25 protein-coding genes (2 of these 25 only partly in view) are annotated in these 57671 nt (G+C 73.0%); 16 read left to right on the forward strand and 9 right to left on the reverse strand.

Annotated elements, in window-relative coordinates; all coding sequences use genetic code 11:
- The 5 genes from ACMTAK_RS47960 to ACMTAK_RS47980 all read left to right on the forward strand — a co-directional run.
- Positions 1–328 carry the 3' portion of a glutathione S-transferase family protein gene (locus ACMTAK_RS47960; RefSeq protein WP_413811999.1) on the forward strand. The gene continues 692 nt to the left of window position 1, outside the view, so the window shows 328 of its 1020 coding nt (coding positions 693–1020); the start codon falls outside the window, past its left edge; the stop codon is at positions 326–328.
- A 462-nt stretch (positions 329–790) separates the two neighbouring features.
- The gene (locus ACMTAK_RS47965; RefSeq protein ID WP_020874158.1) at positions 791–1009 is read left to right on the forward strand and encodes a hypothetical protein; all 219 of its coding nucleotides are present in this window, start codon (positions 791–793) and stop codon (positions 1007–1009) included.
- A 108-nt stretch (positions 1010–1117) separates the two neighbouring features.
- Positions 1118–1924 carry an HlyD family efflux transporter periplasmic adaptor subunit gene (locus ACMTAK_RS47970; protein WP_413812000.1) on the forward strand — a complete coding sequence of 269 codons (807 nt, stop codon included), beginning with the start codon at positions 1118–1120 and terminating at the stop codon, positions 1922–1924.
- Positions 1921–4203: an NHLP family bacteriocin export ABC transporter peptidase/permease/ATPase subunit gene (locus tag ACMTAK_RS47975; RefSeq protein WP_413812001.1), complete on the forward strand. Its 2283-nt coding sequence runs from the start codon at positions 1921–1923 to the stop codon at positions 4201–4203. Before ACMTAK_RS47970 ends, ACMTAK_RS47975 begins: the two co-directional genes overlap by 4 nt.
- Position 4204: 1 nt before the next feature.
- Positions 4205–7075, forward strand: a complete 2871-nt coding sequence (locus ACMTAK_RS47980; RefSeq protein WP_413812002.1) for an NHLP bacteriocin export ABC transporter permease/ATPase subunit — start codon at positions 4205–4207, stop codon at positions 7073–7075.
- A gap of 20 nt (positions 7076–7095) precedes the next feature.
- Here the strand turns inward: ACMTAK_RS47980 and ACMTAK_RS47985 are convergent, their stop codons facing one another.
- Positions 7096–8661 carry an MDR family MFS transporter gene (locus ACMTAK_RS47985; protein ID WP_413812003.1) on the reverse strand — a complete coding sequence of 522 codons (1566 nt, stop codon included), beginning with the start codon at positions 8659–8661 and terminating at the stop codon, positions 7096–7098.
- A 167-nt stretch (positions 8662–8828) separates the two neighbouring features.
- Between ACMTAK_RS47985 and ACMTAK_RS47990 the strand changes: the two genes are divergently transcribed.
- From ACMTAK_RS47990 to ACMTAK_RS48000, 3 genes are all read left to right on the forward strand, one after another.
- The gene (locus ACMTAK_RS47990; RefSeq protein WP_413813217.1) at positions 8829–9395 is read left to right on the forward strand and encodes a TetR/AcrR family transcriptional regulator; all 567 of its coding nucleotides are present in this window, start codon (positions 8829–8831) and stop codon (positions 9393–9395) included.
- 217 nt (positions 9396–9612) lie between these two features.
- On the forward strand, positions 9613–11175 hold the full coding sequence (locus ACMTAK_RS47995; protein ID WP_413813218.1) for an ArnT family glycosyltransferase: 1563 nt from the start codon (positions 9613–9615) through the stop codon (positions 11173–11175).
- A 348-nt stretch (positions 11176–11523) separates the two neighbouring features.
- A complete protein-coding gene (locus ACMTAK_RS48000) occupies positions 11524–12048 on the forward strand; it encodes a CAP domain-containing protein (RefSeq protein ID WP_413812004.1) in 525 nt (174 codons plus the stop codon).
- A 1-nt stretch (position 12049) separates the two neighbouring features.
- Here ACMTAK_RS48000 and ACMTAK_RS48005 read toward each other — a convergent pair whose 3' ends face one another.
- Positions 12050–12736 (reverse strand): TetR/AcrR family transcriptional regulator, encoded by a 687-nt coding sequence (locus tag ACMTAK_RS48005; protein WP_413812005.1) that lies wholly within the window; start codon positions 12734–12736, stop codon positions 12050–12052.
- 90 nt (positions 12737–12826) lie between these two features.
- On the opposite strand from ACMTAK_RS48005, the gene ACMTAK_RS48010 reads away from it, so the two are divergent.
- Entirely contained in the window at positions 12827–13786 is a 960-nt protein-coding gene (locus ACMTAK_RS48010) for an NAD(P)-dependent alcohol dehydrogenase (protein WP_413812006.1), read from the forward strand.
- A gap of 136 nt (positions 13787–13922) precedes the next feature.
- Positions 13923–16160 carry a HelD family protein gene (locus ACMTAK_RS48015; RefSeq protein ID WP_413812007.1) on the forward strand — a complete coding sequence of 746 codons (2238 nt, stop codon included), beginning with the start codon at positions 13923–13925 and terminating at the stop codon, positions 16158–16160.
- Between the two features lie 104 nt (positions 16161–16264).
- On the opposite strand, the gene ACMTAK_RS48020 is transcribed toward ACMTAK_RS48015, so the two are convergent.
- Complete coding sequence (locus ACMTAK_RS48020) at positions 16265–17782, reverse strand: glycoside hydrolase family 28 protein (protein WP_413812008.1); 1518 nt, start codon at positions 17780–17782, stop codon at positions 16265–16267.
- A 304-nt stretch (positions 17783–18086) separates the two neighbouring features.
- Between ACMTAK_RS48020 and ACMTAK_RS48025 the strand changes: the two genes are divergently transcribed.
- The 4 genes from ACMTAK_RS48025 to ACMTAK_RS48040 all read left to right on the forward strand — a co-directional run bounded on the left by ACMTAK_RS48025 (position 18087) and on the right by ACMTAK_RS48040 (position 25350).
- The gene (locus ACMTAK_RS48025; protein WP_413812009.1) at positions 18087–18521 is read left to right on the forward strand and encodes an SRPBCC family protein; all 435 of its coding nucleotides are present in this window, start codon (positions 18087–18089) and stop codon (positions 18519–18521) included.
- Positions 18522–19114: 593 nt separating this feature from the next.
- Positions 19115–21064, forward strand: a complete 1950-nt coding sequence (locus tag ACMTAK_RS48030) for a beta-N-acetylglucosaminidase domain-containing protein (RefSeq protein WP_413812010.1) — start codon at positions 19115–19117, stop codon at positions 21062–21064.
- Positions 21065–21136: 72 nt separating this feature from the next.
- Positions 21137–22498 (forward strand): NAD(P)/FAD-dependent oxidoreductase, encoded by a 1362-nt coding sequence (locus ACMTAK_RS48035; RefSeq protein WP_413812011.1) that lies wholly within the window; start codon positions 21137–21139, stop codon positions 22496–22498.
- Positions 22499–22629: 131 nt separating this feature from the next.
- Positions 22630–25350, forward strand: coding sequence for an SMI1/KNR4 family protein (locus tag ACMTAK_RS48040; RefSeq protein WP_413812012.1), 2721 nt, complete (start codon positions 22630–22632; stop codon positions 25348–25350).
- 6 nt (positions 25351–25356) lie between these two features.
- Here ACMTAK_RS48040 and ACMTAK_RS48045 read toward each other — a convergent pair whose 3' ends face one another.
- On the reverse strand, positions 25357–25950 hold the full coding sequence (locus tag ACMTAK_RS48045) for a TetR/AcrR family transcriptional regulator (RefSeq protein WP_413812013.1): 594 nt from the start codon (positions 25948–25950) through the stop codon (positions 25357–25359).
- Between the two features lie 132 nt (positions 25951–26082).
- Between ACMTAK_RS48045 and ACMTAK_RS48050 the strand changes: the two genes are divergently transcribed.
- The gene (locus ACMTAK_RS48050; RefSeq protein WP_413812014.1) at positions 26083–27273 is read left to right on the forward strand and encodes a cytochrome P450; all 1191 of its coding nucleotides are present in this window, start codon (positions 26083–26085) and stop codon (positions 27271–27273) included.
- A 5-nt stretch (positions 27274–27278) separates the two neighbouring features.
- Positions 27279–27494, forward strand: a complete 216-nt coding sequence (locus ACMTAK_RS48055) for a ferredoxin (protein WP_201851960.1) — start codon at positions 27279–27281, stop codon at positions 27492–27494.
- A 22-nt stretch (positions 27495–27516) separates the two neighbouring features.
- Here the strand turns inward: ACMTAK_RS48055 and ACMTAK_RS48060 are convergent, their stop codons facing one another.
- The 5 genes from ACMTAK_RS48060 to ACMTAK_RS48080 form a co-directional block, all read right to left on the reverse strand.
- On the reverse strand, positions 27517–28380 hold the full coding sequence (locus ACMTAK_RS48060) for an SAM-dependent methyltransferase (RefSeq protein ID WP_413812015.1): 864 nt from the start codon (positions 28378–28380) through the stop codon (positions 27517–27519).
- 150 nt (positions 28381–28530) lie between these two features.
- Complete coding sequence (locus ACMTAK_RS48065; RefSeq protein WP_413812016.1) at positions 28531–28734, reverse strand: MbtH family protein; 204 nt, start codon at positions 28732–28734, stop codon at positions 28531–28533.
- A 72-nt stretch (positions 28735–28806) separates the two neighbouring features.
- Positions 28807–30057 (reverse strand): MFS transporter, encoded by a 1251-nt coding sequence (locus tag ACMTAK_RS48070; protein ID WP_413812017.1) that lies wholly within the window; start codon positions 30055–30057, stop codon positions 28807–28809.
- Positions 30054–50063, reverse strand: a complete 20010-nt coding sequence (locus ACMTAK_RS48075; protein WP_413812018.1) for a non-ribosomal peptide synthase/polyketide synthase — start codon at positions 50061–50063, stop codon at positions 30054–30056. The genes ACMTAK_RS48070 and ACMTAK_RS48075 overlap by 4 nt, the downstream gene beginning before the upstream one ends.
- An 11-nt stretch (positions 50064–50074) precedes the next feature.
- On the reverse strand, positions 50075–57671 hold the 3' portion of the coding sequence (locus tag ACMTAK_RS48080) for a non-ribosomal peptide synthetase (protein WP_413812019.1). Its footprint extends 11036 nt past the window's final position; only the last 7597 of its 18633 coding nucleotides appear in the window; the start codon falls outside the window, past its right edge; its stop codon occupies positions 50075–50077.

The following is a 57671-nucleotide window of genomic DNA, read 5'->3' on the forward strand; positions in this document are numbered from 1 at the left end:
GGTCCGGTTCGACGCCGTGTACCACGGCCACTTCAAGTGCAACCGCAACAAGCTCAGCGAGGACCCGGTGCTGTGGGGGTATGTCCGTGATCTCTTCCAGACGCCGGGTTTCGGGGACACCGTCGACTTCGACCACATCAAGCGCCATTACTACCAGGTGCACACCAACATCAACCCCCGCCGCATCGTTCCGCTCGGCCCCGACCTCTCCGGGTGGCTGACCCCGCATCACCGCGAGGAGCTGGGCGGGCGCCCGTTCGGCGACGGCACCGCACCCGGGCCGGTGCCGGAGGGCGAGGCGGTGCCGGAGGAGGGCCGGGTGGCTTGAAGTCGCACATGTCGCATTCCCGTGCCGCCCAGCGTCGCATGTCGCTTCGTTCGCCCGGTCTTCAAGTGATCGGCACACCTGTTACACACATCCCATGTGTGCGCCCCGGCCCGCGCGTCACCTCGGCCGCGGCCGAGGCGGGCAGGCCCGACATGACGCGCGTCACCTCGCACAAGGGACGCGCCGCCCGGTGAGATCGGTGACCTTTCTGTGAGGGAATGGCGCCGGTGGGGTGCGCACTTGTGCCCGTCGTGTGATCGGAAAGTGGCGGAATGCCCGGTTCCGGACTTGGCTGATTCGCAGCGTGGCGAGCCCCGTGGTTACATCCCAATCCGCGCTCGGCATCCACGGATCCCCGGTTCCTTCCGGAGCCCCGTGACCATGTCGCGGGAGCCGATTCCCCTCGGCACCCATGCGCTGCTTGCAAGCTCAACGAGACAGTCACCCAAGGGAGACGCAACAATGAACAACGCGCCCAAGGTCGCGACCCAGGAGATCTCCGACGCCGAGCTGGACAACGTGGCGGGTGGCATCGGCAACCCCGTGGGCGACGTCCTCGGCACCGTGGACTCCGTCACCGGCCCGGTGACCGGCGCTCTCGGCACCGTTACCGGCACGGTTGACGGTGTCACCGGCCTGAACACCACCGGCATCGTCGGTGGGGTCGTCGGCAGCCTCTGAGGCTGACACACCGCCTTCCCTGTGCCCCGGGCCTGCCTGGTCCGGGGCACTCGGCGGTCCACGACGCCCTTTTCGATCATTCCCTTCCCGGCTTCAGGAAAGACTCTCGTGCAGTTCCGCCAGCAGGCCCTCTCCAAAGCGCAGTCGGCAGAGGACATCGACCTGCCGGTGCGCTACGCCCGTCCCCAGGGATGGCTGGCGCTGGCGGTCACGGTGGTGGTCATGGCCGGGGCCGCCGTATGGGCCGTCACGGGCACCGTGTCCAACACCCTCGACGCCACCGGGATCCTCACCCACGGCCAGGGCAGCTATGTGCTGCAGAGCCCGATCGCGGGACAGGTGACCTCCGTCCTCGCACAGGAGGGCAGCACCCTCCCGGCGGGCGCGCCGCTGCTGAAGGTCCGCACCACACGTGGCACCACCGTCGTGCGCACCATCGCCGCCGGCCGCCTCACCACCCTCTCCGCCTCGATCGGCTCCGTGCTGAACACCGGCGCGAACGTGGCCTCCGTGGAGCGGGTCCGCCACTCCGACGACCCTCTGGTCGCGACCCTGTACGTCCCCGCGGACCGGGCGGCCTCGGTGCGGGTGGGCGCGTCGGTCGACCTCAGTGTGCAGTCCGCGCCCACGCAGACCTACGGTGTACTCCGCGGCGAGGTGCGGGCCGTCGGCCGGACCGCCCAGTCCAGCCAGCAGATCGGCTCCTACCTCGGAGATGCGCAACTGGGCGAGGAGTTCTCCAAGCACGGCCCGCCGGTCGCCGTCCAGGTACGCCTCGACCGCGAGCGCGGCACCCGCTCCGGCTACCGCTGGTCGTCCGCCGAGGGCCCACCGTTCGCCCTGGGCTCCATGACCCTGACCGACGGCACCGTCCACCTGGACGCCCAGCACCCCATCGATTGGCTGCTCCCGTGACCGCGACGAACGAGGCCGGACCGCCCCGGCCCGCACCCGCCGGAAGCAGCGGGGCGCGCCGCCCCCAGCCGGCCCGCGGACGGCGGCGCGCCCCGCGTGGCGGAGCCGGGCCGAGGAAGCCCCGGCGCCGTACCGTACGCACCCCCACCGTGCTCCAGATGGAGGCCCTGGAGTGCGGTGCGGCGTCACTCGCCATGGTGCTCGGACACTACGGGCGCCATGTGCCGCTGGAGGAGCTGCGGATCGCCTGCGGTGTCTCCCGGGACGGCTCGCGCGCCAGCAATCTGCTCAAGGCCGCCCGGAGCTATGGTCTGCGCGCCAAGGGCATGCAGATGGAGCCCGACGCCCTCGTGGAGGTCCAGGCCCCGGCCATCCTGTTCTGGGAGTTCAACCACTATGTCGTCTACGACGGCATGGGGCGGCGGTTCGGCAAGCGCGGCGTCCACATCAACGACCCCGACAAGGGGCGCCGCTTCGTTCCCATCGAGGAGTTCGACACCAGCTTCACCGGTGTGGTCCTGGTCTTCGAGCCCGAGGAGTCCTTCCGCCGGGGCGGGCGCCGCCCCGGGGTGCTGGGCGCCCTGCCCCCGCGCATGCGCGGCACCACCGGCACCTTGCTCGCGTCGCTGCTGGCCAGCCTGTTGCTGGTGGCGGTGGGGGCCGCGGTCCCGGCGCTCAGCCGCACCTTCATCGACACCTTCCTGATCGCCGGCCAGGACTCGACGCTCCAGCCGCTGTTCGCGTCCATGGCCGTGGCGGTGGTCCTCACCGCCGTACTGACCGGCGTCCAGCAGGCGAACCTGCTGCGCGGGCGCATCATCTCCTCCACCCTCAGCAGCGCGCGGTTCCTGCGCCATCTGCTGCGGCTGCCCGTCACCTTCTTCGCCCAGCGCAGCCCGGCCGACCTGGTCCAGCGGCTGCGCTCCAACGACACCGTGGCCGAGACCCTCGCCCGCGATCTGGCCGCCGCGGCCGTCGACGGGGTCGTCGTGGTCCTCTACGCCGTGCTGCTGTGGACCTACGACCCCCAACTCACCGGCGTCGGCGTCGGGTTGGCGCTGCTCAACGTGGTGGCGATACGGGTGGTGGTGCGGCTGCGGGCCACCAGGACCCAGAAGCTGCGGGCCGACACCGCGCGGCTGACCACCACCTCGTACACCGGTCTCCAGCTCATCGAGACGGTGAAGGCCACCGGCGGCGAGGCGGGCTACTTCCGCCGCTGGGCCGGTCAGCACGCCATCACCCTGGAGGAGCAGCAGCGCCTCGGCGTGCCGAGCTCCGTACTGGCCGTGGTCGCCCCCACCCTCGCCACGCTCAACAGCGCCCTCATCCTCTGGATCGGCGGGCTGCGGGCCGTGGAGGGCCATATCTCCATCGGTCTGCTGGTGGCCTTCCAGGCGCTGGTGACCCGCTTCACCGCGCCCATCACCCGGCTCAACTCAGTGGCCGGGCGCATCCAGGACTTCTCCGCCGACGTGGCCCGGCTCAAGGACGTGGAGAACTTCCCGGTGGACTCCCTCTACACCCGCGACGAGCCGCGCGAGGACACCCGCCGGCTGACCGGGCAGGTGACCCTGGAGAACATCACCTTCGGCTACAACCCGCTGGACGAGCCGCTGCTGCGCGACTTCTCGCTGTTCGTCGGGCCCGGCCGTCAGGTGGCGCTGGTCGGCGCCTCCGGCAGTGGCAAGTCCACCGTCTCCCGGCTCGTCTCCGGCCTCTACGCCCCCTGGGAGGGGGTCATCCGCATCGATGGTCAGCGCTTGGAGGACATCCCCCGCGGCGCCTTGGCCGCCTCCGTCTCCTTCGTCGACCAGGAGATCTTCCTCTTCGAGGGGACGGTGCGGGACAACGTGGCGCTGTGGGACCCGTCGATCCCGGACGAGGCGGTGGTGGAGGCCCTGCGGGACGCCGCGCTCTACGACGATGTGATCGCACGGCGCCCGGAGGGGATCCACTGCCGGGTGGAGCAGGACGGCCGCAACTTCTCCGGCGGCCAGCGGCAGCGGCTGGAGATCGCCCGCGCCCTGGTGCGCCGCCCCAGCGTGCTGGTGCTCGACGAGGTCACCAGCGCCCTGGACGCGCGCACCGAGCAGCTCGTCATGGACAACCTGCGCCGCCGCGGCTGTGCCTGTGTGGTGATCGCCCACCGGCTCAGCACCGTGCGGGACAGCGACGAGATCCTCGTCCTGAACCGCGGCACGGTCGTCGAACGCGGCCGGCACGAGGACCTCGCCGCCGCCGGAGGCCCGTACGCCGAGCTGATGAAGGAGCACTGACATGGCGTCCGTTCACCCGGCCGCGGCGGTGGCCGCGGACGGCGGCGACGCGGTGGTCCAGGCGCTGGGCGCCCTCGGCACGCCCGTCGACTGCGCCGGGCTGCGCAGCCTCCCGCTGGAGGGCCCGCAGGTGCTCTGGCTCGTCGTCGGCGGCGCCCTGGACCTGTTCGCGGTGGACGCCGCCGAGGAGGGGCAGTGGCACTTCCTCGGCCGGCTGGAGACGGGCGCGGCGCTCCCCGGCCCGGTAGAGGGGCCACGCCACACCCTGCTGGGCCGGCCCTCACAGGACTGCCTGGTGCGCCGCATCCCGCTGCGCGAGCTGTACCGCCCGGAGACCCACGACGCGTACGGGACCGGCCAGTCCGGCGATCCGTACACCACCTACGGCGGCGGATTCCAGGACACCCCGCCCACCCCGCTGGAGCACGCCGTGGCGCTCGGGGTGAGCCGCAGCCTCGGCGTCCTCTTCCAGGCGCCGCTGGACGGCGGGGTCGCGTCCGAGGCGGAGGCGGCCGACGAGGACCTGCTCTGGCTTCCGGTGCCGCCCGGCAGTGTGCGCTACGGCGCCGAGTACAGCGCCCAGGCCGCCGGTGACCTGCTGATCGACGGCGCGCTGTGGCAGCGGATGGTCAACCAGCAGTACCGCCTCGGCACCGCCGTGGACCGCTGGATCGAGACCATGGAACGGGCCCACGCCGACCGTACGGCGGCCGGCATCCGGGCCGGTGAGGCCGTGCGTACCCGCGCCGACCAGGCGCTGATCGCCTCCATCGGAGGGCCCCGGCGGGACCGGCGGCCGTCGGAGGAGAGCACCGACGACGCCGTGCACGCGGTGTGCCGCGCCGTGGCGGAGGCCGCCGGGATCACCCTGCCCGACCCGCAGCGGGGCCGCGCCACCGACGACCGTACGGACCCGGTGGAGCGCATCGCCGCCCACGCCCGGATCCGCACCCGCGCCGTCCGGCTGGAGGGCCACTGGTGGCGGGAGGACGCCGGACCGCTGGTGGGCTACCGCGCCAAGTCCGGGGCCCCGGTGGCGCTGCTGTGGCGGCGCGGCCGGTACGAGGCGGTCAACCCCGCCTCCGGCCTGCGGATCCGGGTGGGCGGCGGCAACGCGGAGGAGTTCGAGCCGCGGGCCGTGATGTTCTACCGTCCGCTGCCCGACCGGCCGATGACGGTGTGGCGGCTGATGCGCTTCAGCGTGCGTGGCGCCGCGGGGGACTTCCGCAACCTCCTGATCGGCGGGCTGGTGACGGTGGCGCTCGGCGCGCTGGTGCCGCTCGCCACCGGCCAGGTGCTGGGCGGCTTCGTGCCCCGCGCCGAGAAGAGCCCCATCGTCCAGATCTCCCTGGCCCTGATCGTCGCCGGAGTCGTGGCGGCCGCCTTCATGCTGCTGCAGAACCTGACCCTGCTGCGCCTCGAGGGGCGGCTGGAGTCCACCCTCCAACCCGCGGTGTGGGACCGGCTGCTGCGGCTGCCCACCACCTTCTTCGCTCAGCGCTCCACCGGAGAGCTGGCCAGCGCGGCACTCGGTATCAGCACCATGCGCCGGGTGATGTCCGGGATCGCCCCGACGGTCCTCCAGGCCGGGACCGTGGGCGCGATGAACCTCGCCCTGCTGCTGTACTACAGCGCCTCCCTGGCGCTCGCGGTGATCGCCGTACTGCTGGTGGTCTCCGGGGTCTTCCTCGGGATGGGGCTGTGGCAGGTGCGCTGGCAGCGACGGCTGGTGGAGAGCGAGAACAAGCTCAACAACCAGGCGTTCCAGACCCTGCGCGGGCTGCCCAAGCTTCGGGTGGCCGCGGCCGAGAACTTCGCCTACGCGGCCTGGGCCCGTGGCTTCGCCCACTCCCGCGATCTGCACCAGCGCACCGGGCGCATCAAGAACCTCACCCAGGTGCTGGACTCCGTCTACCTCCCGCTGGTCTCCCTCGGCGTGTTCATGCTGCTGGCCGGTCCGGCGCGGGGGAGCATGTCGGCGGGTGCCTTCCTGACCTTCAACACCTCCGTGACCATGCTGCTCACCTCCCTCACACAGCTCACCAACTCCCTGGTCTCGGTGGTCGCGGTCCTGCCCATGTTCGAGCAGGTCAAGCCGATCCTGGACGAGCCGCCCGAGGTGCGCGGCGGCAGCGCCCAGCCGGGGCGCCTCTCCGGTGACCTCCGGGCCCGCAACCTCACCTTCCGCTACGGCGACGACGGGCCGCTGGTGCTCGACGATGTCTCGCTGGAGATCCGGCCGGGCGAGTTCGTGGCCGTCGTCGGCCCGAGCGGCTGCGGCAAGTCGACCCTGCTGCGGTTGCTCATCGGTTTCGAACGGCCGGTGTCCGGCAGTGTGCTCTACGACGGCCAGGACCTCGCCGCCCTCGACCAGGCCGCCGTGCGCCGCCAGTGCGGGGTGGTCCTCCAGAACGCCCAGCCCCTGGGCGGAACGATCCTCGACTGCATCCGTGGCGCCGAGCCGTACACCCCCGAGGAGGCCATGGAGGCCGCCGAACTGGCGGGTCTGGCCGAGGACATCCGGCAGATGCCCATGGGGCTCCAGACCATGATCTCCGGCAGCGGCGCCATCTCCGGCGGCCAGCGGCAGCGGCTGATGATCGCCCAGGCCCTCATCCGCCGTCCGCGCGTCCTCTTCTTCGACGAGGCCACCAGCGCCCTGGACAACGAGACCCAGCGCATCGTCATCGACAGCACCCGCCGGCTCAACGCCAGCCGACTGGTGATCGCACACCGGCTGTCGACCGTCATGGACGCCGACCGCGTACTGGTCATGGAGGACGGCCGGATCGTGGAGCAGGGCGCCCCGGCCGAGCTGATGGCCATCGCGGGCGGCAAGCTGCATGAGCTGGTGCGGCGTCAGACGCTCTGACAAGGCGGGGCCCACCGGCGCTACGGGGCGGCCGGGGTCGCGGCCTCCTCGGCCTTCTGCGGCTGGGCCGCCGGGCCCGGCCTGCCCCGCAGCGGGACCTCCTGCACGCACAGGGCGGCGATGAAGGCCACGGTGCACACGACGGCCGCGGTCAGGAAGATCCGCTGGGTGCCGGTGGCCACCGCGTGGAGATAGCCGTCCCTGACGGACTCCGGCAGCCGGGCCAGCGCCGCCGGATCGGGCCGGGTCTCGCCCGTCTCCGCCCCGGCGGGCGCGTGGCCCCGCACGGCACCGGTGAAGAGCGAACCGAAGACCGCCACCCCCAGGGAGCCACCGATGGTGCGGAAGAGGGTGACCGACGCGGAGGCGGCTCCCATGTCGCGCATCTCCACGCTGTTCTGCGCGATCGTGGTGACCATCTGCATCTGGCAGCCCATGCCCGTGCCCACCAGGGCCATGAAGCACCCGGTGGCCGCGCGGGAGGTCGTGGTGTCCATGGTGGCCAGCAGGAACAGTCCGACGGCCATGCAGACGGTGCCCACGATGGGGAAGATCTTGTACCGGCCGGTGGCGGACATGACCTTGCCGCCGACCTGGGACATGATCACCACGGGGATCATCAGGGGGAGCAGCAGCAGACCGGAGCGGGAGGCTGAGACGCCCTGGACGGTCTGCTGGTACAGCGGCAGATACAGCGAGCAGCCGAACATCACCACCCCGCCCACCAGGATCAGCGAGGACGCCAGGGAGAAGTTGCGGTGTCCGGTGAAGATGCGCAGCGGCATGAGCGGTTCGGCCGCGCGCCGCTGCCGGGCCACGAAGGCGGCCACGCCCACCGCGGCCAGAGTGAACAGGCTCAGGATCTGCCATGAGGTCCACGCGTAGGTGGAGCCGGCCCAGGTGGCGGCGAGGGTGAGGGCACATACGGTCGTCGTCATCACGGTGATGCCCGGCCAGTCGATACGGGCCTTGGCGCGGGTGGCGGGCAGCCGCAGCATCAGCTGACACCAGACCAGAGTGAGGACGCCGAGCGGCAGATTGATGAAGAAGGCCCAGCGCCAGCCGAGGTGGCCGGTGATGAAGCCGCCGAGCAGCGGGCCGCCGATGGTGCCGATGGCCATGATGGAGGCGGTCATGCCCTGGTAGCGGCCGCGCTCCCGGGGCGGCGCCAGCGAGGCGATCAGGGCGAAGGCGCCGGCGCCGATACCGCCCGCGCCCAGGCCCTGCAGCGCCCGGAAGACGATCAGCTGGGTCATCGTATGGGCCGCGCCGGACAGCGCCGAGCCGAGCACGAAGACGATGACGGCGATCAGATACATGTGCTTGCGGCCGTACAGATCGCCGAACTTGCCCCAGACGGGGGTGGAGGCGGCGGTGGCCAGGGTGTAGGCGGTCACCACCCAGGAGATGTGCTCCAGGCCGCCGAGGTCGCCGACGATCGTCGGCATCGCGGTGCCGACGATCGTGGAGTCGAGCATCGACAGCAGCATCGCGAGCAGCACACCGAGCAGGGCCAGACGGACGCTTTTCGGGGTGGTCTCCGGCGGGGCGGGACTGCCGGACGGCGGTGCGTCGGATACGGACATGACGGATCACTTCCTTCTCAACGCGCTCGGCGCGGGGTTTCCGAAAGACGGGAGCCGAAAGGGCGGGCCCCACCCCGGACAGAAGAGCACACCGACTAAAAAAGTGCAACGACTCAACTTTTCTATTCGGTCCACCTGCGGGTAGGGTGGTCCCCGTGAGCGAGACGATGGGGCGCCGTGAGCGCAAGAAGGCCGCCACCCGCCAGGCGCTGGCGGACGCGGCCCTGAGGCTGTTCCTCGACCGTGGCTTCGACCAGGTGAGCGTGCGGGACATCGCGGAGGCCGCCGACGTCTCCACCACCACGGTCTTCAAGCACTTCCCCAGCAAGGAGGCACTGCTCTTCGACCTGGACTTCGACCGGGAAGCCGCCCTCATAGCCGTCGTGCGCGACCGGCCCGAGGGGATGTCCATCCCCAGGGCCCTGCGCGAGCACACGCTGAGGATGCACTCCGACGGCGCGGGGGACCCCGAGATGGCACGGTTCGTCGAGTTGACGGAGAGCACCCCGGCGCTGCGGGAGTACGGCCGCCGCATGTGGATGCGCCACGAGGCCGCGCTCGCCGCCGCCATCGCCGAGGCCACCGGCGCCCCCGAGGACGACCCCGGATGTGCGGCGCTCGCCCACTTCGCGTTGGAGACCGTCAGCTTCGCCCGGGGCCGGGCCGACGCCCGGCAGGCCATCGAGGCCGCCTTCGCCCTCCTCGAACACGGCTGGCCCGCTGCCGGTTGGTGATGTCCGCCGCGACGTCCGGACCCGTTTGCGGACTTGGCGCAAGTTTCGGGCGGATGCCGGATGCGGGGGCACGAGGGCGTTAGCGTCTGTCGCTATGCGGTGGGCCGGTGTGATCGACAGCGTGACCAGGACCGTCGGCGGGCCGAAGGGCCGGTGGTCGGCGGCGCCGGCGCGGCGGTGGCTGGTGGTGGCCGCCGTCGTGGCGCTCCTCGTCCAGATGGCCGTCGCGATGGTCACCACGGCGGTGGAGCAGACGCCGACCATCGACGAGCCCGTGTACGTCGGCGCGGCGGTGGACTCCCTGCACCATCACCGGGTGCGCTACAACCCCGAGCATCCACCGCTGGGCAAGCTCGTCATCGCGACAGGGGTGGCGTTCGCCCGGCCGCACCTCGACCCCGGTTTCGCCGGTGACCAGACGGCGCTCGGGCGGCATGTGCTGTACGAGGCGGGCAACGACCCCTGGCGGCTGATGCTGTGCGCACGGCTGCCGATGATCGCGCTGACGCTGCTGTTCGGGCTGGTGGTGTTCGCGTTCGCCCGCGAACTGACCGGCCCCGTGGGCGGGGCGGTGGCCCTCGCCCTCTACACCTTCTCGCCGGACATCATCGCGCACGGCTCGCTCGCCACGCTCGACGTACCGGCGGCCGGGTTCCTGCTGACATCGGTCTGGCTGCTGTGGCGGGCGCGGCGGCGGCCACGGTGGCACCTTCCCCTCGCGGGGGTGGCGCTCGGCGCCGCCCTGGCCACGAAGATGAGCATGCTGGCCGCGGTCCCGGTGCTGCTGCTCCTGGCCGTGCTCTCCGTCTGGTACGCCCGCCGTACGCGCCACCGCACACCGCGCGACCATGTGCGGTCGCTCGGCGTCGGAGTGGCGGCGGCGGTGGCCATGGCGCTGATCGCGGTGGCCATGGTGTGGGCCACTTACCTCCTGGTCGATCCCCGGCTGCGCTGGACGCCCACCGGGCCTGTGCCCGCCGTCCACGGACTGCGCGGGCTCGCCGTCCACTGGCTGCCGCTCCCGGAGGCGTACCGCGACGGGATGCGCATCCAGTTCGGCTTCGAGCAGGACACCTGGCGCGGCTTTCTGCTCGGGCGCCGCTACGTCGGGTCGCTTTGGTACTACCTGCCCGTCGCGCTGCTGGTGAAGACGCCCTTGGGCATGCTCGCGCTCTGGGCGGCCGGGGCGGTCACGATGGCGGTGGTGCCCCGGCTGCGGCCCGCCGCGCCGTATGTGCTCGCCCCCGCGGCCGTACTGCTGCTCGCCGCCCTGGACGGGGCCCGCAACCTCGGGGTGCGCTACGCCATCTTCCTGCCGATGTTCCTGGCGGTGGCGGCGGCCGGGATGATGGCCGTACGGCGGCGATGGGCGTACGGGGCCACGCTGGTGCTGGTCCTGTTCGTCGCGGTCAGCTCGCTGCGGACGTATCCGTACTACCTGCCGTACTCCAACGAGGCGTTCGGCGGCCCGTCCCGGACCCATCTGCGGCTGCACGACTCGAACGTGGACTGGGGGCAGGATCTGGGGCGGCTGGCCGACCGCCTCCGGGAGCGCTACCGGGGCGAGCGGATCTGGCTCGTCTACAAGGGCAGCGGTGTGCCGTCCGCCTACGGCATCCACGCCTCCGACCCACGCCGGGCCGCCCCGGACCAGGTGCGCGGGCTGCTGGTGGTCTCGGACTCCTCGATCGCCCAGGCCACCGGACGGCTGGCGGCGCTGATCGACGGCAGCCGGCCGATCGACGAGATCGGCCACTCGATCACCATCTACCGCCGTTGAACGCCCACCGCCATGTCATGACATCTCTCACACCGAGCGGTGGAGTGAAGAGGGCGTACCGGTGCATATCGACTAGGCGGCATAGTGGCTTTTGTCTGCCCTATCGGATATGGAAGATTCCGCACCGTCCCGGCCCCGGCAGTTCGGGCCCGCCCCCACTCGCCTGGTTGCCGGGATTCCTGATGGCGCGTCGGGCCATCGCGGCCATCCCCGGAACCCGTTCAGCATGACTCGCCACTGAGCGCAAGTTCCGCCCTCGCTACGAACTTGTGTCGTACGAACACGCGTGTTGCCCGTGTGGCGGACGGCTCCAAGAATGACGGGCCTCAACCGAGTGTGAGGTCCCGAATGAGCAAGCACCGCAGCAGCACGACGCACCGCCGCAAGATAGCCATCGCCACGCTCGCCGTGGCCGCCGTGGGCGTTCCCTCGGCCGCGATGGCGTCGCAGTCCGCCGCACCCGCGGGCTCCCCCTCCACCACCGCCTCCGCGGCCGCCACCGACCAGCAGGAAGTGGTGGATCTCGTCAACAGCGAGCGCGGCAAGGCCGGTTGTGAGCCGCTGACCGTGAACGAGAAGCTGACCAAGGCCGCTCAGGACCACAGCGAGGACATGGCGGCCCACAGCGACATGTCGCACACCGGCTCCGACGGCTCCTCCCCGGGTGACCGGATCGAGCGCGCGGGCTACTCCTGGAGCAGCTACGGCGAGAACGTGGCCTACGGCTATGACTCGCCCAAGAGCGTCATGGAGGGCTGGATGAACAGCTCCGGCCACAAGGCCAACATCCTGAACTGCGACTTCAAGGAGATCGGCGTCGGCCTGGCGCAGCCCGGCAACTACTGGACGCAGGACTTCGGCACCGCCCGATAGCTCATCCCTCGGATGTCCGGGGCAACCGGCCCAGCCCCAGCGGGGCGGGTGGCGGGAGGGGGCGGGCCGGTTCGGCCCGCCCCGCCTCGAAGGACCGCAGGAGGTGGGCGACCAGCCGCCGGGACGCGGCCGGTGCCGTTGCCGCGTCGCCGATGACACCTCTGTTGGCCAGGAAGACGAGGCTCAGGTCGGACACGTCGAAGTCCTCGCGCAGCCGCCCCGCGGCCTTGGCACGCCGGACCACCTCGGCGAAGCCCTCTTCGACGCGCAGCCGCTCGCGCTCGAAGCCGACCGTCTCGGGCAGCGACGACAGCAAGGCGTCGTTGAACTCCCGGTCCTGCGTCTGCGAAGCACACACCGTCTCGATGGTCCGGCGGAAGGCCCGCCATGCGTCGTCGTCGGCCAGGGCGTCGTCGACGATCGTCGCACAGGCGGCGAACTCGTCCGAGAACACCTCCGTGACCAGCGCCTCCCGGGTGGGGAAGCGCCGGTAGAGCGTGGCCACCCCGACCCCGGCATGACGGGCGATGGTGGCCATCGGCACATCGAGCCCACGCGAGACGAACAGCGCCCGCGCCGCATCGAGGACGCGCCGGCGGTTGGACGCCGCGTCGGACCGCAACCCCGGAGCTCCGGTGTCCCGAACACGACCGGTTGCGGACGCTATATGAGAGACGTGAGCAGGCATGTTTCTCACCTTACGCCGGGCGGGCGGTTTCCCCGTTTGCGCGCATTAGCGTGGCGGCAACCCCGATGTGCGAAAGGGACGATGAGGGCGATGAGCGAGATGCGCGCGGCGCGGTACGACCGGTACGGACCCCCCGAGGTGCTGTACGAGGGCACACTGCCGAAGCCGGTGGCCGGTCCGGGCGAGGTGCTGGTGCGAGTGCACGCCACGAGTGTGAACGGCGGCGAGCTCTCGGGCCGGGCGGGCAAGCTGAAGCTGGTGACCGGGAGGAGGTTCCCGAAGGGCACCGGCATCGACATCGCCGGGGAGATCGCCGAGGTGGGCTCCTCCGTGCGCCATCTCGCGGTGGGCGACCGGGTGTGGGGTGCGATGCCGCACCTGAGGTTCGGGGCGGCCGCCGAGTACGTGGCCGTCCGGCCCCGTCAGCTCTCCTTCGCCCCCGAGGGCCTCGATCTGGTCCGGGCCGCGGCCCTGCCCGCCGTCGGCACCACGGCCATCACGGCGCTGCGCGACAAGATCGGCCTGATGAGCGGCGAGAGGCTGCTGGTGCGTGGCGCGGCCGGCGGTGTCGGCAGCGTCGCCGTCCAGCTCGGACGCGCGCTCGGCGCCCATGTCACGGCGCTCGCCGGGGCGAAGACGCTCGACCTCGTACGGGAGCTCGGCGCCGACGAGGCACATGACTACCGGACCACCGGCCCGGCCGCCCTCGGGCCGTTCGACGCCGTGCTGGACACGGTGGGCACCCAGCTCGGCGCCTATCGCGGGCGGCTGGCGCCCGGCGGGCGGATGGTGGCCATCGCCTTCGACACCGACCGCCCGCTGTCCTCGCTGGGCTCCATGCTCCTCTCCACCGTGCACGGCGCCCGGCGGATGCGGTTCTTCACGGGAAACCCCTTGCACCAGCTCTTCGCGGACCTCGCCGCGTATGTGGAGAACGGGGCCATCCGGCCGGTCGTCGACACCGTCCATCCGCTCTCCGGCATCGCAAAGGCCCATCGCGCCATGGAAGCCGGTGGTGTCCGCGGCAAACACGTCATCCAGGTGAAATGAGGCCATAAAACAGAGAAACGCCCCGGCTGTCTTGACGGCCGGGGCGTTTCTCGGCGTATATTGGGGATTTCCTTTGCCATTGCGTTTATGGCATAGGGAAACCTGATGAAGTCATCGTATCCCGGCGGGAGTCGAATTGTCAAACGAGGAATGGGACCGTGAGCAAGAATTCCTTGATCTGCTCAACGGGCGCCTCGCCGAGCTCAGGGCACGAGCCGAGGAGTCGGTGACCGAGGCCCTGTCCTTGGAGGGCTCCACCTTCCAGGCGCGGCTGGAGCGCGATGTGCTGGTGGCCGAGCGGTCCGGTCTGCTCGCCGCGTTCGAGGCGGGGGAGCGGGGCCTGTGTTTCGGCCGGCTGCTGTTCCGCGACGACCGCGACCACCACATCGGCCGCATCGGCATCCGGCGCGATGACGCGGACCGCACCCCGCTGGTCATCGACTGGCGGGCCGATGTGGCCCGTCCGTTCTACCTCGCCACCGGGCACACCCCCATGGGGCTGCGCCGCAGGCGCCACATCACCACCGAGGGACCCAAGGTCACCGGGCTGCACGACGAGATCCTGGACCTCTCGGACACCATACGGACCGGGCATGAGGGATCCGACGCGGACGCCGTGCTGCTCGCCGCGCTCGACGCCGCCCGCACCGGACGGATGCACGACATCGTGCAGACCATCCAGGCCGAACAGGACCAGATCATCCGCGCCCCGCACCACGGCGTCCACGTCGTGGAGGGCGGCCCCGGCACCGGCAAGACCGTCGTAGCGCTGCACCGCGCCGCGTATCTGCTCTACGCGCACCGGGAGTCGCTGGCCCGCCGCGCGGTGCTGATCGTCGGGCCCAACCCGGCGTTCCTCGGCTACATCGGCGAGGTGCTGCCCTCGCTCGGCGAGACCGGTGTGCTCCTGGCCACGCTCGGCGAGCTCTTCCCCGGTGTGACGGCCACCGGCACCGACACTCCCGAGGCCGCCGAGGTCAAGGGCCGCGCGGAGATGGCGGACGTCCTGGCCCGCTTCGTACGGGACCGGCAGACGGTGCCCGACGCCGCGATCGTCATCGAGCACGACGACGGCGATCTGGTGCTGGACAAGGACATCGCGTCCGAGGCGGGCCACAAGGCACGGGAGACCGGGCTGCCGCACAACCTCGCCCGCCCCCACTTCGCCTTCCGGGTCATCGACGCCCTCACCGACCAGCTCGTGGACCGGATCGGCGCGGACCCCTTCGGCGGGCCCAACCTCCTCGGCGCGGACGACGTCGCCCAGCTCGGCAAGGCGATCGCGGTCAACCCCGAGGTGCACGCGGCCATCGCGGAGCTGTGGCCGGCCCTCACCCCGCGGCAGCTCGTGGCCGACTTCCTCGGCGACCCCGTCCACCTCTCCGCCGCGGACGCCGCCGCGATCCGCCGCACCGACGGCGAATGGACCCCCGCCGACGTCCCGCTGCTGGACGAGGCGGCCGAACTGCTCGGCCACGACGACGCGGCGGCCCGCGCCGCGGCGGAGGCCGAGCGCCAGGAGCGCATCGAGTACGCACAGGGTGTGCTCGACCTCTCCTACGGCTCCCGCACCCTGGAGTTCGAGGACCGCGAGGACGAGGAGTCGGAGGTGCTGGCCGCCCACGACCTCATCGACGCCGAACGGCTGGCCGACCGCGCCGAGGAGCGCGACCACCGCAGCGCCGCCGAACGCGCCGCCGCCGACCGCACCTGGGCCTTCGGCCACATCATCGTGGACGAGGCCCAGGAGCTGTCCGCGATGGCGTGGCGGCTGCTGATGCGGCGCAGCCCGACCCGTTCGATGACGCTCGTCGGCGACCCCGCGCAGACCGCGGAGCCGGGCGGCTGCGGCTCCTGGTCCTCGATCCTGGAGCCGTACGTGGGCGACCGCTGGGAGCACAGCCGGCTCGGTGTCAACTACCGCACTCCGACCGAGATCATGGACGTCGCGGCGCGGGTGGCCCGCACCGTCGACCCCGCCTTCCAGCCGCCGCGCTCGGTCCGTGCCACCGGGGTACGGCCCTGGGCGGAGCACACCGGCGATCTGCCCGGCGCCGTGGCCGCGGCCGTGGCCCGGGAGACCCGCGCCGAGGGCCGTCTAGCGGTGATCGCCCCGAGGGACCGCCATGACGCGCTGTCAGCCGCCCTCCCACAGGCGTCCACCGGCCGGTCCCCGGACCTGACCAGCGCGGTGGTGCTGCTCGACCCCCGGCAGGCCAAGGGTCTCGAGTTCGACACCGTGATCGTGGCCGAGCCCGCGGAGTTCGGCACCAGCGACCTCTATGTGGCGCTCACCCGGGCCACCCAGCGGCTGGGCGTGGTGCACACCGCGGCGCTCCCGGAGGGCCTGCGCGATCTGGCCGGCATGGTGTAAGCGCCGACGCTCCCCGCCGTGTGTTCACCGGCGGGGAAGGGGCGGGTGCCGGTGGCCAGGAACCGCTGCCCGCCCCGATAGCGGGTGTGGTCAGCCGTCGTGGATCACGAGGAGCAGTTCTCGCTGGATCCGCTGGTGCTCACCCGCAGCGCCCCGCCGGAGGTGTTGGCGCTGTCGGTGAGGCAGTAGCCGGACATGTTCTGGACGATGACGTCCGCCGGGCTGTCGTCGCCGCGCTGTGCGGTGAAGTGGTTGAAGCGCAGCGCGCTCCCGGAGTTGGCGATGACCGCCGGACGGCCGTCGTCCTTGGCGAACCGCACCGAGCTGTCGTTGAAGGTGATGTGATCCGCGTTGTGCAGATACCAGCCGAAGGCGGGACGGGTGCCGATGCTCTTCGGGTTGTAGTCGTCGGCGTCATTGCTGGGAACGCCGGTGGACATGGTGCCGTTGCCGCCGGGCACGGTGAGATTCACATGGTTGAAGGTCACACCGCTGATGCGGTTGCCACCGGACTCGCCCCACAGCGTCGGGCTGAAGGAGGGGGTGTTCCCGGTCCCGGTGATGTTGTCGTAGGTGATGTCGCTGATGTGGCCGACTCCTGGATTTCCGCCACACCGTTTTCTCGTCCCGATCTTCTGCATGATGGGGGAGTGCACATTGGTCATGGTGATGTCGCGGTAGTGCACATCGGAGATGTTGGCGCCGTCCATCGAGACCATGCCGAGCCCGGACTTGTCCGCACCGGTGATGGTGATGCCCTGGAAGTCGTAGTCGGAGAAGTCACCACAGGTCTCGGAGCCGAACATCAGGGCGTTGCAGCACTTCGCGGAGAGATGTGAATCGGTCACCTTCACATGGCCGTTGGAGAGCTTGGCGCCCAGGGCGTAGTCGCTCTTGAAGGCGAGCGCGTCGTCGTTGGCGGCGATGTCGGCATGGGTGATGGTCACATTGGTGGTGCTGATGATGTTCCAGCCGTCGCGGTCGCTCGCCGTGTCGATGGTGAGGTGGTCCGAGGTCACGTTCTTGCAGCCGTTGATGAGGGCCGCGAAGTGGCCGCCGCGCCGCAGGGTGATCCCGTCGAGGGTCAGCCCGTCGCAGCGGGTCAGCGAAATGATCTTGTCCGCCTCGCCGGAGTCGGGGTTCCCGGTGATGAGGTTGCCCGCGCCGTCGATGGTTCCCGAACCGGTGAATCCGATGTTGGTGAGCTTGTCGCCGTAGAACATCGCGTTGTGGAAGTGGCTGTGGCCGTAGTCCTGGTAGTCGTCGTTCGGATTGGACTCGGGCTTGTCATAGGTGTCCGCGCTCGACCCGAGGATCGTGGCCCCGGAGTCCAGCTGGAGGGTCACCTCGCTCTTGAGGTGGACGGTGTTCTTGGACTTGTACTGTCCGGACGGGAAGCGGACGATTCCGCCCCCGGCGCTGTTGGCCGCCGTGATGGCCTTCTCGATGGCGGCGGAGTCGTTGGACGAACCATCGGCCTTCGCGCCGTAGTCCATCACGCTGAACACCGGTGCCGCGGAGGTGGCCGTGTCCTGAGCGGGGACGGCGGCCGCCTGGGGCACTTGCGATAACCCGAAGACGGCGGCGAGGGCGAGCGCCGCGCCTGCGGCGAGTCTCTTCATCTCTCGTTCTCCTTCTCCTGTGGAGCCATGGAGATCCGACGTGTTGGAAGGTCTGAACCTGATTGAGCTGCGAGAATCCCTCCGGTGGGGTGACTTCTCTCTACGCCCAGCTAGAAAGGTAGGATCTCTCTCCTTCTGTGGAACGTAACAGGCGGATCCGAGCTGTCAATGGCCTCAGCGCCACACGGCGGGGGCGACGCCGTCGGCGTGCGGCCGCCACGACAGCCGCCACGACCGGCTTCCCGGTCGGCTCTCCGGCCGCCTCCGGCCGCCTCTCCGGCCGTCGATCGCCTACGATCCCGCTGTGGCCCCCTTCCGTATCGAGCGGCGCTCCCCACTGTCTGTCGACGAGACCTGGCGACGGCTCACCGACTGGCCGTGCCACGGCGCCCATGTGCCGCTGAGCGGCGTCACCGTCCGCCCGGCGGGGCCGACCCGGGTGGGCACCGTGGTCGTGGTACGCACGGGCGTCGGCCGCGCCGGATTCGACGACCCCATGGAGGTCGTGCGCTGGGACCCGCCCACCGGGGACGCTCCCGGCAGCTGCAGGCTGGAGAAGCGCGGCTCGGTGGTCCTCGGATGGGCCGAGATCGAGGTGAGTCCCCGGGATGGCGGATCCGAGGTGGTATGGCGCGAGGAGGCCCGGATCCGGGGACTGCCCCGCCTGTTCGACCCGCCCACGGTCTGGTCCGGCCGCCTGCTCTTCGGCCGGGTGGTCGACGCATTGCTGAAGGGGTGAGGGCGCCTCGGTTTTCCAGGTGGCCGTGCCCCTGCTGAGTGTCCCGGCCCGCCGGTGGCCCCGTTTCCGTTGGTGGTCCCGTCCCTGCTCGGTGTCCCGGCTCGCCGGTGGTTCTGCTCCCGGCGGTGGCCACGCTCTCGCCGGGTGCGCGGCGCGCCGGTGGCCTCGCCCCTGTGGGGCGCCCCAGCCTCAGGGGGGCGTGACGGATCGTGACGCCTGCGCGGGCCGCTCCCTGCCCCGCCCCTCCCGGCAGCAATCGATGTGCGGCTCCGCCGTGTGGCGGGGCTTCGCCCCAGGCCCCAGGTCCTCCAGGTCCCCCTGGGCCCAGGGGCGGAGCCCCTGGTAGCGGGAAGGGGCGGGGAGGGGAAAGCCTCGCTATGCGGCTCCGCCTCGTAGTCCGCCGGACACCGCCTAAGTGGCCCGACCGGCCCGGCGCTTGACCACCGACGGCGGGGCCGATCATCTGTGCCCATCGCTGGGTAGGGATACGCCGGGCCCGCCGCGGCCTCGCTCCGCACACCGCCCCGCGCCACCGCACGGCACCGCACCGCCCCCGAAGGCCCGGCCCTCGAACGCCACGGAGGAGATGTCCCATGCGAAGTCGCTCCAGAACCCTGGCACCCGTCACGGTGTTGTTCACCCTCCTCGCCCTGCTGCTGCCCACCGGCGCGGTCGCCACCGCGGCCGCCGCCGTCCCCGGGCCACTGCCGGTCGTCACCCCGCGCCCGCAGGAGATGTCCCGTATCGGAGCGGACGTCCACGTCCCCTCCCGCGTACGCCTCGTCATATCGGACGGCGTGGACCGTCCGACCCGCGATCTCGTCACCTCCGTGCTGCGCCGCGCGGGGGCCTCGCGGATCCAGGACGGCGCGGGGCCGAAGCTGACCGTGACCGTCGGCCGGATCGCCGATCCACGCGTCGCGAGGGCGCTTCGGGCCGCCGGGGGCCGGGTGCCCGGTCCGCTGCCCGCCGAGGGTTACGCACTCGCCGCGGGACGCGGCTCGGTGGCGCTCGCGGGCGCCGACTCGGACGGGACGTACTACGCGGCGCAGACGCTGCGTCAGCTCGTTTCCGCCCACCGCACGATCGCGTCCGTCTCGGTCACCGACCATCCTCTGATGCCGCTGCGCGGGGTGATCGAGGGGTTCTACGGAAGCCCCTGGACGCATGCCGAGCGCATGGACCAGCTGGCGTTCTACGGGGACGTCAAGATGAACACCTACATCTACGCGCCGAAGGCCGACCCGTACCACCGCGAGAAGTGGCGCGAGCCGTATCCGGCCGCCAAACGCGCCGAGCTGGGCGAGCTCGTCCGGCAGGCCACCGGCCACCATGTGCGGTTCACCTTCGCCGTCTCCCCGGGCAACTCCATCTGCTACAGCGACCCCGCCGACCTCGCCGCGCTGGAGGCCAAGCTGGACGCGGTCTACGACCTCGGGGTGCGCAGCTTCTCCATGCCGTTGGACGACATCAGCTACACCCGCTGGAACTGCGAATCCGACCGCGCCACCTACGGAAACCCCTCGTCGGAGGCCGCCGCCAAGGCCCAGTCCGACCTGCTCAACACGGTGCAGAAGACCTTCCTGGACGAGCGGGCGGACACCAGGCCGCTCCAGATGGTGCCGACCGAGTACGGGGACGTCACCGAGACCCCGTACAAGCGCGTCCTGCGCGAGCGGCTGGACTCGCGGGTCGAGGTGATGTGGACCGGAACCGATGTGGTGCCGCCGCGGATCACCGTGGCCGACGCGGAGCGGGCCGCCACCGTGTGGGGGCGCAAGGTCTTCGTCTGGGACAACTACCCGGTCAACGACTACGGCCAGGCCGAGGGACGGCTGCTGCTCGCGCCTTACGACGCCCGTGAGCCCGGACTGCACCGGCAGCTCTCCGGCCTGGTCCTCAACCCGATGAACCAGGCCGCCGCCAGCAAGGTCGCCCTCTTCGGCGGAGCGGACTTCGCCTGGAACGACACCGGCTACGATGCCACCCGCACCTGGGAGGCGGCCGCCCGCCACCTCGCCGGGGACGTCCCCGGCGCGCACCCGGGCCGTACGGCCGCGACCGTGTCCTCGCTGCTGGCCTTCTTCGACACCCAGCACCTCGCACCCACCTTCGGCGCCGAGCCCTGGCAGCCGCAGGCCCCCGAACTCGCCGCCCGGCTCGAACGGTTCCACACCGCCTGGGGGGCGGGGCACGAGCGAGCGGCCCTGCGGGAGCTGCGCCCGTACGCCCGGTTGCTCGCCGCCGCCCCCGAGCGCATCAGGGCCGGTGTCGCGGACCGGGGATTCGTGGCGGACTGTGCGCCCTGGCTGGACGCGCTGTCGCTGTGGGGGCGCGCCTTCGAGCGCACCCTGGACGCGCTGGGCGCCCGTCTCGACGGCCATGACGCCCAGGCGGCACAGTGGTTCGCCGAGGCGGCGGCCGACGCGCGGCGGGCCGGGGAGATCCGCACCATCCCGGGCGAGACCCGTCCGGAGGGCCCGGTGCGCATCGCCGACGGTGTCCTCGGCACCTTCATCACCGAGGCCGCCGAAGGCGCCTGAGCCGTCGAAGCGGTTGTATTTGCCACCCTTGGGGTGGTGACGCTCGGATGATTATGCACTACGCTCCGTAGCATGGGGGTGCCGGGGGAAGGTACGGAGCGAGGGACCGCGGTGGTGATCGGCGGAGGTCTCGCCGGGCTGCTTGCCGCATGGGCGCTGCGGGGATATGCCGAGCGCATTGTCATAGCCGAGCGTGACCGCTATCCCGAGGGGCCGGCGTTCCGCTCGGGCGTTCCGCAGGCGCGCCACGCGCATCTGCTGCTCGAGGCCGGGCACCGGGCGCTGGATGAGCTGATGCCCGGCGCGCGCGAGGAGTTGCTGGCCGCCGGCGCGGTGCGGGTGCCGATGTCGGGCGTGCGCTGGCTCAGCGCGGCCGGGTGGCTCGCGAAGTACGAGAGCGAGGTCGCGTTCCTCTCCTGCACCAGACCGCTGCTCGACCATACGGTGCTGCGCCGGGTGCGCGCCGAGCCCTCGGTGCGATGGCTGGAGAACACCGACGTCGTCGGACTCCTCGGCACCGCGGGTGAGCTGACGGGCGTCCAGGTCCGGGCGCGGGGCGACGCCCGCGCCCGGGTGCGCGAGCTGCGCGCGGAGATGGTGGTCGACGCCTCCGGGCGCACCTCCTCGGTCCCGTCCTGGCTGGTCCGGCTGGGCTGCCCGCCCACCCCCGAGGAGCGCGTCGACGCGGGGGTGTCGTACGCCAGCCGGATGTACCACCGCCCGGCCGGGGCGGATCCGGGCTTCGACGTGCTCTATCTGCAGACCAAGGCCCCCGACGCGCCAAGGCTCGGCGTGGTGCTGCCCGTGGAGGACGGCCGGTGGATCGCCAGCGTCGGCAGTATGCGGGGAGCTCAGGCCGAGCCGGGTGCGGCCGGTTTCGACCGGCAGCTGCGTCTGCTGCGGGACCCGAGCCTGTACGAGCTGTTGGCCGCGGCCGAGCCCGCTGGTGCGGTCCGCGGCTTCTGGCCCGGCCCCGGTGTGCGGCGGCACTACGAGCGCCGGGCCCCGCGGGGGCTGGTCGTCATCGGCGACGCCGTGTGCACCTTCAACCCGGTCTACGGCCAGGGCATCACCGTGTCCGCGCTCGGCGCCCGCGCCCTGCGGGCCGCCGCCGAGCGCCACGGCGGCATCGGCCACCGTACGGCGCACGCCGCCCGTAAGGGCATCGCGGCCGCCGCGGACACCGCGTGGATGCTGTCCTCCAGCGAGGATGTGCGCTTCCCCACCACCACGGGCGGCCCCGCCGGACTGGCGGTGCGGGCCCAGCACCGCTATCTGGACCGGGTCATCCGGCGTGCCACCGTCGACCCGGGGGTCTGCAAGGTACTGCACGAGGTGATGTCGATGGTCGCCGCGCCCACCGCGCTGATGCGCCCCGCCGTCCTCGGGGCCGTGCTGCGCGGGGGAGGGAGCGGCCGACCCGCATCCCCCTAGTGATCGTCGCGGATCACGGACGGTACCGGTCGGCCGCCCTAGCATCGGCAGCATCCGGGTGTGATGAGGCCACCCGCACCCATGCCCCGACGATTTGTCAATGGACCAGACGGCCCTACCAGGAGCACAGCGTGCGAGCGACTTTTGCGGATTTCACCATCGATCCGCCTCGATTCGGCAATGGCACGGCCCGGTACACACGGTGCCATCCCGACCGGGACCGTCTCGCGATCGGCGCGGGCGGACATGTCGAGCTCGATTTCGCGCTGGACGGCGGCGAACTCCCGGAGCAGCTGACGCTGACCCTGATCGCGCGGGTCTCACCGCTGGGGGAGTCCCTGGGATGGGCGCCCATCGACATCACCGTCAACGGGCATGCGGTGATCTCACGGTTCACCGTGCCCGGTGGCGCCCGCCCACGGGAGGTGGCCTTCGCGGTTCCTGGCGAGGCGCTGGCGGCGGGCCTGAACACGCTGTGCGTCCGGGGCTGCGCCGAGGCGCGCGGGCTGCTCTGGCTGTACCGGATCAGCGTCGAGCCGTCCCGCATCTGCGCCCGGACGCACCTCATGGCGGAGGAGCGCCCCGCCGAGCCGGCGGTGTGCGCCTACCGCACCGAGTGGCGCGCCCCGGGCTCCGCCGAATGGCGGCCCGCCCCACGGCTGCTGGTCCATCTCGACCGGGGCGAGGGCTCGCTGCCGGTCCGGCTCGCCTGGCGCGGGCAGGACGGCGCGGAGGCGTCGATCGGCTTCCAGCCGGTGATGACGGAGTTCTACGGACACCGCAGGGCCGCCGACGGCACGCTCACCGAGTACCGGGGGGTGCTGGAGGGCCGCTCACCGCTGCGGGACAGCGCGCTGGAGGAGGTGATGCACCGCTTCCGTACGGTGGAGGGCTGCGGGGCCGGGGGGCCGGGCCTCCGTCAGGAGCTGTGCCTGCTGATCGAGGACGGGGGGCCGCCCGTCGAGCGGGTCATCTGGGGCGATCCGTCGGGACACTCGGGCACGGTGTCGCTGCTGGCCGCCGAGCCCGGTCCGGAGGCCGAGGTGACCGACCTGGTCACCAAGGTCCGGGCGCACAGCGAGTTCGCCGAGGTGGGCGAGGTCGCGGAGAACCTGCTGCACGACTCGTGGCACAAGTGGCTGGGCCATGGCGACCGCGCCTGGCTGGAGTTCACCCTGCGGCGGCCGGTGGCCGTCGGCCACTACGTCCTGACCTCGGCCAACGACGTCCCGGGCCGCGACCCGAAGGATTGGACCCTCAAGGGCTCGAACGACGGGGAGCACTGGGTGGACCTGGACTCCCGCGTCCGGGAGAGCTTCGCGCACCGCCATCAGCCCCGGGGATTCACCTTCGGTGCCGCCAGGGCCTACCGCCACTACCGCCTGGAGATCACCCGGAACGCGGGGGAGGATCAGATCCAGCTCTCCCAGGTCCGCCTCTTCACCTCCGCCCCCCAGCCGAAGGGCTTCATCGGCCACTACCAGCGGGCGGGCGAGGCGCCCACCGGATACCGCGGCACATCGGTGCCGGCCGTCCCGGAGCCGGGGTCCATGACGGCAGCGCCCAGGACCGTCGAGCAGTGGCGGTCCTATCTGGCCGAGTACAGCGCGACCATCCTGCGGGTGGCCGACGAGGAGGAGCTGAGCGAGGTCGACGACGGGCAACGGGCCGCCGGGTGGCTCGGGTTCGAGGGCGCGGACGAGGAGAGCATCCTCGCCCTGGAGGAGCGGCTCGGCACCCGGCTCCCGCCGAGCTACCGCGCCTTCCTGGGCGCCTCCGACGGCTGGCTGAACATCAGCCCGTTCATGTGGCGGATGCGCCCGGCCAAGACCGTCGGCTGGCTGCGCGAGGCGGACCCCGAGACCTGGAGCGTCATCCGGGGCGGCGAGGGCGAGGACTGGGACGACACCGCGTTCATGGACCGGGCGCTGCTGGTCTCCGAGGAGGGCGACGCCCAGCACTGGCTGCTGGATCCCGCCGATGTGTCCGAGGACGGGGAGTGGGCCGCGTACATCTGGGCGAGCTGGTATCCGGCCCTGGGGGACCGGCACCCCTCGTTCGCCGAGCTGGTCGCCGAGGAGCGCAACGGCTTCGAGGACCAGGCGGCCCATGAGGTGCGCATGGGACGTCCCGGGACCGCCGAGGATCTGGTGGCCGAGGGCAGGGCGCAGGCCCTGCGGGGCGAGGTGCGCAAGGCGATGGCCACCTTCGAGCAGGCCGCGGTCAAGGGCTCGGGCGCCGGTGCGTATCTGGGCATCATCCTGGGGGCGTTCCTGGACATCAGCGCCGCCCACCACTGGATACGCACCGGCATACTCGGGGACCCGCGCGTCCTCGAGGCGATCGGCATGGAGCAGTTACGGGCCGAGGCCGCCCCGCTCTATCTGCGCTGCGCGGCCGAGGAGTGGACCGGCGCCCCCGGTGGCTATCTCTCGGCCCTCGGCGACATCCTGCCGCGGCTCCCCGACGGCGTGGACGGTGTCGTGGGCGCGGGCGGTGTGGCCGCGAGCGGCGCCGCCGCCGAGGGCGACGACACCGCCGCCTGGATGGCCAGGGCCGCCGCCTTCGCCCCGCCCGCCCTGCCCGAGTCCCGCACCTTCCAGCAGGCCCTGGACCTGGCCAGAGCGCTGGCCGACCGCGGCGCCACCGATCAGTCCTGGGCCGTGATCGAGGCCGCCCTGCCGCACTGGCACTGCGACTCCCCGCACCGCATCGCCCCGGTCGTGCTGCTCACCGATCCGGCCTTCCGCGAGGTGGTCACCCCGGCCCGGGCCCGTCGCGTCGTCACCACGCCCCGCGGGGAGTTCCGCGAGCAGCGTCCGGGCTACTACGGTCCGGCATTCCTCCAGTAAGGCCTCCTACCGCCTGCCGTCCGTCGCCGGAAGGCCGTCCAGGAGAGTGCCGAGCGCGGACGTGACCAGCGCGCACACCTCGTCCGGGTCCGCGTCCGCCAGCGGCTCCTTGCCCACCAGCACTCGCATCATCCCTATGCCGAGCAGCCAGGACAGCGCCAGATCCGCCCGCAGTTCGTGGTTGTGGGCGCTGGACAGGGAGGCCAGCACTCGCGCGTAGTCGTCGCTGATGGCGCGCACCGCGGTACCGATCTCGTCGCCGCTGTCCACCGAGCGCAGCAGCGTGGCCAGCGCACGGCTGTCCGGTTCCCTGCCGCCGTGGCCCAGCAGCCCGCGCAGGGCGGCCTCCAGCAGCTCATGAGGTGGGGTGGTGCGCAGCTGCTCCTCCCCGTTGTGCGCGATCACCTCGCCGAACAGCGCTCTCTTCGAGCCGAAGTAACGGAACAGCAGCGCCTGGTTGACCCCGGCGCGATCGGCGATGTCCCGGACCGTCGCCCGTTCATAGCCCCGCTCGGCGAACAGCGCCGCCGCGGCCTCCAGCAGCCGCCGACGTGTGTTCCGCGCGTCCCGGCGCTGCCCCTCGGACACGGTCGTCCCCATCACCACACTCCTCTCGTCTGCCTCCGGCCGATTCCCTTCGGGCCGTCAGATCAACGGCGCAAAGGGGCCGTTGACCGTACCAGCCGCCGCCTCCTAGCTTTGTAAGCACCTGCTTACGCAAGGGAGGTCACGGTGACCACAGCGGAGACCACACCCATCGCCTATCCCTTCAACTCCGCCGAGGGGCTCGCGCTCAGCGAGGCGTACGACCAGGCCAGGAACCACACCGGATTACTCCGGGTGCGCATGCCCTACGGTGAGCCCTCCTGGCTGGCCACGCGGTACGCCGACGCCCGGCTGGTGCTCGGGGACCGGCGCTTCAGCCGGGCCGCGGCGCTCCACCACGACGTGCCGCGGCAGTCCGAGGGCCGGAGCGACAGCGGCATCCTGACCATGGACCCGCCCGACCACACCCGGCTGCGCACCCTCGTCGCCAAGGCCTTCACCGTCCACCAGGTGGAGAAACTCCGCCCGTGGGTCCGCCAGTTGACCCATGACCTGCTGGACGAGCTCGAGGCCGCGGGACCACCCGCCGATCTCGTGGACCGCTACGCGCTGCCGATTCCGGTCGGGGTCATCTGCGCCATGCTCGGCGTCCCGGAGGAGGACCGGCCCAAGTTCCGCACCTGGAGCGACGCCGCGCTGTCCACCAGCTCCCTGAGCGCCGAGGAGTTCAACCGCAACCGCGATGAGCTGCGCACCTATATGGCCGGGCTGATCGAGGACCATCGCATCAGCCCGCGGGACGACATCATGACCTCGCTGATCGAGGCGAGGGACGCGGGCGACCGGCTGTCCGAGCTCGAGCTCGTCGATCTGTGCGTGGGCATCCTGGTGGCCGGGCACGAGACCACGGCCACCCAGATCCCCAACTTCGTGCTGACACTCCTGGACCACCCGGACGAACTGCGCCGGCTGCGCGAGGAGCCCGCTCTGCTGCACGGCGCCGTCGAGGAGCTGCTGCGCTTCGTCCCGCTGGGCATGGCCGCGTCCTTCCCCCGCTACGCCACCGAGGACGTCGAGGTGGGCGGCACATTGGTGCGCGCCGGGGAGCCCGTGCTCGTCGCCGTCGGCTCGGCCAACCGCGACGCGCTGCGCTTCGACGAGCCGGGCACCCTGAACGTCGCCCGCCCCGCCACCCAGCACCTCGGCTTCGGCCACGGTGTGCACCACTGTCTGGGCGCGCCCCTGGCCCGGCTGGAGCTCCAGGAGGCGCTCGGCGCGCTGATCGCCCGCTTCCCGGATCTGCGGCTGGCCGGGGATGTGGAGTGGAAGGGCCAGATGCTGGTCCGCGGGCCCCGCGTCATGCCCATCGGGTGGTGAGCCGGATGACCTGGAAGGCGGAGGTCGACGGCGGCCGGTGCATGGCGTCCGGCATGTGCGCCGGGATCGCCCCCGACCTGTTCGTACTCGACGAGGAGCACGCCCGGCCGCGACGCGAGGAGGTTCCGGAGGAGGAGCGGGTGCTGGACGCGGCGGACTCCTGTCCCGCGCTGGCGATCACCATCCGCGACGGCACCACGACCGTCGGACCGCGTCCCTGAACCCTGCCCGGGAGGTCCCGCGTCAGGACTTCTGCGCGACACCCGCCCAGAAGGACACCTCTTCGTCGGTCACATCGCCGGTCTCCACATGGGAGTCCCTTTCGGCCAGGTCGGCCCGCCAGCGGTGCGGCACCTCCAGGCCCGGTTCGACCAGCTCCAGACCGGTGAAGAAGCGCTCCACCTCGTCCCTGGTGCGGATTTTCCCCTGGATGCCGCCGCTGTGGTAGACCTGCACGGTCTTCTGGGTGGCCTCGGGGTCGAAGTCCGGGGTGATATGGCTCAGCACCAGGAAGGAGCCGGGGGCGAGCGCGTCGACCAGCCGCTGGACGAGGTCGTACGGGCCCCACTCGTCGGGGACGAAGTGCAGGAGCGAGACCAGGCTCAGCGCGACCGGCTGGGACAGGTCCAGCACCTCGGTGAGGTCGGGGGAGGCGAGGATGGCCTCGGGCTCGGTGATGTCCCCGTGCACATACGCGGTGCGGCCCTCGGGGTGGCTCTTGAGCAGGGCCTGGGCATGGGCGAGCACGATGGGGTCGTTGTCCACGTAGACGACCCGGCACTCCGGGGCGATCCCCTGGGCGACCTCGTGCAGATTCGGCCGGGTGGGAATGCCGGTGCCGATGTCGAGGAACTGGCGGATGCCCCGCTCGTCGGCGAGGAACCGGATCGCGCGGTGCATCCAGGCCCGGTTGGTCCGGGCGGCGATCATGACACCCGGCCACAGGGTGAGCACCTTGGCCGCGGCCTCACGGTCGGCGACGTAGTTGTCCTTGCCGCCCAGGAAGTAGTCGTACATCCGGGCGCTGTGCGGTCGCCCCTGGTTGAGGGGGGTGTTGGGGGGCTCCGGCCCGCTTCCGGTCTGGGATGCTACCCCTTGGGCGGTCACGTGGTGTTCTCCTCCGTATCCGGGCGTGATCCCTCACGCCGCGGCCGACTGTTCTTCAGGATGGTAACCGCGTGACCGCACGGGGAAGTTGTGGGGCCCGGTGCGGCCGGCGCCCTCACGCGCCGGCCGCACCGCGTGATGAGGCCCGGGTCAGGAGGCCATGTTGTCCATGCGTTCGCGCAGGCTGCGCGGCCGCATGTCGGTCCACACCCCGTCGACGTACGCGGAGCACTCGTCCTTGGTGCCCTCCTGGCCGACGGCGTGCCAGCCCTCGGGCACCTCGAGGTCGGCGGGCCACAGCGAATACTGGTCCTCGTCGTTGCGCAGCACCTGGTAGCGGGCGGTGTCGTCCATGGTCGGTCTCTCCTGTCGATGAGCGGTCAGATCGGTCAGCTCGGAAATGGTCGGTGAAGTGCCGGATGGCGGTCAGTCGATCGGCCGTCCGGCCTCATGGCGGCGGGTCAGCGTGCGCAGGGTCGGGCTGACAGTGGCCAGGACGGCCGCGGCGGCCATCCCGGCCGAGCAGAGCAGGATGGCCCGGTCGCCCGGCAGGGCCTGGGCGAGCGATCCGCCCAGCGCGGGGCCCGCCGCGCCCGCGGCACCGCAGGCCAGGACGAGTGTGCTGGTGAGCCTGCCGCGCAGCTCGTCCGGGGTGCGCAGCAGTTGGTCGGTCATGATGGCGGTGTTCGCCGTCGGCGGGAACAGCGCCATCAGGGCGAACAGCACCCCGACGAGATAGCCGCTGTCCATCAGCACGGTGACCGGGGCGAGCACGGCCAGGGCCCAGAACACCGCGATGATGCCGCCGTACGGGCCCAGCCGCCGGTGCAGTACGGGCGCCAGCAGCGCGCCCGCCACCCCGCCCACCCCGAGCATGGCCGCCATCACGCCGACCTCCCCGGAGGGCACCCCCCGGGACTCGGCGAGCACGATGACGACGAGGTAGAAGGCGCTGAAGAACAGGTTGAGCACCACCGCGCACACCACCGTGACCCGGATCCGGCGCTCCCGCCACACCCACCGCAGCCCGGCCAGCGCCTCCCGGCCCAATGGGCCCGCCCCGTTGGCGGACCGCTCGCGCCGGGGCAGCCGGACGAAGAGCAGCGCGACGAAGGAGAGCGTGTGTGTCACGGCGTCCACCAGAAAGGGCACGAACCGCCCCACGGCGAACAGGAATCCGCCGGTCGCGGTGCCCGCCAGCTGCCCCATCGAGGCCCGTGCCGTGTTCATCGCCACCGCCGTGGGCAGATGCTCGTCCGCCACCAGGGCGGGCAGCGACGCGCTCTCGGCCGGTTCGAAGAGCGCGGCGCTCGCCCCGAACACCGCCGCCACGACGACCATGTGCCAGACGGTGGCCGCACCCGCCCATACGGCGGCCACCAGGCTGATGGCGGAGACCGCCTGGGCCGCCTCACAGCCCAGCATGATGGCCTTGCGGTCGTAGCGGTCCACCAGGACACCCGCCGGGAGCCCGGCCACCATCTGCGCGGCGGCGATGGTGCCCATGACCAGACCGGAGGCGGCGCCCGAGCCGGTGAGCGCGAGGACCAGCAGCGGAAACGCGATCAGTGCCGTGTGGAAGCCGAACTCCGAGAGCGCCTGGCTGCCCCACAGCAGCCGGTAGTCCCGGTTGCGCGACAGCCGAACGGGCGGCGACACCGGCGGGGCGGCGGTCATACGGCGCCCCGGCAGTCCCCGGCGATCCGGCGCAGGGCCTCCGCGAAGTCCCCGGCCACCGCCTCGACGGTCGCCCTCTCGTGCACATCGGGGCGGTAGCGCCAGGTGAAGCCGAGCCGGCCGTCCTGCACCGCGCCCACCACCTCCAGCAGATGGGAGCCGCCCTCGCGCGGATCGTGGTCCTGGCCGAACGAGCCGTGCTCGGCGTGGACCAGACCGCCCTGGGACTCGGCCGACCGGGCGTCCCACTGGCCGAGGTAGTTGAACACGATCTGCGGCCCGGTGCCGTGCCGGGACAGCCGCTCGCGCAGCTCGGGTGGGCCGAAGGCGCGCAGCGCCCCGAAGCCGAAACCGTTGCCGGGGACGGTCCGCAGCCGCCGCCGTACCGACTTGACCAGCCCTCGCCAGTCGGCCGGCCCGCCGTCGGGGAGGTCCGGCAGCTCGAAGGAGACCGGATACATGGTGGTGAACCAGCCCACCGTACGGGAGAGATCGACTCCGTCCAGGATGTCCTCGCGCCCATGGCCCTCCAGCTCCACCGACACCCGCTCCTGGCCCGTCCAGCGGGACAGTGCCAGCGCGAGAGCGGCGAGCAGCACATCGTTGATCCGGGTGCGATAGGCGGTGGGCGCCGAGCGCAGCAGCGCCTCGGTGTCCCGCTCGTCGAGCTCGACCGGCACCGTACCGATCTCGGGCCCGGGCGTGGCCACTTGACGGTCGACCGGCAGCGGCCGGGCGTCGAGCGCCTCGCACCAGTGGTCGGCCTCATGGTCCAGGCCGCCCTCGGCGACATGCTCCGCGAGCCGCCGCGCCCAGTCGCGGAAGGCGGTGGTCTTGGTGCCGAGGTCCACCGGTTCGCCCCGCACGCCCTGCTGATAGGCGATGTCCAGGTCGTCCAGCAGGATCCGCCAGGACACCCCGTCGATGACCAGGTGGTGCGCGGTCAGGAAGAGGAACGGCCGCCGGGCCTCGCCGAAGCGGAACAGCGCGGCCCGCAGCAGCGGCCCCCGGCCCAGGTCGAAGCCCGCGTGGAGGGCGTCGGCCGCCTTCTCCATCGCCGCGTCCGCCTCCCGCGCCGGCCGACCGGACAGGTCGTGGTGGTCCAGGACGGCGCCGTCGGCATCCGGTTCCGGGACGTGGCCGTGCCACTCGCCGCCGTCCTCGGTGAACCGGGTGCGCAGCGCGTCATGGTGGACCAGAAGCGCCGCCAGCGCCCCCTCCAGCGCCTTCTCGTCCGGCTCCTGGTGCAGCTCGAGCAGCGTGGACTGGTTGAAGTGGCGCGGATTCACGGTGTGGGTGGCGAAGAACCAGCGCTGGATCGGGGTGAGCGGAAGCGACCCGGTCACCGGCTCCGCACGGCCCTCGTCCCGTTCGGCGGTGGCCACGGTGGCGAGCGCGGCCACCGACTGATGGGTGAACAGGTCCCTGGTGGTCAGCCGCAGCCCGGCCTGGCGGGCGCGGGAGACCACCTGGATGCTGAGGATGGAATCCCCGCCGAGCTCGAAGAAGTTGTCCTCCACGCCCACCCGTTCCAGGCCGAGCACATCGGCCCAGATGTCCGCGATCCGGCACTCCATCGGGGTGCGCGGGGCGACATGGCCCGCACCGGAGGTGATGGGCACCGGATCCGGATCGGGCAGCGCCCGGCGGTCCACCTTGCCGTTGGCCGTGAGCGGAAGGGCGTCCAGGGTGGCGAACGCCGACGGCACCATATGGGACGGAAGGGCCCGCCCCAGGACGTCGCGCAGCGAGGCGGCGGTCGGCGAGGTACCCGGCGCCGGGACGACATAGCCCACCAGACGCTTCCCGCCGGAGGGCTGCTCCGGCGTCGGGGCGGTCTCCCGTACGGCGACCACCGCTTCCCGCACCTCCGGGCTGCGCCGCAGCGCGCTCTCCACCTCGCCGAGTTCGATCCGGAAGCCCCGCACCTTGACCTGGTCGTCGGCCCGGCCCAGGAACGCGAGCTCACCGTCGCCGGTCCACCGCACCACATCGCCGGTGCGGTACATCCGCCCGCCCGCCGGGCCGAACGGATCGGCCACGAACCGTGCGGCGGTCAGGCCCGGACGGCCCAGATAGCCCCGCGCCAGTCCCGTGCCCGCCACATACAGCTCCCCGGCCACGCCCACCGGCACCGGGCGCAGCGCCTCGTCCAGTACGTAGACCCGGGTGTTAGGGATCGGCCGGCCGATGGGCGGCACCCCCGACCCGGCGGTCAGCGGCCCGGACCAGGTGCTCACCACCGTGGCCTCGGTCGGGCCGTAGGAGTTGACCATCCGCCGGCCCGGCGCCCAGCGCTCCACGAGCTCCGCGGAGCAGGCGTCCGCGCCGACGATGAGGGTCCGCGGATACGGCAGCCCCGTCCGCCGATCCGCCTCCTCCACGGTGGCCAGCGCGGCCGGGGGGATCAGCGCATGGGTGATCCGCTGCCCGCCCAGCACCTCGGCCAGCCGCTCGCCCAGCAGCGGGCCCTCGTCACAGATCACCAGCGCCGCGCCATGGGGCAGCGAGACACACAGCTCCAGGACGGAGGCGTCGAAGCTGGGGGAGGAGAACTGCAGCACCCGGTCCCCGGCCCGTACGTCGTAGTGCGCGGCCGCGGCGGCCGAGAAACTGGCAAGTCCCGCATGGGTGACCACGACCGCCTTGGGCACACCGGTGGAGCCGGAGGTGTAGATGACATACGCCGGATGGTCCGGCGTCAGGCCACGGAGTGGCGGTGGCCCGGCGGGGCCCTCCCCGGCCCACACCGAGGCCGCGTCGTCGAGCACCACGGAGGGCGCGGCGTCCCGCAGCATGAACGCCACCCGCTCCTTCGGATAGCCGGGGTCGACCGGCAGGAACGCACCGCCCGCCTTCGCCACGGCCAGCTGCGCCACCAGCATCTCCACCGAACGCGGCAGCACCAGCGCCACCAGCCGCTCCGGCCCCACGCCCCGGCCGATCAGCCGGTGCGCCAGCCGGTTCGCGGCCACCTCCAGCTCGGCGAAGGTGAGATCGCCCTTCCCGTACCGTACGGCCGTGGCATCCGGCGAGACGGCCACCTGCCGCTCGAACAGCTCGCGCAGCGTGGCCCGCTCCACCTCCAGGCGGGTGTCGTTCCACTCGACCAGGGTGCGCCGCAGCTCGGCCGGGGTGGTCAGCGGCAGTGCGCCCACCGGACGCTCCGGATCCTCGGCGACCCCGGCGAGCAGCGCCCGCAGGGCCGTGCCCATCCGCTCCACCGTCGAGGCGTCGAACAGATCGGTGCTGTAGCCGATCAGCCCGCGCAGCACACCCCCCTCGGCCTCGGCGAACTCGAAGGTGAGGTCGAAGGCGGCGGTCTGCGTGTCGAGTTCCACGTCCGCCAGCTCCAGACCGGGCAGGTCCAGCGCCCGGCCCGGGGCGTTCTGGAGTACCACCATCGCCTGGAACAGCGGTGTCCGGCTGGTGTCCCGTACCGGCCGCACCTCGTCCACCACCCGCTCGAACGGCACCGCCTGATGGGCGAAGGCGTCCAGGACGGTGCCGCGCACCTCGGCCAGGAAGTCGCCGAAGCGGGCGTGCGGATCGACGGTGGAGCGCAGTACCAGGGTGTTCACGAAGAAGCCGATCAGCCGCTCCACCTCGGGGCGCTCCCGCCCCGAGGTGACGGTGCCCACGGCGATGTCCCGCCCGCCGGACAGCCGGGCCAGCAGGATCTGGGCCGCCGCCACCAGCGTCATGAACAGGGTGGTGCCCCGCGTCTGCCCGAACTCCTTCAGGCGCGAGCTCACCCCGGCGGGCACCGTGAACTCCACGGTGGCGCCGTTCTTCGTCCGCACCGCCGGTCGGGGCCGGTCGGTGGGCACCTCCAGCGCCGGCACTCCGGCCAACTGCCGTGTCCAGTAGGCCAGTTCCTCATCCGCCCGAGGAGCGGTGAGCTCGGTGCGCTGCCAGGCGGCGAAGTCCGCGTAACTCACCGGGAGCGGTGGCAGCGCCGCGGGCTCACCGCTCAGCGCCGCCCGGTACAGCTCCCGCAGATCGCCGATGAGCACACCGGTGGACCAGCCGTCCGTGATGATGTGATGCAGTGTCAGGCTCAGCATGTGCTCCTGGGCACCGAGCCGGATCAGCCCGGTCCGCAGCAGCGGGCCGCGCCGCAGATCGAACGGGCGCGCCCGTTCGTACGCCAGCAGCTCCCGCAGCTCCGCCTCCCGCTCGGCGGCGGGGAGATGGGACAGGTCGTACGGGGCGAGCCGGATCTCCCGGGGGTCGTGCACGATCTGCACCCCGCGGCCGTCCACCGCGTCGAAGGTGGTCCGCAGCGACTCGTGCCGGGCCACCAGCGCGGTCAGCGCCGTGCTGAGCGCGGCCACATCGAGGGCTCCCCGCATCCGCAGCGCCAGCGGGGTGATGTACTCGGCGCTGTCGGGGGCGAAGGAGTCCAGGAACCACAGCCGCTGCTGCGGATACGACAGCGGCAGCTCGCCGTCCCGGGCCACCGGTGTGATCGGGGCGGGCCGGTCCGCGCCGCGGCCGTCCGTGCCGCCGTCGAGCGCCTCGGCCAGGGCGGCGACCGTCGGATGAGTGAACACCAGGCGGGGCGACGGCTCCACCCCGAGCACCTCCCGCAGCCGTGAGGTGAGGCGGATGGAGAGGATCGAGTCGCCGCCGAGTTCGAAGAAGTTGTCCCCGGCGCCGACGCGCCCGACCTCCAGCACCTCGGCCCAGACCGCCGCCACGGCCCGTTCGGCCCCCTCGCGCGGCGCCCGGTAGGGCGTACGGCGGGTGTCCGGGCCGGGCGCGGGCAGCGCCGCGCGGTCCAGCTTCCCGGTGGGGCCGAGCGGCAGTGCCTCCAGCGGGAGAACGGCCGACGGCACCATGTAGTCCGGCAGCCGTTCGGCCGCGTACGCCCGCAGCGGGTCACCCTCCACCGGGGTATCCCCGGCGGCCACCACATAGGCCACCAGCCGCTTGCCACCGGGACCGTCCTCCCGGGCCACCACCGCGACATCCGCCACCTCCGGATATCCGGCCAGCACCCCCTCCACCTCGCCCGGCTCGATCCGGAAGCCACGGACCTTGACCTGGTCATCGGCCCGGCCCAGGAACTCCACCGTGCCGTCCTGGCGTCGCCGCGCCAGATCGCCGGTGCGGTACATCCGCTCCCCGGCGGGCCCGTACGGATCGGGGAGGAACGCGGCCGCGGTCGGACCGGGACGGCCGAGGTAGCCGCGCGACACCCCCTCCCCGGCGACGAAGAGCTCGCCGACCACACCCGGCGGCACGAGCCGCATCCTGGAGTCCAGGACGTGGACCCGCATGTTGTCCAGCGGCCGGCCGATCGGCACCACCTCGGGCACCTCGCCGGCGCGGGACATCGGGAAGTACGTGGCGAAGGTCGTGGTCTCGGTCGGCCCGTAGCCGTCCACCACGGTCAGCCCGGGGCAGCGCTCCAGCACCCGGCGCACCGAGGCCGCGGGCACCACATCGCCGCCGGTCCACACCTCGCGCAGCCCCGTGAAGCAGTCCGGCGCGTCCCCAGCCAGCAGCCGGAACAGTCCGGCGGTCAGCCAGAGCCCCGTCACCCCCTGCTCGGCCACCAGCCGGCGCACCGCGGCCGCGTCCAGCTCGCTCGATGTCACCACCACCCGGCCCCCGTTCAGCAGCGGCACCCACATCTCGTAGGTGGCGGCGTCGAACGCCACCGGCGAGTGCAGCGGCACCCGCTCATGCCCGCCTCCGGCGAAGGCACGGTCCAGGGCGAGGGCCGCCACATCGCGATGGCGTACCCCCACGGCCTTCGGCACACCGGTCGACCCGGAGGTGAACATCACATACGCCAGCTGGTCCCGGTGCACCGGCGCCGCGGCCGCCACCGGCTCGCCCTCCCGGGCGGCGGCCACCTCCTCCGGCGTCAGCACGACCGCGGCGCCCGCCTGGTCCAGCAGTGTCCGCCGCCGGTCGCGCGGGCCGCGGGCGTCCACCGGTACATACACCCCACCGGCCCTGACCACCGCGAGCTGGGCCACGACCAGCTCCACCGACCGGTCCATGAGCAGCGCCACCCGGTCCTCAGGACGCACCCCGGACCGCAGCAGACGTCCGGCCAACCGGCCCGTCCACTCGTCGAGTTGGGCGTAACTGAGCGAGGTGGCACCGTCGGTGACGGCGACGGCGTCCGGGCAGAGCCGGACCCGCTCGGCGAACAGCTCCGCCAGCGAACCCTCCGGCAGCGGCCGGGCGGTGGCGTTCCACTCGCCGGCCGCCCGCAGGCGCTCCGCCTCCGTCAGCAGCGGCAGCTCGTCCAGCGACCGCCCGGCGCCGTCCGCGATCCCGGTCAGCAGCGTCTCCAGATGTGCCGCCGCCCGCTCCACGGTGGCCGCGTCGAACAGCGCCGGATCGTAGGCGAGGTCGAAGCCCAGCCGGTCGCCGAGATAGGCGCGCAGACACAGCGGGAAACTGGTGGAGTCCTCGGCCCGCACCTCCCGCACCCGGATCCCGGCACCGGCCGCCGACGCCTCGTCGAAGGGGTAGTTCTCGAACACCACCATGCTGTCGAAGAGCGCCTCACCGGCCGGGACCGCGCCGAGGGCCTGGATCCGGGGAAGGGCGACGAAGTCGAAGCGGCGGGACTCGCTCTGCTGCTCCTGGAGCTCCCGCAGCCATGCCACGACCTCACGGCCGCCCTCGGCCACGGCCCGGGTGGGGACCGTGTTGATGAACATGCCGACCATCGTCTCCACGCCCGGCAGCCCCTCAGGACGGCCCGAGACGGTGGTGCCGAACACCACGTCGCGCACCCCGCCGTACCGCGACAGCAGCAGTGCCCACGCGCCCTGCACCACCGTGTTGACCGTCAGCCCGCCGCCGCGCGCGGTCTCCAGCAGCCGGGCGGACACCTCCTCGGTCAGCTCCAGCCGGGTCAGCGCGGTCGAGGTGGTGCGATGCGCCTCCCGGGGCGGCCGGTCGTACGGCAGCGGCGTGCGGGCGCCGAACCCCGCCAGCACCTCGCGCCAATGCCGCTCCGCACGCTCCTGGTCCTGCTCACGCAGCCAGCGCAGGAAGTCCCGGAAGGCCCGGCGGGCGGGCGGCAGCGGCGTGCGCCCGGCCACCAGGGCCGCGTAGGTCTCGCACACCTCGGCGAAGATCTGGCCGGTGCTCCAGCCGTCGAGCATCAGATGGTGCGAGGTCCACACCAGCATGACCTCGTCGTCGGGCAGCCCGGCCACCGCGATCCGGCTCAGCGGGGCCGAGGTGAGCTCCATCCCGGCGGCGCGGTCCTCGGCCAGCAGCCGCCGCAGCGCCTCCTCCCGAGCGGACGGCGTCAACTCCCGCCAGTCCAGCCGGACGGTGGGCAGGTCGGCCCGGCGGTGGACGACCTGGACCGGCTCGGCGAGCCCCTCCCAGCGGACCGAGCCGCGCAGGCCCGGCGTACGGTCCACCACCCGCTGCCAGGCGGCCGCGAAGGCGTCCGGGTCGGCGATCCCGCCGATCCGGATGGCGATCTGGTCGAAGTAGGCGCCACCGGTGTCCACGAGGCCGTGGAAGAGCATGCCCGCCTGGAGCGGGGTCAGCGGATACACGTCCTCCACCGCGCCACCGTCACCGGCGATCAGGTCCACCTGCCGCTGGTCGAGCCGGGCGAGCGGGAAGTCGGACGGGGTGCGCCCGCCCGCGCCGGGCTCGGCGCAGTGCGCGACGATCTCCTTCAGCGCGGCCAGACAGTCGTCCGCGACCCGGCGCACGGTGGCCTCGTCGTATATCCGGGCCGGATAGCTCCAGCCCAGCTCAAGACGGCCGTCCTGGACCGCCCCGGTGACCTCCAGCAGACACGGGCGGGTCTCCCCGGGCGCGGCGTCCTGGCCGGTCACCGATAGCGCGGCGCGGTACAGGCCCGGGGCCGCACCCTCGTCGTCGGCCGCCACGTCCCACTGGCCGTGGTAGTTGAAGACGATCTGTGGCGCCGGACCGCCCCGCAGCTCCCCGGCCGGGGAGCCCTCGGGGGCCAGGTGGCGCAGCGCTCCGTGGCCGAGCCCGTGGTGCGGAACGGCCCGCAGCTGCTCCTTGACGGACCGGAGGGTGTCACGCCACCCCGCCCCGGCGTCGACGGCCAGCGCGAGCGGGTACTCGGCGGTGAACCAGCCGACCGTACGGGAGAGGTCCAGATCGTCGAAGAGGTCCTCGCGGCCGTGCCCCTCCACGCCGATCAGCACCGTGTCCCCGCCGGTCCAGCGCGCCAGGCTCCGGCCGAGCGCGGCGAGCAGTACGTCGTTGATCCGCGTCCGGTAGACGCCGGGGACCCGGCGCAGCAGCGCCTCGGTCTCGGCACGGCCGAGGACCGTGGTCACCGTGGCCGCAGTCTCATGGGTGTTGGGGCCCTCGCGGTCGACGGGGAGCGCGGCGGGCGCGGAGCGCGCCACGCCCGTCCAGTACGCCAGGTCACCGTCGAGCCCGCCGGAGCGCACATGGTCCGCCAGCCGGGCCGCCCACTGGGTGAAGGCGCTGCTCACCGGGGGCAGGGTGGCCGCGCCACCGGCGGCGGCGCCGCGGTAGGCGGTCTCCAGATCGCCGAGCAGGACCCGCCAGGAGACGCCGTCCACCACCAGATGGTGAGCGGTGAGCAGCAACTCCGGCGGCCGTCCGGGCCCGAAGGTGAACAGCAGCGCCCGCAGCACGGCCCCCTCGGCGATGTCCAGCCCCGTCTGGGCCGCGACCGTGGCCTCCCGTACGGCTTCGGCGCGTGCCGCGTCGTCAAGGCCGGACAGGTCGTGCCGCTCCAGGACACCGCCGGGGGCGTTGGGCAGAACCTCCTGCCACCACCGCCCGTCGACGACCAGGAAGCGGGTGCGCAGCGCGGCGTGGTGCGCCACCAGGGCGTCCACCGCCTGCCGCAGGGCGGCCTCGTCGAGGTCGCCGGTGAGCTCCAGCCGGTGGCTCATGGTGAAGTGGTGCCGGTCGCCGGGCCGCCGCCCGTCCAGGTACCAGTGCTGAATGGGGGTCAGCGGCGCCGGTCCGGCCACCGCCCCGGCCGTCCCGGCGAGCGGCTGCCGCCCGGCCGTCTCGACGCTCAGCGCGAGCTCCGCGACGCTCTGGTGGCGGAAGACGTCCTTGGAGGTGAGCGTCAGCCCGGCTTGGCGGGCGCGGGAGACGATCTGGATGCTGAGGATCGAATCGCCGCCCAGGGCGAAGAAGTTGTCCTCCACCCCCACCTCGGGGACGCCCAGTACCTCGGCCCACACGCCCGCCAGCACCGTCTCGGCGGAGTTCCGGGGCGCCACATACGGCGAGCCCTGCTCCGGCCGGTCCGGGGGAGCGGGCAGTGCGCGCCGGTCCACCTTGCCGCTGTCGGTGCGGGGCATCCGGTCCAGCGTCACGAAGGCGGCCGGGACCATGTAGTCGGGCAGGGCGCGCTTGAGCAGGGCGCGCAGCTCCACCGGACCGGGGGAGCCGGTTGAGTCGTCGGAGCGGGTCACCAGATAGGCCACCAGCCGCCGGTGGCCGGTGTCCTCGCGGGCCACGACCACCGCCTCCTGGACCGCCGGATGGCCCAGCAGCGCGGATTCGATCTCGCCGGGCTCGATACGGAACCCACGGATCTTGAGCTGTTCGTCGGCGCGGCCCAGGTACTCCAGCGTCCCGCCCGCCGTCCAGCGCGCCCGGTCGCCGGTGCGGTACATCCGGCTGCCGGGAGGGCCGTACGGGTCGGCGACGAAATGCGCCGCGGTGAGCCCCGGGCGGCGCAGATAGCCGCGCGCGACCTGTGCCCCGGCCAGATGGAGTTCACCGGGGACGCCGGGCGGCACCGGCCGCAGCGCGCCGTCCAGGACGTACGCCCGCAGATTGCGGCCGGGCCGTCCGATGAGCGGACGGTCGCCGAGACCGGCCAGATCGCCGTAGACCGCGTCCACGGCGCACTCGGTGGGCCCGTAGAAGTTGTACGCCGCCACGCCCGGCACCGCGCGCAGCTCCCGCCACAGCGCCGCCCCGAGGGCCTCGCCGCCCACCATGACGATCCGGGGGCGGTGGCGGTCCCCGGCGAACAGCCCGGCCGCCATCAGCTCATGGAGGTACGACGGGGTGACGTCGAGGAAGTCCAGGCCACGGTCCTCGACCAGGGCCACGAGGGCGGCCGGGTCCAGCCGTACCGCGTCGTCCACCAGATGCACCTCCTGGCCCGAGGCCAGGAACACCGCGCCCTCCCAGGAGGTGTCGAAGGAGAACGCGGCGGTCAGCGCCGAGCGCAGTGGACGGTCCGCCTCGGCCCGGTGCGGCGCGATGAGCCCGGCCCGGTGGTCGAGGCAGAGGTTGACCAGCTGGCGGTGTTCGACGGCGACCCCCTTGGGGCGGCCGGTGGACCCCGAGGTGTAGGTGATGTACGCGGCGTGTCCGGGGAGCAGGGGGGACAGCAGGTCCGCGTCGGTGGGGTCGGTGTCCGGCAGCCGGTCGAGGGGCGCGTCCCGCAGGGCATCGGGGGTGAGGACGACCTCGGGCGCCGCGTCCTCCAGCAGGAACCGCGCGCGTGTCGAGGGCAGCCCGGGGTCCACGTGCAGATGGGTGGCGCCGGCCTTGAGGACCGCGAGCAGGGCCACCACAGAATCGGCGGTGCGCGGAAGCCTGACCGCGACCACCTTCTCCGGGCCCACGCCCTGGGCGATCAGATGGTGGGCCAGCCGGTTGGCGGCCGCGTTCAGCCCCGCGAAGTCGTAGGTGGCGTCGGAGGCCACCAGCGCGGTGGCGCCCGGGGTGCGGGCGGCCTGCTCCTCGAAGAGCCGGGGGAAGGTGGTGTCCGGCACGGCGAGCGCGGTGTCGTTCCACTCCTCCAGCACCGTCCGCCGCTCCCCGGCGGTCAGCAGCGGCAGTTCGCCCACCCGGAGCCCGGGGTCCCCGGCCACCGCTTCCAGCAGCAGCCGCAGCTGACGGGCCATCCGCTCCACGGTGGCCGCGTCGAACAGATCGGTGTTGTACTCCACGAAGCCGGTCAGGCCGCCGAGGCTCGCCACGAAATCGAAGCCCAGGTCGAAACCGGCGGTCCGGCCCGGGACCCGTACGGCCTCCACGGTGAGGCCGGGCAGGTCGGGCACCTCGGCGCCCAGGTTGTGCAGCGCCACCATGACCTGGAAGAGCGGGGTGCGGCTGGTGTCCCGCTCCGGCTGGAGCGCGTCCACGATCCGCTCGAACGGCACGTCCTGGTGGGCGAAGGCGTCCAGCACGGTGCCGCGCACCCGGGTGAGCAGCTCCTCGAACGAGTCGTCGGCGCCCACCCGGGTGCGCAGCACCAGCGTGTTCACGAACATCCCGACCAGATGCTCCAGTTCGGGCCGCTCCCGTCCCGAGGTCACGGTGCCCACCGCGATGTCCTGCTGCCCCGACCAGCGGGCCAGCAGCACCTGGCAGGTGGCGAGGAGCGTCATGAAGAGGGTGGAGTCGCGCCGCCGCCCGGCCGCGCGCAGCCGCTCCACCAGCGCGGCGGGCAGGGTGAACTCCAGCAGCGCCCCGCATCTGGTCTGCACGGCCGGCCGGGGACGGTCGGTCGGCAGTTCCAGCGGCGCCAGATCCGCCAGCCGCGCCCGCCAGTACTCCAGCTGCGGCTCCATCCGCGCCGCGCCGCCGAGCGGATCGCGCTGCCACGCCGCGAAGTCGGCGTAGCCCAGCGGCAGCGGGGCGAGCGCGGGACGCCGCGCCGTGACCGCCGCGCCGTAGAGCTCGCTCAGATCGGCGCTGATGACGGCGGTGGACCAGCCGTCCGTGACGATGTGGTGCATCGTGAGGGTGAGGACGTGCTCCTCGTCGTCCAGCCGGATCAGGGACGCCCGCAGCGGCGGCCCGGTGCGCAGATCGAAGGGGGTGGCGCCCTCCCGCTCCAGCAGCCGCTCCAGCTCCGCCTCGCGCTCGCCCGCGGGACGGGCCGCGAGGTCGTGCACCGGCAGCGCCACCGGATACGGATCGTGCACCCGCTGCACCCCACGGCCGTCCACCTCGGCGAACGTGGTCCGCAGCGGCTCATGCCGGGCCACCAGGGAGTCCAGGGCGGTGCGCAGCGCGGCGGTGTCCAGGCGGCCGCGCAGCCGCAGCGCGAACGGCGTCACATACTCCGTGCCGCCGCCGTCGAAGGAGTCCAGGAACCACAGCCGTGCCTGCGGATACGACAGCGGCAGCTCCCCGTCCCGTGGCACGGCCGGGATGGTCCCCGCCGTCCCGCCCTGCTCGTTGCCGATGGCCCCGCCGTCCTCCGGCGCGCCCAGCGCGGCGGCGAGTTCGGCCACGGTGGTGTGGGTGAACAGCGCGCGCGGGGAGACCTCGGTACCGAAGGCCGCCCGCAGCCGGGAGGCCACCCGGATGGCCAGGATCGAATCGCCGCCCAGGGCGAAGAAGTCATCCGTCGCCCCGGCCTCCTCGACCGGGAGCACCTCGGCCCACACCCGCGCCACCGTGCGCTCGGCCTCGGTGCGCGGGGCGATCCGCGTCTCGCTCGCCGCGAAGCCGTCGAGGCCGGGCGCGGGCAGCGCGCGCCGGTCCAGCTTGCCGTTGGCGGTCAGCGGCAGCGCGTCCAGCGCCACGAACGCCGCCGGGACCATCTGCGCGGGCAGCGACCGCTGAAGGAACTCCCGCAACTCACCGGCCCGCGGCGGCACGGCCGAACCGGCGGCCACCACATGGGCCACCAGCCGCCGCACCCCGGGCTGGTCCTCCCGCACGGTCACCACCGCGTCGCCGACCCCCGGATGGGCGGCCAGCGCGGCCTCGATCTCCCCGGGCTCGATCCGGAAACCACGGATCTTCACCTGGTCGTCGGCGCGCCCCAGATACTCCAGCTCCCCTTCCGCGCTCCACCGGGCCCGGTCGCCGGTGCGGTACATCCGGCTCCCGGCGGGCCCGTACGGATCGGCCACGAAACGTGACGCGGTCAGCCCCGGGCGGCGCAGATAGCCCCGGGCGAGCCCGGCCCCCGCCACATACAGCTCGCCGACCGCCCCCGGTGGCACCGGCTCCAGCGCCTCGTCCAGCACATACACCCGCAGATCGGGGATGCCGGTGCCGATGGCGCTCGCCGCGACGGACGTTGCCGCGCGGTCGAGCGGGGCGTAGGTGACATGCACGGTGGTCTCGGTGATCCCGTACATGTTGACCAGCAGCGGCGCGGTGTCCGGGTGCCGTGCGTACCAGCCCGCCAGCCGCCGAGCGTCGAGCGGCTCACCACCGAACACCATTCGGCGCAGGGCGAGTTGGGCTCCGGGGTGCTCCTCGTCGGCACGCATCAGCCCTTGGAAGGCGGACGGCGTCTGGCTCAGCACCGTCACCCCCTCCTCCGCCAGCAGCCGCAGGAACTCCTCGGGGGATCGGGAGACCGCGTACGGGACCACCACGAGCCGGCCGCCGTGCAGCAGCGGCCCCCAGATCTCCCAGACGGAGAAGTCGAAGGCGTAAGAGTGGAACAGCGTCCACACATCGCTCGCGTCGTACGAGAACCACTCCCGGGTCCGGGAGAACAGCCGGACCACATTGGAGTGCGGGATCACCACGCCCTTGGGCACGCCCGTGGACCCGGAGGTGTGGATGGCGTAGGCGGGGCTCTCCGGCAACGGCCCCGAACCGGCCGGGAGGGCGTCGGGCCGGCGCTCCAGATCGGCGATCAGGGCGGGGTCGTCCAGGCACAGCCGGGCCACGGCGGTGTCCGGGTCGTGGTCCGCACCCAGCCGTGCCGCGAAGGCCGAGGTGGTCAGCAGGGCCACCGGTTCGGCGTCGGCGAGCATCCGGGCGATCCGGCCGGACGGCTGGTCCGGGTCGAGGGGCAGATAGGCCGCGCCCGTCTTCAGCACCGCCACGATCGCCACGATCATCTCCGGCGAACGGGGCAGCGCCAGCGCCACATACCGCTCCCGCCCGGCGCCCTCGGCGATCAGCCGATGCGCCAACCGGCCCGCGCGCGCGTCGAGTTCGGCGTACGACAGGGAAGCCCCGGCACACGAGACGGCGATGGCCCCGGGGGCGCGGGCGGCCTGCTCCTCGAACAGGTCCACCAGGGTCCGCTCCGGCGCCTCAGGGGGCGCGCCGCCGCCCCACTCCACCAGGATCCGCCGCCGCTCCTCGGCGGTGGTCCACGGAAGCGCCCGCAGCGGACGGTCGGGGTCGGCCGCGATCGCGGTGAGCAGCAGACCCAGCCGGTCGGCGAGCGCGGCGGCGGTCCGGGCGTCGAACAGCCCCGGGTCATAGCCGAGGTCGAAGCCCAGCCGGTCGGAGAGATGGGCCCGCAGACTCAGGCCGAAGTTGGTGGCGTCGATCGAGCGGACCTCGATGATCCGCAGGCCCGCCTCGCGCGCCGAGGTGTCGTCAAAGGGGTAGTTCTCGAAGGCCACCATCGAATCGAAGAGCGAGGTCCCGGCCGGTATCTCGCTCCAGCCCGCCACCTGCGCCAGCGAGACGGATTCATGGCGCCGGGACGCGGACTGCGCCATCTGGAGGTCCCGCAGCCAGTCACCGGTGTTCCGGGCGGCGTCCACCCGGACCCGCGTCGGCAGGGTGTTGATGAACATCCCCACCATCGACTCGACCCCGGCCAGCTCCGCCGGACGGCCGGAGACGGTGGTGCCGAAGACCACGTCGTCCTCGCCGCCGTACCGGGACAGCAGCAGCGCCCAGGCGCCCTGCACGATCGTGTTGACGGTCAGGCCGCCGCGGCGGGCCGTACGGCGCAGCTCCTCCGACACCTCGGGGGTGAGCGACACCGCCACGGTCGCCGAGGACCGTGCCCGGTGGGACTCCACGGCCCTGCGGTCGGCGGGGAGCGGGGTCGGCGCGGTGAAACCGGCGAGCACATCCCGCCAGTGGCGCTCGGCCTCCTGCCCGTCCCGCCCGTCCAGCCACTGCAGATAGTCGCGGAACGGGCGGCGGGCGGGGAGCGCCGGAGCGCGGCCCTGGGCCGCCGCGGTGTACCGCTCGCACACCTCGGTGAACACCTGCGCCAGGCTCCAGCCGTCCAGGACCAGGTGGTGCGAGGTCCACATCAGCGCCACCCGGGCGTCGGTCAGCCGGGCGATGGCCAGCCGCATCAGCGGCGGCGCGGTCAGATCGATGCCCCGGGCCAGGTCCTCGGCCCGGAACCGCTCCAGTTCGGCCTCGCGCCGCTCCTCCGGCAGCCCGCGCCAGTCCAGCTGGGTCACGGGCACCTCGGCCCGGTGGCGGACGATCTGCAGCGGCCGCTCGACGCCCTCCCAGACGACGCCGGTCCGGAGCGCCGGTGTGCGGTCCACCGTCTGCTGCCAGGCGCGGGCGAACGCCTCCGGGTCGCCCACCCCGTCAAGGATCAGCGTGGCCTGGTCGAGGTAGACGTCCTCCTCGCCGCCGACCAGCCGGTGGAAGAGCATGCCCTCCTGAAGCGGCGTCAGCGGGTAGACGTCCTCGACCTGGCGCCCGTCGCCCACCAGCCGGTCGACGGCGGCCTGGTCCAGCCGGGCCAGCGGGAAGTCGGAGGGGGTCCGGCCGCCCGCGTCCGGTCCGTCGCAGTGCGCCACGATCTCCCGCAGCGCCGTGAGCATGCCGTCCGCGAGCCCCCGCACCGTGGCCACGTCGTGGACCCGGTCGGAGTACAGCCAGGTCAGCTCCAGCTCACCGTCCGCCACCACGGCGGACACATCGAGCGGATACGCCGACGGCTCGTCGGCGGCCAGATCCCGCCCCAGGCTCTCCCCGGTGAGCGTGAACGCGCCGCCGTCCCCGCCCGAGTCCCACTGGCCGTGGTAGTTGAAGCAGATGCCCGGCAGCGGGGCGTCGGCGAGCGCCCGCGCGGGGGAGTCAGGGGCGCTCAGATACGCCAGCGCCTCATGGCTCAGCCCTCGGTGCGGCACCGCGCGCAGCTGCTCCTTCACCGACTTCAGCACCGCGCCCCAGCCGTCCCCGGGCAGCGTCAGCGCCACCGGGTACTGCGTGGTGAACCAGCCCACGGTCCGGGACAGATCGACGGCCGCGTCCAGCTCCTCGCGGCCATGGCCCTCCACGGCCATCAGCACCCGGTCCTCGCCCGTCCACCCGGCGAGCACTCGCCCCAGCGCGCCGAGGAGCACATCGTTGATCTGCGTCCGGTACACCCCGGGCACCCGGCGCAGCAGCCCGTCGGTGACCTCGCGGCCGAGCGTCACGCGCACGGTGTGGGTGGACCCGGCGGTGGCCGTGCCGGGACGGTCCACCGGAAGGTCCGCGCCGCCCGTCCGCCGTACCCCCTCCCAGTACGGCAGATCGCCGTCCAGCTCGCCCTCCCGCACCCGCTCGCCCAGCCGATGGGCCCAGGTGGCGAAGGGCGTGGAGGCGGGCTCCAGGCGCACCGGCTCCCCGTCGGCGGCCTGCCGGTAGGCGCTCTCCAGGTCGCCCAGCAGAATGCGCCACGAGACGCTGTCCACGGCCAGGTGGTGCACGGTGAGGAACAGCCGCGGCCGGGCCCCCGCCCCGCGCAGCAGCAGGGCGCCCCGCAGCAACGCACCGGTGGCCAGGTCGAGTTCGGCGCGGGCGGCCTCGGCGGCCGCCTCGGCCGCGGCCGTCTCCTCGGCGCCGCCGGGCCCGGACAGATCGTGGCGGCGCAGCACCGGCCCGCCCGGCGCGCCGTCCGGGAGCTGCCGCCACCCGCCGTCGTCGCCCTGGACGAACCGGGTGCGCAGGGCCGGGTGGTGCGCGACCACGGCGTCCAGGGCGGCCTCCAGCGCGCCCTCGTCCACGTCGGGCGGCAGATCGAGGACCATCGACATGGTGAAGTGGCGCAGCGGGCCATGGGTGGCGAAGAACCAGTGCTGGATCGGGGTGAGCGGCGCCGGACCCGCCACGTCTGCCGACTCGTCGCCGTCCTGGGGTGCCGTGCGCGGTGCCACGGCGGCGGCCAGCTCGGCGATGGTCTGGTGCTGGAAGACATCCCGCGAGGTGAGCGCGAGCCCGGCCTGGCGGGCGCGGGAGACGATCTGGATGCTGAGGATCGAATCGCCGCCCAGCTCGAAGAAGTTGTCGTTCACCCCCACCGTCCGGGCGCCCAGCACCTCGGCCCAGATCCGCGCCAGCTCCCGCTCCGCCTCGGTGCGCGGCGCGGTGGTGTCCCGCTCCGGCCGGTCCGCGTCCGGCCGCGGCGCGGGCAGCGCCCGGCGGTCCAGCTTGCCGCTGGCGCTGAGCGGCATGGCGTCGAGGGCGACGAAGACACCGGGGACCATATGGCCGGGCAGGGTACGCCCGAGGACCGCGCGCAGCTCACCGGAGGCAGGCGGCTCACCGCCGGGCGCGGGCACGTAGTAGGCGGCCAGCCGGGCGTGGCCGCGGTCGTCGGTCACCGCGACGACGGCCGCCTCGGCCACGGCCGGCAGATCCAGCAACGCCGCCTCGATCTCGCCCGGTTCGATCCGGTGGCCCCGGATCTTGACCTGGTCGTCGGCCCGGCCGAGGTAGTCCAGCTCCCCGTCCGCGGTCCAGCGGGCCAGGTCCCCGGTGCGGTACATCCGGCTCCCGGCGGGCCCGTACGGATCGGCCACGAAGCGGGACGCGGTCAGCCCCGGACGGCCCCGGTATCCCCGGGCCACCTGCTCACCCGCCAGATACAGCTCACCCGCCACTCCCACCGGCACCGGCTGGAGCCGGGAGTCGAGCACATGGGCCCGCAGATTGCCCAGCGGGCGGCCCACCACCGGGCGTCCCGGGCCGCCGATCCGGGCGGCGAGCGCGTCGATGGTGCACTCGGTCGGACCGTAGAAGTTGTACGCCGTCGTCCCCGGCGTGTCCGCCAGCCGCCGCCACAGCGACGGACCGATGGCCTCGCCGCCCAGCATCAGCACCCGCGGCCGGTGCCGGGGGTGGTCCAGCAGCCCGGCCGGGAGGAGCTGCCGCAGATACGAGGGGGTGAGGTCGAGGAAGTCGATGCGCCGCTCGGCGACGCGCGCCACGAGCGCGGCCGGGTCGAGCCGGGTGGCCTCGTCGATGAGGTGCAGCTCATGGCCGTCGGCCAGCAGCAGCAACCCCTCCAGCGAGGTGTCGAAGGAGAACGACGCGGTCAGCGCCGCGCGCAGCGGCCCGCCGCCCGCCTCGGCCACGAAGCCCTCGCGGTGGCCGACGAGCAGATTGACCAGCGACCGGTGCTCCACGGCCACCCCCTTGGGGCGGCCGGTGGACCCCGAGGTGTACAGGACGTAGGCGGCGCTGTCGGGGTGCAGCGCGGCGGTCCGGTCCGCGTCCGTGGGGTTCGCCACCGGAAGCGTGGCCGGGACGGCGCGCAGGGCGGCCTCGTCGAGCACCAGCGCGGGCTCGGCGTCGGACAGGAGGAACGCGACGCGCCCGGCGGGGAGTTCGGGATCGAGGGGCAGATAGACCCCGCCCGCCTTGAGCACACCCAGGATCGCCACGACCATGTCGGAGGTCCGTGGCAGCTTCACCCCGACCACGCGCTCCGGGCCCACGCCCTGGGCGATCAGATGGTGCGCCAGCCGGTTCGCGGCCGCGTTCAGCTCCGCGAAGCCGTAGGTGGCGTCGGAGGCCACCAGCGCCGTGGCCTCCGGCGTACGGGCCGCCGCCGCCTCGAACACCGCCGGGAACGTGGTGGCCGGTGCGACGGCGAGCGCCGGGCCGTGCCCGGCGGCCGTCATCCGCCGCCGCTCCCCCTCCGTGAGCAGGGGCAGCTCGCACACCGGCCGGTCCGGTTCGGCCGCCACCCCGTCCAGCAGCACCAGCAGATGCCCCGCCATCCGCTCGGCGGTCGACTGGTCGAACAGCTCGGTGCTGTACTCCAGCAGACCCCGCAGCTCCTCCCCGTCCTCGACGAACTCGACGCTGAGGTCGAAGGTGGCCGACCGGCGGGGCACGGCCACGCCCGTCGCCGCCAGGCCGGACAGCCGGGGCGCGCTCCTCGGGGCGCTGTGCAACAGCACCATCACATCGAACAGCGGATTGCGGCCCGCCTCCCGGCGCGCCCCCACGGCTTCCACCAGCCGCTGGTACGGCGCCTCGTCATGGGCGAAGGCGTCCAGCACCGTGGCCCCGGCGTCGGCCAGCAGCTCGCGGTAGGAACGGACCGTGTCCACCGCGGAACGCAGCACCACCGTATTGACGAAGAAGCCGATGGCGCGCTCGAGTTCGGTGCGGCCACGGCCTGAGGTGACGGTGCCGACGGCGATGTCGTCCTGCCCCGACCAGCGGGCGAGCAGCCCCTGGCAGGCGGCGACCAGCGCCGTGAACAGCGTGGTCCGTTCGTGCGCCGCGAGCGCCCGCAGCCGGTCCGCGGTGGCGCGGCCCACCCTGAACTCGTGGATCGCCCCCGCCGAGGTGGGCGCGGTGGGCCGGGGCCGGTCGGTGGGCAGCTCCAGCGGGACGACGCCGTCCAGCCGCTCCTTCCAGTAGCCGAGCTGGCGGTCCAGGGCGGCCCCCGAGAGCCGCTCCCGCTGCCACACGGCGAAGTCCGGGTACTGCACCGGCACCGGGGGCAGCGGGTCCGCGCCGGGCCCGGCGTCGTACAGCGCGCACAGCTCGTCCTGCAGCACCCCCATCGACCAGCCGTCGGTGACGATGTGATGGGCCGTGAGCAGCAGTACGTGCGCGTCCTCGGCCAGGCGGATCAGCAGCGCCCGCAGCGCCGGACCGGTCCGCAGCTCGAACGGCCGGGCGTACTCGGCCAGCAGCAGCCGGTCCAGTGCCTCGGCCTCCCGGTCCTCGCCGGTGAGGTCGGCCACCGGCAGCGGGACGGGCGCGGCCGGGCGCACCACCTGGGCGGGCCGGCCGTCGAGGTCGTCGAACGTGGTCCGCAGCGCCTCATGGCGCTCCACCAGGGCATCCAGCGCCCGGGAGAGCGCCGCCACGTCCAGCGAGCCGGTCAGCCGCAGCGCCAGCGCGCTGTTGTACCCCGCCTCCTCCGGCTGGAGGGTGTGCAGGAACCAGAGCCGCTCCTGGGCGAAGGACAGCGGCAGCGGCCGCGCGCGGTCCGCGCGGGGGATGGCCTCGGCGCGCCCGGCCTTGCCCGCGAGGCGGCGGCGCAGCGCCTCCCGCAACTCCTCGGGCAGGGCGGAAGCGCGATCCTTCCTCGAAGACGTCATGTCGTCCTTCCTCACCGGTCGTCGTGGTCGCTGCCGCCGGAGGCGGCGTCTTCGAGTTCGCGCAGGATGTGCTCCTCGACCAGGTCGGCGAGGGCGGAGACGGTGCGCGCGGTCAGGATGTCCCGCGGGGTCAGATCGACGGCGAACGCCTCCTTGGCGCGGGAGGCGATCAGCAGACTGCGGACCGAGTCACCGCCCAGGGCGAAGAACTCGTCCTCCGCGCCGACCGGCGACACCTCCAGCACCTCCGACCAGATCTCCGCGATGACCTCCTCGGTGGGGGTGCGCGGGGCGACGTGGGCGGCCGGTGCGGCGGTGGTGGCGGGGCCGGGCGCGGGCAGCGCCGCGCGGTCGGTCTTGCCGTGCTGGTTGAGCGGCAGCCGGTCCAGCACCGCGAAGGCCGACGGGACCATCGGGCCCGGGAGCGTCCGGCCCAGATGGGTGCGCAGCTCGGTGTCGGCCGGGACGCAGGCCCCGGGCGCGAGGACCAGATGGGCCACCAGCCGGCGCACCCCGGGCTCGTCCTCCCGCACCGTCACCACGGCCTCCGCGACCGCGGGGTGGCCGCACAGCGCGGTCTCCACCTCACCGGCCTCGATGCGATGGCCGTGCAGCTTGAGCTGGTGGTCGCCGCGCCCCAGATGGTGCAGGCGGCCTTCCGCGTCGTAGCGGGCGAGGTCGCCGGTGCGGTACATCCGGGAGCCGGGCGGCCCGAACGGGTCGGCGACGAAGCGGGCGGCGGTCAGCCCGGCGCGGCCCAGATAGCCGCGGGCGAGTGACGGACCGCTGACCCACAGCTCGCCCACCGCACCCACCGGCACCGGGCGCAGCCGCGCGTCGAGCAGATGGACCCGGGTGTTGGGGATGGGCCGCCCGATCGGCGGCGGGGTGCCGTCGGGGGTGAGCGGCTCGGACCAGGTGGCCACCACGGTCGTCTCGGTCGGCCCGTACGCGTTGATCACGCGGTGGTGCGGCGCCCAGCGGGCGGCGAGCTCCGCGCCGCAGGCGTCCCCGCCCACGATCAGCGTGCGCAGACCGGGCAGCTCCCGCTCGGTGCCCGGGGGCAGTGTCGCGAGGGCGGCGGGCGGGATGAGGGTGTGGGTGATCCGCTGCCGCCGCAGGACGTCCGCGAGATGGCCGCCCAGCAGCGGGCCGGGCTCGGGCACCACCAGCGTGGCCCCGGACGGCAGCGCCATGCACAGCTCCAGGACGGAGGCGTCGAAACCGGGCGACGAGAACCGCAGCACCCGGTCGCCCGGCCGCACCTGGAAGTGCTCGGCCTCGGCGGCGGCGAACCCGGCGATCCCGCGATGGGTGACCACCACGCCCTTGGGCGTTCCGGTGGACCCGGAGGTGTAGATCACATAGGCGGGGTCGTCCGGGTGGACGGCGGCGAGCCGGTCCTCGTCCGTGGGGCGGTGCGCCGGGCCGTCCGGCGCCTCGACCCCGGCGGCCCGCTCGATCACCAGATGCGGGGCGGAGTCCTCGAGCATCAGCTCGACGCGCTCGGCGGGGTAGTCGGGGTCGATGGGCAGATAGGCGCCACCGGCCTTGGCCACCGCGAGCCGGGCCACGACGGACTCCACCGAGCGGGGCAGCACCAGCGCGACGATCCGGCCGGGGCCCACGCCCTGCCCGATGAGGTGATGGGCCAGGCGGTTGGCCCAGCCGTCCAGCTCCGCGTAGGTAAGCCGGAGGCCGGGGGAGTCCACCGCACTCGCGTCGGGCCGGCGGTCCGCCGCCGCCTCGACGAGCTCGGCCCAGGTCGCCCGGGGCACCTGCCGAGCGGTGTCGTTCCAGTCCACCAGGAGCCGGTGGCGCTCGGCGGCCGGGAGGATGTCGATCCGGTCCAGCGGCAGCTCGTCGGGGGCCGCGGCCAGCGCGCCGAGAAGATGGGTGAGCCGGTCGGCCAGCGCCCCGGCGGTGGACTCCTCGAAGAGCCGCGGGTCGTAGCCGAGTTCCACGGACAGTTCGGATCCGGGCGAGACCACCACGGTCAGCGCGTAGTTGGTGGACTCCAGGGCGTTCAGATCGCGCACCCGCAGCCCGTGCTCGGCCGCGGCCGAACTGTTGATGGGGTAGTTCTCGAACACCACCAGGCTCTCGAAGAGGTCCACCCCGGCGGGCAGTTCGCTCCAGCCTCGCAGCTGGGCCAGCGGCACATGGCCGAAGCCGCGCGCGTCCGCCTGCTCGGCCTGGAGCTCGCGCAGCCAGGCGACGGCACCGGCGGTGCCCTCCACCGCGCACCGCACCGGGAGGGTGTTGATGAAGATGCCGGTGATGTCGTCCGCGCCGGGCAGCTCCGCCGGCCGACCGGAGACCGTCGTCCCGAAGCAGACGTCCGACTCGCCGCTCAAGCGAGATACGAGCAAGGCCCAAGCACCCTGCACGATCGTATTCAGCGTGAGCCGGTGCCGTCGTGCGAAGTCCTGGAGGGCGGCGGTGTCCCGCTCACCGAGCCGGTGCGACAGCCAGCGCGAGGACCGGGTGGCCAGCTCCGGCGTCGGCCTGCGGTCATAGGGGAGGGGAGTGGGAGAGGTGAATCCTTCCAGAGCCTGCCGCCAGTGCGCTTCGGCACGCGTGCGGTCCTGACGGGCGAGCCAGGCCACATAGTCCGCGAACGGCCTGCGCGCCGGCAGCCTCGGCTGCTCACCGGCGGCCAGGGCGGCATGGGCGGCGAAGACATCGCCGAGCACCTGGAAGACGCTCCAGCCGTCCAGCAGCACATGGTGGAAGGTCCACAGCACCCGCACCTCACCGGGCGAGAGCCGGGCCAGGGTGACGCGGAGCAGCGGGGCCGCGGTGAGATCGATCCCGCGGGCGCGGTCCCGGTCCAGCAGCCGCTCCAGCTCGGCCGTGCGCTCGTCCTCCGTGAGGCCGCTCCAGTCGAGTTCCTCGACCGGTACGGCCGCGGTGCGGCGCACGATCATCAGCGGCTCGGGCACATCGTGCACCACCACCGCGCCGCGCAACACCGGGGTGCGGTCCACGACATGCTGCCAGGCGGCGGCCAGCACTCCGGAGTCGCCGACCCCGTCCAGGACGAACGTCGCCTGCTCCACATAGAGCCCCTGGCCCCGCTGGGCCAGGGCGTGGAAGACCAGCCCGGACTGGGTCGGGGTCAGCGGATGGATATCGGCCACGTCCCGGCCGTCGCCCGCCAGCCGGTCGACGGTCTCCTGGTCGAGACCGGCCAGCGGGAAGTCCGACGGCGTCCGCCCGCCCGCGTCGGGGCGGGTGCACAGCCGGACGATCGCCCGCAGCTCCTCGGCCATCTCCTCGGCGAGTTGGCGCACCGTGGCGCGTTGGTGCAGCGACCGTGAGTAGGACCAGCTGAGTTCGAGCCGCCGGTCCGCCACCCGGCCGATCACATCGAGCAGATGCGGCCGGGGCGCCTCCGGGCTCATATCGCCCTCCAGTCCACCGGCCAGCGCGTGCAGCAGACCGCCCGCCGGGGGCTCCCAGTCCTGCTGGCCCAGATAGTTGAAGCTGATCTTGGGGGTGGCGGGAAGCCCGGCGGCGGCCGCGCCGGACAGATGGCGCAGCGCGCCGTGGCCCAGGCCGTTCCCGGGGACCGCCCGCAGCCGCTCCTTGACGGCCTTCAGCGTCCGCTCCAGCCCTGAGGAGGCGGGGACCTCGAGCGCGACGGGGAACATGCTGGTGAACCAGCCGACCGTACGGGACAGGTCGACCCCGTCGAAGATCTCCTCCCGGCCGTGCCCCTCCAGAGCCACCGCCACCGTGTCCCGGCCGGTCCAGCGGGCCAGCACCCGTCCCAGGGCGCACAGCAGCACGTCGTTGATCCGGGTCCGGTACGCGCCCGGCACCTCTTGCAGCAGCAGCCGGGTCTCCTCGGCGTCGAGCCGTACGGTCACCTCCTCCGCCGAGGCAGCGGTGCCCGTGCCCTCGCCGTCCGTGGGGAGGTCGGCGCAGCCGGGGGAGGCCGCCCAATAGTCGCGCTCGGCGTCGAAGCCCCCGGCGGCGGTGTGCTCGGTCAGGCGCAGCGCCCAGGTGCGGAACGACGTGGTCTTGGGGCCCGGTTCGGGCGTCCGGCCAGCGACGATCTGCCGGTAGGCGGTGTCCAGGTCCTCCAGCACGATGCGCCAGGAGACGGCGTCCACCACCAAGTGGTGGGCCGTCAGCAGCAGTACGGGCCGTTCCGTCCCGCCCCGGGTGAAGAGCACGGCGCGCAGCAGCGGCCCCCGGGCCAGGTCGAACCCGGACCGGATCCGCCTCGCCGTCTCCCGTATCACCGCGTCCCGCCGCTCCGGTGCCACGGCGGACAGATCGTGGACGTCCCAAGCCGGCTCCGCGCCCGGCGGGGCGTTGTGCTGGCGCACGGCGCCGTCCTCGGTCCGCTCGAAGCGCAGCCGCAGGGCGTCATGGTGGGTCAGCACCGTGGACAGGGCGGTGCGCAGCGCGCTCTGGTCCACCGGCACGGTCAGCTGGGCCGAGACCGATTGGGTGAAATGCCCGGCCGTGGCGCCGAATTGGTCGAAGAGCCAGTGCTGGATCGGGGTCAGCGGCACCTCGCCGACGACCGGACCCCGCTCGGCCGCGGTCGCGGTCGCCGTGGCCTCCTGCGCGACCGCCGCCAGGTCCGCCACGGTCTGGTGAACGAAGAGATGGCGCGGGGTCAGCTCGATCCCGGCCCGGCGGGCGGCGGAGACGATCCGGATGCTGAGGATGGAATCGCCGCCGAGGGCGAAGTAGTTGTCCTCCACGCCGATCCGCTCCACGCCGAGCACCTCCGCCCAGATGGCGGCGAGGGCCTTCTCGGTCTCCGTACGCGGCTCCACATGGCCGGTGGCGCGGGCCGCCCAGACGGGCGCGGGCAGCGCACGCCGGTCCAGCTTGCCGCTGGACCCCAGCGGCAGCCGGTCCAGGACGACCACGGCCGAGGGGACCATATGGTCCGGCAGGCTCGTGGCGAGGAAGGCGCGGATCGCGGCGGTGTCCACCAGCGGGGAGCCCGGGATCCGCACCACATAACCGGCCAGCCGCTTGTGGCCGCCGGTGTCGACGACCGCCGCGGCCGCCTCGGCGACACCGGGATGGCGCGCCAGCGCCGCCTCGACCTCGCCCAGCTCGATACGGAAACCGCGCACCTTGACCTGGTCGTCGGTTCTGCCGAGGTATTCCAGCTGCCCCCGCTCGTCCCAGCGGACCAGGTCGCCGGTGCGGTACATCCGGCCGCCCGCCGGGCCGAACGGATCGGCCGTGAACCGCTGCGCGGTCAGCCCCGGCCGGCCGAAGTACCCCCGGGCGAGGCCCGGCCCCGCCAGATAGAGCTCTCCCGGCACCCCGACCGGCACCGGCCGCATCCGCGAGTCCAGTGCGTAGGCCCGGGTGGCGGCCACCGGGGCGCCGATGGGCGGGGTGCGGTCCGGATCGGCGGGGTCGCAGGTCCAGGCGGTGGCGTAGACGGTGGCCTCGGTGGGCCCGTAGATGTTCGCCACCCGGCAGCCGGGGATGGCCGCCCGGACCTCCTTGACGGTACGGGCCGCGAGCCCCTCGCCCGCCAGTACCACGGTCCCAGCCGTCACCGAGACCGACCCCTTGCCGAGCACCTGCCCGAGCGCCGAGGGCACGGCGCTGATCAGGCTCGCCGTCCAGCCCTCCGTCCGCTCGGCCAGGGTGAGCAGATCGCGGACGACCTCGATGGCGCCACCGGCCAGCAGCGGGCAGAGGATCTCGAAGACCGACACATCGAAGTTGAGGGAGGTCGAGGCCACCACATGGGAGAGCCCCTGGGCGCCGAACTCCTCCCGTGCCCACGCGGCCAGCGCCGCCACGCTCTCATGGGTGACCACGACGCCCTTGGGCGTACCGGTGGATCCCGAGGTGTGGATGGCGTACGCCGGATGGGCGGGGAGCAGTGGGCCGTGCCGCTCGGCGTCGCCGACGTCGTGGGCGGGCAGTCGCGCCAGCCGCCCCCGGAACTCCGCGTCGTCCAGCAGGATCCGGTCGCCGCCCGCCCCGGCGGGGATCCGGTCCGCCACCGCCCCGGTGGTCACCACCGTGTCCGGGGCGATGTCGCCGAGCATGAAGGCGATCCGCTCAGCCGGATACGCCGGGTCGACCGGGAGATAGGCCGCCCCGCTCTTGAGCACCGCCAGCACGGCCATTACCAGCTCCGGTGTGCGCGGCAGCGCCAGGGCCACGAAGTGTTCCGGCCCGGCGCCCGAGGCGATCAGCAGCCGGGCCAGGCGGTTGGCGCGCTCGTTCAGCTCCCGGTAGGTCAGCGGCCCGCCCTCGCCCATCACCGCCACCGCGTCCGGTGTACGGGCCGCCCGCGCCTCGAACAGCGCGGGCAGCACCGCGTCCGGCGCGGCGGAGACCGGGCCGCTGAAGCGGTCGAGGATGCCGCGCGTCTCGGCCTCGCCGACCAGCGGGAGTTCGTCCAGCCGCCGCTCCGGATCGGTCGCCATCTCCACCAGCAGATTGCGCAGACAGCCGCCCAGCCGCTCGATCGTCGGGGCGTCGAACGCGTCGGGGTCGTAGTCCAGCGAGATCGACAGCCGCTCCTCGGGCGCCACCACCACGCTGAGCGCGTAGTTGGTGGGCTCCACGTCCCGCTCCTGCCGGATGCCCAGGCCATGGGCGGCGATGGCCTCGCCGTCGAACGGGTAGTTCTCGAAGACCACGATGGAGTCGAAGAGGCTCACCCCGCCGGGCACCTCGCTCCAGCTCCCCAGCTGCGCCAGGGACACGAACTCGAAGAGCCGGGACTCCGACTGCGCCGACTGCAGCTCCCGCAGCCAGTCCAGCAGTCCGCTCTCCCCGGCCACCCGGACCCGGGTGGGGATGGTGTTGATGAACACCCCGACCATGGACTCGACACCCGGCAGCGCGGCCGGCCGCCCCGAGACGGTGGTGCCGAAGCACAGGTCGTCGGCCCCGCTGTACCGGGACAGCAGCAGCGCCCAGGCGCCCTGCACCACCGTGTTCATGGTCAGCCCGCCCCGCTGCGCGGTCGTACGGAGCCGGGCGGACTCCTCGGCGCCCAGCGTGACCCGGTGCGAGCCCGAGGAGGCGCTGCGGTGTGCCTCCGGCGCGGGCCGGTCCCGGGGCAGTTCGGTGGGCGAGGTGAACCCGGCCAGCGCCGTACGCCAGTACCGCTCGGCCTCCGCCGTGTCCTGCGCGCCGAGCCAGCCCAGATACTCGCGGAACGGCCGGCGGGCGGGCACCACGGGCGCCCGTTCCGAGGTCAGCGCCGCGTACCGCTCACTGACCTCGTCGAAGACCTGCGCCGCGCTCCAGCCGTCGAGCAGCACATGGTGGAAGGTCCAGACGATCCGCACCTCGTCGGCGGACAGCCGGATCAGCGCCAGCCGCATCAGCGGCGCCGTGGCCAGGTCGATCCCCTCGGCCCGGTCCTCGGCGAGCATCCGGTCCAGCTCGGCCTCGCGCCACTCCTCGGGCCGCCGCGTCCAGTCGTGGTGGACGATCCGGAGCGCCGCCCGGTGCGTCACGACCTGGAGCGGCTCCGGGGTGTCCGCCCACACCAGATGGGTGCGCAGGATCGGATTGGCGTCCACCGTCTGCCGCCACGCGGTGGCCAGCGCCTGTGGATCGCCCGCACCGGTCAGCGTCAGCTGGACCTGG

The organism is Streptomyces lacaronensis, from assembly GCF_047337785.1.
Taxonomy (GTDB): domain Bacteria; phylum Actinomycetota; class Actinomycetes; order Streptomycetales; family Streptomycetaceae; genus Streptomyces; species Streptomyces lycopersici.

Coding starts and splice junctions, on each gene's coding strand:
- ACMTAK_RS47965 (WP_020874158.1), top strand. CDS start 791: ATGAACAACGCGCCCAAGGTCGCGACCCAGGAGATCTCCGACGCCGAG.
- ACMTAK_RS47980 (WP_413812002.1), top strand. CDS start 4,205: ATGGCGTCCGTTCACCCGGCCGCGGCGGTGGCCGCGGACGGCGGCGAC.
- ACMTAK_RS47985 (WP_413812003.1), bottom strand. CDS start 8,661: ATGTCCGTATCCGACGCACCGCCGTCCGGCAGTCCCGCCCCGCCGGAG.
- ACMTAK_RS47990 (WP_413813217.1), top strand. CDS start 8,829: ATGGGGCGCCGTGAGCGCAAGAAGGCCGCCACCCGCCAGGCGCTGGCG.
- ACMTAK_RS47995 (WP_413813218.1), top strand. CDS start 9,613: ATGGCCGTCGCGATGGTCACCACGGCGGTGGAGCAGACGCCGACCATC.
- ACMTAK_RS48000 (WP_413812004.1), top strand. CDS start 11,524: ATGAGCAAGCACCGCAGCAGCACGACGCACCGCCGCAAGATAGCCATC.
- ACMTAK_RS48005 (WP_413812005.1), bottom strand. CDS start 12,736: ATGCCTGCTCACGTCTCTCATATAGCGTCCGCAACCGGTCGTGTTCGG.
- ACMTAK_RS48010 (WP_413812006.1), top strand. CDS start 12,827: ATGAGCGAGATGCGCGCGGCGCGGTACGACCGGTACGGACCCCCCGAG.
- ACMTAK_RS48020 (WP_413812008.1), bottom strand. CDS start 17,782: ATGAAGAGACTCGCCGCAGGCGCGGCGCTCGCCCTCGCCGCCGTCTTC.
- ACMTAK_RS48030 (WP_413812010.1), top strand. CDS start 19,115: ATGCGAAGTCGCTCCAGAACCCTGGCACCCGTCACGGTGTTGTTCACC.
- ACMTAK_RS48035 (WP_413812011.1), top strand. CDS start 21,137: ATGGGGGTGCCGGGGGAAGGTACGGAGCGAGGGACCGCGGTGGTGATC.
- ACMTAK_RS48045 (WP_413812013.1), bottom strand. CDS start 25,950: ATGGGGACGACCGTGTCCGAGGGGCAGCGCCGGGACGCGCGGAACACA.
- ACMTAK_RS48055 (WP_201851960.1), top strand. CDS start 27,279: ATGACCTGGAAGGCGGAGGTCGACGGCGGCCGGTGCATGGCGTCCGGC.
- ACMTAK_RS48065 (WP_413812016.1), bottom strand. CDS start 28,734: ATGGACGACACCGCCCGCTACCAGGTGCTGCGCAACGACGAGGACCAG.
- ACMTAK_RS48070 (WP_413812017.1), bottom strand. CDS start 30,057: ATGACCGCCGCCCCGCCGGTGTCGCCGCCCGTTCGGCTGTCGCGCAAC.
- ACMTAK_RS48075 (WP_413812018.1), bottom strand. CDS start 50,063: ATGACGTCTTCGAGGAAGGATCGCGCTTCCGCCCTGCCCGAGGAGTTG.